At 61.1% G+C, this 57671-nt stretch carries 52 protein-coding genes and 3 pseudogenes (1 of these 55 running past the window's edge); 32 read left to right on the top strand and 23 right to left on the bottom strand.

Annotated features, from left to right (window positions below):
* The 6 genes and pseudogenes from BKP54_RS00260 to BKP54_RS00235 all read left to right on the top strand — a co-directional run.
* On the top strand, positions 1 to 248 hold the end of the coding sequence (locus BKP54_RS00260) for an FAD-dependent oxidoreductase (protein ID WP_057220019.1). The gene continues 2203 nt to the left of window position 1, outside the view; 248 of the gene's 2451 nt are visible here — the last part of the coding sequence; its start codon lies off the left edge, out of view; its stop codon occupies positions 246 to 248.
* 278 nt (positions 249 to 526) lie between these two features.
* Complete coding sequence (locus BKP54_RS00255) at positions 527 to 760, top strand: AbrB/MazE/SpoVT family DNA-binding domain-containing protein (RefSeq protein WP_025430146.1); 234 nt, start codon at positions 527 to 529, stop codon at positions 758 to 760.
* Positions 757 to 1166 (top strand): annotated as a pseudogene (locus tag BKP54_RS00250) (type II toxin-antitoxin system VapC family toxin). The gene BKP54_RS00255 and the pseudogene BKP54_RS00250 overlap by 4 nt, the downstream one beginning before the upstream one ends.
* 764 nt (positions 1167 to 1930) lie before the next feature.
* On the top strand, positions 1931 to 2770 hold the full coding sequence (gene ppk2 / locus BKP54_RS00245) for a polyphosphate kinase 2 (RefSeq protein ID WP_041692912.1): 840 nt from the start codon (positions 1931 to 1933) through the stop codon (positions 2768 to 2770).
* 99 nt (positions 2771 to 2869) lie between these two features.
* Positions 2870 to 3340 (top strand): hypothetical protein, encoded by a 471-nt coding sequence (locus BKP54_RS00240; protein WP_025430143.1) that lies wholly within the window; start codon positions 2870 to 2872, stop codon positions 3338 to 3340.
* Between the two features lie 73 nt (positions 3341 to 3413).
* On the top strand, positions 3414 to 4580 hold the full coding sequence (locus BKP54_RS00235) for an AI-2E family transporter (RefSeq protein ID WP_025430142.1): 1167 nt from the start codon (positions 3414 to 3416) through the stop codon (positions 4578 to 4580).
* A gap of 191 nt (positions 4581 to 4771) precedes the next feature.
* Here the strand turns inward: BKP54_RS00235 and BKP54_RS00230 are convergent, their stop codons facing one another.
* From BKP54_RS00230 to BKP54_RS00215, 3 genes are all read right to left on the bottom strand, one after another.
* Complete coding sequence (locus tag BKP54_RS00230; RefSeq protein WP_025430141.1) at positions 4772 to 5005, bottom strand: BrnA antitoxin family protein; 234 nt, start codon at positions 5003 to 5005, stop codon at positions 4772 to 4774.
* A 509-nt stretch (positions 5006 to 5514) separates the two neighbouring features.
* The gene (locus BKP54_RS00220; RefSeq protein ID WP_025430140.1) at positions 5515 to 6192 is read right to left on the bottom strand and encodes a phosphoribosylanthranilate isomerase; all 678 of its coding nucleotides are present in this window, start codon (positions 6190 to 6192) and stop codon (positions 5515 to 5517) included.
* A 19-nt stretch (positions 6193 to 6211) separates the two neighbouring features.
* The gene (locus BKP54_RS00215; protein ID WP_081789031.1) at positions 6212 to 7069 is read right to left on the bottom strand and encodes a MurR/RpiR family transcriptional regulator; all 858 of its coding nucleotides are present in this window, start codon (positions 7067 to 7069) and stop codon (positions 6212 to 6214) included.
* A gap of 148 nt (positions 7070 to 7217) precedes the next feature.
* Here BKP54_RS00215 and BKP54_RS00210 point away from each other — a divergent pair, with 148 nt between their 5' ends.
* The 9 genes from BKP54_RS00210 (at position 7218) to BKP54_RS00175 (ending at position 16837) form a co-directional block, all read left to right on the top strand.
* Positions 7218 to 8471: an extracellular solute-binding protein gene (locus BKP54_RS00210; protein ID WP_113567368.1), complete on the top strand. Its 1254-nt coding sequence runs from the start codon at positions 7218 to 7220 to the stop codon at positions 8469 to 8471.
* Positions 8472 to 8544: 73 nt separating this feature from the next.
* Complete coding sequence (locus BKP54_RS00205; protein ID WP_025430138.1) at positions 8545 to 9447, top strand: sugar ABC transporter permease; 903 nt, start codon at positions 8545 to 8547, stop codon at positions 9445 to 9447.
* 476 nt (positions 9448 to 9923) lie between these two features.
* A complete protein-coding gene (locus BKP54_RS36295) occupies positions 9924 to 10286 on the top strand; it encodes an ABC transporter permease subunit (protein WP_245317750.1) in 363 nt (120 codons plus the stop codon).
* A 47-nt stretch (positions 10287 to 10333) separates the two neighbouring features.
* Positions 10334 to 11536 carry an aminotransferase class I/II-fold pyridoxal phosphate-dependent enzyme gene (locus BKP54_RS00195; RefSeq protein WP_025430136.1) on the top strand — a complete coding sequence of 401 codons (1203 nt, stop codon included), beginning with the start codon at positions 10334 to 10336 and terminating at the stop codon, positions 11534 to 11536.
* A gap of 10 nt (positions 11537 to 11546) precedes the next feature.
* On the top strand, positions 11547 to 12533 hold the full coding sequence (locus tag BKP54_RS00190; RefSeq protein ID WP_025430135.1) for a carbohydrate kinase family protein: 987 nt from the start codon (positions 11547 to 11549) through the stop codon (positions 12531 to 12533).
* Positions 12534 to 12922: 389 nt separating this feature from the next.
* Positions 12923 to 14029, top strand: a complete 1107-nt coding sequence (locus tag BKP54_RS00185; RefSeq protein WP_025430134.1) for a polyamine ABC transporter substrate-binding protein — start codon at positions 12923 to 12925, stop codon at positions 14027 to 14029.
* A gap of 36 nt (positions 14030 to 14065) precedes the next feature.
* A complete protein-coding gene (locus tag BKP54_RS34795) occupies positions 14066 to 15136 on the top strand; it encodes an ABC transporter ATP-binding protein (protein WP_244494260.1) in 1071 nt (356 codons plus the stop codon).
* A gap of 12 nt (positions 15137 to 15148) precedes the next feature.
* Positions 15149 to 16033 (top strand): ABC transporter permease subunit, encoded by an 885-nt coding sequence (locus BKP54_RS34790; RefSeq protein ID WP_041692911.1) that lies wholly within the window; start codon positions 15149 to 15151, stop codon positions 16031 to 16033.
* Between the two features lie 9 nt (positions 16034 to 16042).
* Positions 16043 to 16837 (top strand): ABC transporter permease, encoded by a 795-nt coding sequence (locus tag BKP54_RS00175; protein ID WP_041692910.1) that lies wholly within the window; start codon positions 16043 to 16045, stop codon positions 16835 to 16837.
* A 65-nt stretch (positions 16838 to 16902) separates the two neighbouring features.
* Here the strand turns inward: BKP54_RS00175 and BKP54_RS00170 are convergent, their stop codons facing one another.
* Complete coding sequence (locus BKP54_RS00170; protein ID WP_158071658.1) at positions 16903 to 17799, bottom strand: helix-turn-helix transcriptional regulator; 897 nt, start codon at positions 17797 to 17799, stop codon at positions 16903 to 16905.
* 201 nt (positions 17800 to 18000) lie between these two features.
* On the opposite strand from BKP54_RS00170, the gene BKP54_RS00165 reads away from it, so the two are divergent.
* The 4 genes and pseudogenes from BKP54_RS00165 to BKP54_RS37025 all read left to right on the top strand — a co-directional run bounded on the left by BKP54_RS00165 (position 18001) and on the right by BKP54_RS37025 (position 21585).
* The gene (locus tag BKP54_RS00165) at positions 18001 to 19722 is read left to right on the top strand and encodes an amidohydrolase (RefSeq protein WP_025430131.1); all 1722 of its coding nucleotides are present in this window, start codon (positions 18001 to 18003) and stop codon (positions 19720 to 19722) included.
* 76 nt (positions 19723 to 19798) lie between these two features.
* Complete coding sequence (locus BKP54_RS34785) at positions 19799 to 20176, top strand: cupin domain-containing protein (RefSeq protein ID WP_025430130.1); 378 nt, start codon at positions 19799 to 19801, stop codon at positions 20174 to 20176.
* 3 nt (positions 20177 to 20179) lie between these two features.
* Positions 20180 to 20890 (top strand): annotated as a pseudogene (locus BKP54_RS37030) (FAD-dependent oxidoreductase); the annotation flags it as partial.
* A 23-nt stretch (positions 20891 to 20913) separates the two neighbouring features.
* A complete protein-coding gene (locus tag BKP54_RS37025) occupies positions 20914 to 21585 on the top strand; it encodes an FAD-binding oxidoreductase (RefSeq protein ID WP_280951601.1) in 672 nt (223 codons plus the stop codon).
* Between the two features lie 85 nt (positions 21586 to 21670).
* On the opposite strand, the gene BKP54_RS00155 is transcribed toward BKP54_RS37025, so the two are convergent.
* The 3 genes and pseudogenes from BKP54_RS00155 to BKP54_RS00145 all read right to left on the bottom strand — a co-directional run bounded on the left by BKP54_RS00155 (position 21671) and on the right by BKP54_RS00145 (position 26692).
* Complete coding sequence (locus BKP54_RS00155; protein WP_084813987.1) at positions 21671 to 23473, bottom strand: NAD(P)/FAD-dependent oxidoreductase; 1803 nt, start codon at positions 23471 to 23473, stop codon at positions 21671 to 21673.
* A 77-nt stretch (positions 23474 to 23550) separates the two neighbouring features.
* Positions 23551 to 24627 (bottom strand): 2,3-butanediol dehydrogenase, encoded by a 1077-nt coding sequence (locus BKP54_RS00150; RefSeq protein ID WP_025430127.1) that lies wholly within the window; start codon positions 24625 to 24627, stop codon positions 23551 to 23553.
* Positions 24628 to 24788: 161 nt separating this feature from the next.
* Positions 24789 to 26692: pseudogene (locus BKP54_RS00145) on the bottom strand (sigma-54-dependent Fis family transcriptional regulator).
* A gap of 392 nt (positions 26693 to 27084) precedes the next feature.
* Here BKP54_RS00145 and BKP54_RS00140 point away from each other — a divergent pair.
* Positions 27085 to 27609 (top strand): BA14K family protein, encoded by a 525-nt coding sequence (locus BKP54_RS00140; protein WP_057217124.1) that lies wholly within the window; start codon positions 27085 to 27087, stop codon positions 27607 to 27609.
* 111 nt (positions 27610 to 27720) lie between these two features.
* Here BKP54_RS00140 and BKP54_RS00135 read toward each other — a convergent pair whose 3' ends face one another.
* The 8 genes from BKP54_RS00135 to BKP54_RS00100 form a co-directional block, all read right to left on the bottom strand.
* Entirely contained in the window at positions 27721 to 28668 is a 948-nt protein-coding gene (locus tag BKP54_RS00135) for a carbohydrate kinase family protein (protein ID WP_025430124.1), read from the bottom strand.
* Positions 28665 to 29150, bottom strand: a complete 486-nt coding sequence (locus BKP54_RS00130; RefSeq protein WP_084813986.1) for an ureidoglycolate lyase — start codon at positions 29148 to 29150, stop codon at positions 28665 to 28667. The genes BKP54_RS00135 and BKP54_RS00130 overlap by 4 nt, the downstream gene beginning before the upstream one ends.
* Positions 29151 to 29178: 28 nt before the next feature.
* Complete coding sequence (locus BKP54_RS00125) at positions 29179 to 29919, bottom strand: BtpA/SgcQ family protein (protein ID WP_025430122.1); 741 nt, start codon at positions 29917 to 29919, stop codon at positions 29179 to 29181.
* A 26-nt stretch (positions 29920 to 29945) separates the two neighbouring features.
* Positions 29946 to 30719, bottom strand: a complete 774-nt coding sequence (locus tag BKP54_RS00120; RefSeq protein WP_128090338.1) for a GntR family transcriptional regulator — start codon at positions 30717 to 30719, stop codon at positions 29946 to 29948.
* Between the two features lie 21 nt (positions 30720 to 30740).
* Entirely contained in the window at positions 30741 to 31604 is an 864-nt protein-coding gene (locus BKP54_RS00115; protein WP_025430120.1) for an ABC transporter substrate-binding protein, read from the bottom strand.
* 32 nt (positions 31605 to 31636) lie between these two features.
* Complete coding sequence (locus BKP54_RS00110) at positions 31637 to 32401, bottom strand: amino acid ABC transporter ATP-binding protein (protein ID WP_025430119.1); 765 nt, start codon at positions 32399 to 32401, stop codon at positions 31637 to 31639.
* Complete coding sequence (locus BKP54_RS00105) at positions 32398 to 33324, bottom strand: amino acid ABC transporter permease (RefSeq protein ID WP_025430118.1); 927 nt, start codon at positions 33322 to 33324, stop codon at positions 32398 to 32400. The genes BKP54_RS00110 and BKP54_RS00105 overlap by 4 nt, the downstream gene beginning before the upstream one ends.
* Before the next feature lie 325 nt (positions 33325 to 33649).
* Positions 33650 to 34495, bottom strand: coding sequence for a class I SAM-dependent methyltransferase (locus tag BKP54_RS00100; RefSeq protein ID WP_057225794.1), 846 nt, complete (start codon positions 34493 to 34495; stop codon positions 33650 to 33652).
* 135 nt (positions 34496 to 34630) lie between these two features.
* On the opposite strand from BKP54_RS00100, the gene BKP54_RS00095 reads away from it, so the two are divergent.
* Both BKP54_RS00095 and BKP54_RS00090 read left to right on the top strand, forming a co-directional pair.
* Positions 34631 to 36625 (top strand): transcriptional regulator, encoded by a 1995-nt coding sequence (locus BKP54_RS00095; protein WP_128090364.1) that lies wholly within the window; start codon positions 34631 to 34633, stop codon positions 36623 to 36625.
* Positions 36626 to 36683: 58 nt separating this feature from the next.
* Positions 36684 to 37346 carry a phytochelatin synthase family protein gene (locus BKP54_RS00090; protein WP_084813985.1) on the top strand — a complete coding sequence of 221 codons (663 nt, stop codon included), beginning with the start codon at positions 36684 to 36686 and terminating at the stop codon, positions 37344 to 37346.
* Positions 37347 to 37560: 214 nt separating this feature from the next.
* On the opposite strand, the gene BKP54_RS00085 is transcribed toward BKP54_RS00090, so the two are convergent.
* The 8 genes from BKP54_RS00085 to BKP54_RS00050 form a co-directional block, all read right to left on the bottom strand.
* Entirely contained in the window at positions 37561 to 38841 is a 1281-nt protein-coding gene (locus tag BKP54_RS00085; protein ID WP_025430114.1) for an SGNH/GDSL hydrolase family protein, read from the bottom strand.
* Between the two features lie 9 nt (positions 38842 to 38850).
* Positions 38851 to 39600, bottom strand: a complete 750-nt coding sequence (locus BKP54_RS00080; RefSeq protein WP_025430113.1) for a glucose 1-dehydrogenase — start codon at positions 39598 to 39600, stop codon at positions 38851 to 38853.
* 18 nt (positions 39601 to 39618) lie between these two features.
* Positions 39619 to 41943 (bottom strand): DUF4962 domain-containing protein, encoded by a 2325-nt coding sequence (locus BKP54_RS00075; RefSeq protein WP_084813984.1) that lies wholly within the window; start codon positions 41941 to 41943, stop codon positions 39619 to 39621.
* Positions 41944 to 42008: 65 nt separating this feature from the next.
* Positions 42009 to 43577: an extracellular solute-binding protein gene (locus BKP54_RS00070; protein ID WP_025430111.1), complete on the bottom strand. Its 1569-nt coding sequence runs from the start codon at positions 43575 to 43577 to the stop codon at positions 42009 to 42011.
* A 31-nt stretch (positions 43578 to 43608) separates the two neighbouring features.
* Positions 43609 to 44490, bottom strand: coding sequence for a carbohydrate ABC transporter permease (locus BKP54_RS00065; RefSeq protein WP_025430110.1), 882 nt, complete (start codon positions 44488 to 44490; stop codon positions 43609 to 43611).
* Between the two features lie 5 nt (positions 44491 to 44495).
* Complete coding sequence (locus tag BKP54_RS00060; RefSeq protein ID WP_025430109.1) at positions 44496 to 45425, bottom strand: sugar ABC transporter permease; 930 nt, start codon at positions 45423 to 45425, stop codon at positions 44496 to 44498.
* 8 nt (positions 45426 to 45433) lie between these two features.
* Positions 45434 to 46546 (bottom strand): sn-glycerol-3-phosphate ABC transporter ATP-binding protein UgpC, encoded by a 1113-nt coding sequence (gene ugpC / locus BKP54_RS00055; RefSeq protein ID WP_025430108.1) that lies wholly within the window; start codon positions 46544 to 46546, stop codon positions 45434 to 45436.
* A gap of 27 nt (positions 46547 to 46573) precedes the next feature.
* Positions 46574 to 47356, bottom strand: a complete 783-nt coding sequence (locus tag BKP54_RS00050) for a GntR family transcriptional regulator (protein ID WP_025430107.1) — start codon at positions 47354 to 47356, stop codon at positions 46574 to 46576.
* Positions 47357 to 47567: 211 nt separating this feature from the next.
* Between BKP54_RS00050 and BKP54_RS00045 the strand changes: the two genes are divergently transcribed.
* The 10 genes from BKP54_RS00045 to BKP54_RS34780 form a co-directional block, all read left to right on the top strand.
* Positions 47568 to 48251: a GntR family transcriptional regulator gene (locus BKP54_RS00045; RefSeq protein WP_025430106.1), complete on the top strand. Its 684-nt coding sequence runs from the start codon at positions 47568 to 47570 to the stop codon at positions 48249 to 48251.
* A gap of 1 nt (position 48252) precedes the next feature.
* A complete protein-coding gene (locus BKP54_RS00040; protein WP_025430105.1) occupies positions 48253 to 49692 on the top strand; it encodes an aldehyde dehydrogenase family protein in 1440 nt (479 codons plus the stop codon).
* Between the two features lie 20 nt (positions 49693 to 49712).
* Positions 49713 to 50459: an SDR family oxidoreductase gene (locus BKP54_RS00035; RefSeq protein WP_025430104.1), complete on the top strand. Its 747-nt coding sequence runs from the start codon at positions 49713 to 49715 to the stop codon at positions 50457 to 50459.
* Positions 50460 to 50597: 138 nt separating this feature from the next.
* Positions 50598 to 52073: an ABC transporter substrate-binding protein gene (locus tag BKP54_RS00030; protein WP_025430103.1), complete on the top strand. Its 1476-nt coding sequence runs from the start codon at positions 50598 to 50600 to the stop codon at positions 52071 to 52073.
* Between the two features lie 158 nt (positions 52074 to 52231).
* Positions 52232 to 53182 (top strand): ABC transporter permease, encoded by a 951-nt coding sequence (locus tag BKP54_RS00025; protein ID WP_025430102.1) that lies wholly within the window; start codon positions 52232 to 52234, stop codon positions 53180 to 53182.
* Positions 53182 to 54042 (top strand): ABC transporter permease, encoded by an 861-nt coding sequence (locus BKP54_RS00020; RefSeq protein ID WP_025430101.1) that lies wholly within the window; start codon positions 53182 to 53184, stop codon positions 54040 to 54042. Before BKP54_RS00025 ends, BKP54_RS00020 begins: the two co-directional genes overlap by 1 nt.
* Positions 54039 to 55052: an ABC transporter ATP-binding protein gene (locus tag BKP54_RS00015; protein ID WP_025430100.1), complete on the top strand. Its 1014-nt coding sequence runs from the start codon at positions 54039 to 54041 to the stop codon at positions 55050 to 55052. Before BKP54_RS00020 ends, BKP54_RS00015 begins: the two co-directional genes overlap by 4 nt.
* Positions 55049 to 56023, top strand: a complete 975-nt coding sequence (locus BKP54_RS00010) for an oligopeptide/dipeptide ABC transporter ATP-binding protein (protein WP_025430099.1) — start codon at positions 55049 to 55051, stop codon at positions 56021 to 56023. Before BKP54_RS00015 ends, BKP54_RS00010 begins: the two co-directional genes overlap by 4 nt.
* A 57-nt stretch (positions 56024 to 56080) precedes the next feature.
* Positions 56081 to 57472 (top strand): amidase, encoded by a 1392-nt coding sequence (locus BKP54_RS00005; protein ID WP_025430098.1) that lies wholly within the window; start codon positions 56081 to 56083, stop codon positions 57470 to 57472.
* A 45-nt stretch (positions 57473 to 57517) separates the two neighbouring features.
* Positions 57518 to 57671 (top strand): isocitrate/isopropylmalate family dehydrogenase (locus tag BKP54_RS34780; RefSeq protein ID WP_245317777.1); only part of this gene is annotated, 154 nt, incomplete at its 3' end.

Genomic DNA, 57671 nt, shown 5'->3' with positions numbered 1-57671 from the left:
CGCCGATGTTATGGGGCGGTGAGCTGGTTCTTCGCGATGGCAAGCCCGTCGGCGAAGTCCGCTCGGCCGCCTACGGCCACACGCTCGGCCGCTCCGTCGCCCTTGGCCTGATCGAACATTCCTCTGGCGTGAACAAGGAATTCCTGGGGGGCGGGAGATTCGAAGTCGAGCTTGCCGGTGATCGGTTCTCCGTGACCGCGCATCTTTCCCCGGCTTATGATCCGAAGGGTTTGCGTGTCAAGGTGTAGGGATGTGGCGTTCGCGGGTGGGCGGCTCCCGCTCACCCGCACGATTTTCGTGTGCTGCTGCGCACCGGAACGCGTCTCGACCTGAACGCGCATACACGCCACCGTCTCGGCGTCTGGATAACCCACGCGCCTCACCTAGCTGAGATCGTGTCCTATCGCGTCGGCCGACCTTTAGCCTGAGGGGCGTGTCGCAACCAGACGCTGTGCGGCCGCTCCTCTTGAAAGCCGGGCTGCGAAGTAATACCTTGATGAAACCATTCCTTACAACGGTACCGACAATGACCACGACAGTTACAGCCAAGGGGCAGGTTACGATCCCGAAGCCAGTGCGCGACCTCCTGGGTATCGTGCCTGGAAGCAAGGTTGATTTCCAGCGCGCCCCGGATGGAAGCATCGTGCTGGTACATGCGGCTAAAAAGCAGCAACCCAGCCGCTTTTCGAAGCTGCGAGGACACGCCGGCAAGGGGCTGGATACTGACGCTATCATGGCCCTGACGCGTGGCGAACCGTGATACTGGTAGACACGAATGTTCTTCTCGACGTTGTAACCGACGATCCGACATGGGTTGACTGGTCCATAACCCAGCTCGAAAACGCAAGCCTTCGCGGGAAACTGTGGATCAACGACATTGTCTATGCCGAACTGGCCGTCCGCTACGATCGGATCGAAGATGTCGAAACATTGGTTGACCAGGCAGGCTTGGAACTGACGGCAGTGCTCGCGAGGCTCTCTTTCTGGCAAGCAAGGTCTTTACGCGATATCGCAAGGCAGGCGGCACAAGGACCGGAGTGCTCCCCGATTTCTTCATTGGTGCGCATGCGGCCGTCAGCGGCTTGCCGTTACTGACGCGTGATGTCGGCCGCTATCGGACCTATTTCCCCACTTTGACGTTGATCGCGCCGCATATGCCGACCTAGCGACGCGGCGCGCTCGGCTTCAAAGTGGTTGGCGCCGGGCAGGCCGTTTCGATACCAAGGCTGACGCTCCTCCTTCGTCACGAATTCAACAGCGACATCCCGCTTGCTTCATCGAACAGGTGCAAGCTGTCCTCGTCGATTACGAAAGAGACAGGGCCTCCTGGCTTTGGACTTAAGCCGGCCTCAACAAGGGCGCCGAGCCTTCCGCATCAGCATGTCCGACACGGTAGTAACTTCCGGTCAAGGCGCCGCCAAAGTGTTCCAGCTTGGAGCGACGTGGATCGTTAATGATAGGCATTATGGTCCGGACAAAACATTCGCATATGCATAGATAATAATGTAGCCTGACGTTGTGCGGCACGAGCGCAAACACGCAGCGAGCATCGGGCGGTGTTGGCTCGTGCGCCCTCCTTAAGACTTTGGGGGGAAGAACATGGATTTTGGCATTGAAGGCGGCTCGGAGGCGGCTTGCGCGACAACGCCGACCGACGCTGAATTAGAAACACAGCTTACCCGTATCCAATCAAGCCCCGAATTCGATGCCCCGGACCGGGTGCGGAACCCTCAACTCGTGTCGTTGAGGAAACCCGCACAGGCAAGGGCGAGCGCAGCAAGTCTTATTCGGTCGCCAAGAAGGCTTTCGGGCAGGACGCGTTCCATTGACGCGCGAACTGATCCCTTCGTGTGCGCCTGTCCAGCCGGGCAAACGACGTGCTTTCGACAAGGCAATAAATCGAAGGGTGGAGAAACGTGAGGACAAAGAAATGGACGACATAACCGATAGGCCCATTGAGGCACAAAGTGAAAAAAAAACGAAGAAAGAGGCGCGTCGTTACGAAAAGCGCCTCGTAAAGTTGCAGGTCGAGTTGTCGTATCTGCAGGCCTGGGTGCAAAAGTCAGGAGCACGTATCGTCATCATCTTCGAGGGACGTGATGCCGCCGGAAAGGGGGGCGTCATCAAGCGCATAACCCAGTGGGTGAGCCCGCGGGTCTTCCGTGTGGTCGCCCTGCCTGCACCCACGGACCGGGAGAAGTCCCAGATGTACATGCAGCGCTACATTGCTCATCTGCCTGCCGCCGGGGAAGTCGTGATCTTTGACCGCAGCTGGTACAACAGGCCGGGGGTCGAGCGCGTCATGGGGTTCTGTACGGAAAAGAAGGCGCGACACTTTCTCGAGGCGCTGCCGCGGTTTGAAGCGGCGATCGTTGAGAATGGCGTCACTTTGCTGAAGTATTTCCTGACAGTGAGCGAGGATGAGCAAGAGCGTCGCTTCCGCCGCCGTATCGATGACCCGTTGAGGCAATGGAAACTGAGCCCAATGGATCTGGAATCCTATCGCCGCTGGTGGGATTATACGCGTGCCTATGACGAGATGATCCGGATGACGGATAGCCAACTCGCGCCTTGGTGGATTGTTCCCTCGGACAATAAAAAGCGCGCGCGCATCAACTGCATCTCGCACATCCTCAAATCGATACCCTACGAGCGCGTGAAGTTCGAAGAACCCGAGCTCGGTAAGCGTCAGAAGCGGCCGTCGGGCTTTATTGAAGACACGAGCCCGCGTAATGTGGTGCCGGATATCCAGGGATCCGCCGGTCACTAGAAATGCAGGCAACGACGGAGCGATGGTGCTGGGACGCCTGCATTCCCCGTTCGATGCCTGAACCACTCGATGAGCGAACAATTTGTTGGAGATAAAGCGATGAGTGCGGAAAAAGATACAGGACAGCCCGCCGCCATTCCGACCGCGGCCGATCTGCGCAAGAACTTGCTCGAAAAACAGCTCGCCGCAATGGAACGCGACGACAAGATCAGGGATCGGGAGCGTGAGGAACGCGCGAAGTTCGCCGATGAATTCTTCAAGGATCACGTCGGCGAAGCGGAGCGGGCAATCATCCGCAAGGTGGTCATGCGGGCTGTTGCAGATGGAAAGATGGAGGCGCTCGTCTACACGTTTCCCTCCGATTTCTGCACCGACAACGGCAGGGCAATCAACAATGCCGATCCGCAATGGCCCGAGACGCTGCAGGGCAAGGCCAAGGAACTGTACGATCGATTTAAAGCTGCCGCGCAACCTCAGGGCTACAAGCTGAAGGCAATGGTGGTCACGTTCCCTGGGGGGATACCCGGGGATATCGGCTTCTTCCTGAACTGGGAAGCGCCAATAGCTTAGCTCGAAATGGTGGCAGGGCAGGATCTAACTGCCTTGCCATATGTTCGTCTTGCGAGGGGGCGGGGGCGCTGTCATGGATGACGATCGACTTGGTAAAAGCAATAGTTTAGCGCCTGCTCCGGTGGCGACGGCCTCAATCGAAACACGGATCACGGACCTCGTCCGGTTCGGTATCGTTGGGCTGTTTGCCTATTGGTCGCTGACGCTAGTGGTACCCTTTGCCATTATCGGCATATGGGCCGCTATCCTGGCGGTCGCGCAGTATCCGCTTTATCGCAGGCTTGAAAAAATGCTTGGTGGTCGCGGAAAGCTCGCGGCCGTGCTCATTACGCTGGTGAACCTTTCCCTCATTATCGGCCCATTGTCGGCTCTCATCTTCGGTTCGCTCGACGGCGCGCAAGTGGTGTACGAAAAGCTCAAGGGTAGCGAGGCAATCATGCCGGCGCCGCCAGAGGCCGTTCGGAACTGGCCCATCATCGGAGAGCGGATCTACAATGCCTGGAGTCTTGCTTCAAACAATCTGGCGGCCGCCCTTAACCGGTTCCAACCGGCACTGCTGCAAGCCGGCAGCAAGGCCATCGGCGTTCTTGCCAGCATCGGGTTGGGATTTGTAGGTTTCATTGCGTCGGTGATTGTCACCGGCTTTCTGTTTCGCCCTGGCTTGAAGATCTCCGAGTTCTTGAATGTGTTTGCGCACAGGATCGCCGGAGAGCGAGGGCAAGGGTTCGTACGTCTTGCAACCGCCACGATCCGAAACGTCGCAAGAGGCGTCATCGGCGTGGCCTTCATTCAGACGATATTGTGCGCGTTGGTTCTGAAGCTCTTCGCGGTGCCCGCAGCCGGGTTGATCGCGTTTGTCGTGATGATCCTGTGTATCGTGCAAATCGGGCCGTTTCCTGTTTTCCTGCCCCTGATCGTGTGGGGATGGATGACAATGGAGTTCCAGTCAGCCTTGCTCATGACGCTTCTCCTCGTTCCGATCGCGTTGATCGACAACATTATGAAGCCCATTCTGGTCGCTCGTGGCCTTTCCACACCAATGCTCGTCATCCTGGTCGGGGTACTCGGCGGCACGCTTGCCTATGGATTGATCGGCCTGTTTCTGGGCCCGATTGTGCTCAGCGTCTTTTATGACCTTCTTGCCGTCTGGATCCGTTCAGACAGGATAGCTGCGCAGCCAGATCAGCGCCCGGCCCGGCAAAGCGGCGGAGTCGTTTCTGACACCGGTATTCAAGGCTAGCCTATGATGCCGTTGGCGCCGTCGCGCTCCCCTCGCTATTTGGGCGTCCGGCTACCCGAAGCGCCTTCGCGGACGGGCGATGCCTTCCCAAAGGCGCCGGGGGGCAGCAATAGCGCGCAGCGATGAGTGAGAGATCTGCGGTTCGATGACGCTCAAGGCGCGCTAAATTACGCCGCGTTCAGCGCCGACGATCAAACTGACGGTTTCATGGCGGCGCGCAAGGTATCGTTGATACGATCCTGCCAGCCGGGCCCGTCCGCCTGGAAATGGGCGAGCACATCGCTGTCGATCTTCAGCGATACGAGTTCCTTGGTGTTCGGGATCGCAGGTCTTTCGACCGCGGGAGCTGCCACCTTCTTCGCCGGCCTGAACAGCGCCTCGGCGGCATCTTTTGGATTGGATGGTCTTCGTGGTGTCGTCGCCATGGTCGCTTCCTTTCGTGGCCGATGGGGTCCTGTCGTCCCGCTCGTTCAACTAAGCGATACATTGCTTCAGTAACAGGCGGCAGACCGGCACGCCACTGAAACAGACCCATATGCGCGCGACCCGCCGTATTCTGTCCGTTTCGATGGTCTTGCTGCAGCGGCGTGCCAAGCGTTCGAAATTGCAGCGGCCGGCCAGGGCGTTCCCCCACAAGGTTCGTCAATACAATCGGGTGCCGGTCACCCTATTGCGCGGTGACAGCGGCGGATCGGCGGGCGCTGGTGGACCTGCAAGACGACCACGCCGGCGAAAGCTACAGCGCCGCCCGTCTTATTAGACGCGCAAAGGTCGCTGTAGCACTTTGAATTGCTGCATGTTTTTATCCTTAAATCAAAGACGATTTAAGGAAACATGCAGTAGGACAAGTCTCGTCTCTCCCGAACTGCCTGGCGGCCGAGGTGCTCGGGTTCGTCAGGCCATCCCGGAGGAACGAGATGAAAGCACGTCAATTTCAGGCGTGCTTCGCGGCAGCCACGAAGGTCGCAATCTTGTCGATGTCCTTGCGAAAGCCACCTTCGGGAAGAGCGCGATTCGTATGGGTGAGTGAGTCCACCGCCCAGGGCCGGACAGCCTCGATCGCAGCTGCGACGTTCTCCGGCTTGAGGCCGCCCGCCAGGATCACCGGCCGTTTGCTGCGTTTTACGATCTCGCGGCTGAGCGACCAGTCATGGGTGACGCCGGCAGCGCCAATGCCGCCGATATGGGCAGCGACGGAATCCAGGATGAAGATGTCCGCAAACGGCTCGAAGCGAGCTGCGTGATCGAGCGCCTCCGGCCCGGTCATCGGTATGGCCTGGAGGATCTTCAGGTCGCGGTATTTTGCCAGCAGCTTCGTGCGCAACGTCTTGACGTGCTCAGGGGTCACGAGCTCGATGTCGCCACACAGATGCAGCACATCAGGCTGCACCGCGTCCACCATCTCGGCGATCGCCTCGAGATCACTCTCCACCGACAGCGCCACCCGTTGTGCCTTGCCCTTAAGGGCATCGGCGATCTCGCGCGCAGTGGCGAAGCTGATCTCGCCGGGCAGGCCACGGTTCGAAGGTGTGAGGCCGAGATAGTCGACGCCGACTTTCGCCGCAGCCAGGGCCTCGGCAACTGTCTGCATGGTATAGATTTGTGTTTTCAATGCCCTGCTCGTGTTTTGGCTAGATTGATTTCGGGAGGATCGCCTTGACCATGCGCTCCTCGGTGAGTTGAACCCGCTCGGCATTGCGTGCGGCAAAAACGGAATAGAGCGCATCGACCAATGTCATCTGCGCGATCTGCGCTGCCATCGGCTCGCTGCCCTGCTCATGCGAGACGCTGACGAGCACGACATCGGCGAGGCGCGCCAGCGGTGAGCTGCTGTTGCCGGTGATACAGAGCGTTGAGGCGCCGCGCGCCTTGGCTTCCTGCAGCACGAGAACCGGATCGCTGGTAATGCCGGAATAGGAAATGGCGACGACGAGATCGCCCGGTCCGGTCAGCGCCGCATGCATGATCTGCAGTTGGGAATCGACTGGCGCATCGCATCGCAGTCCCAGCCGGATACAGCGTTGATAAAATGCCTGCGCGACGATGCCGGACCCGCCCACGCCGCCGACCAAAATGTGCTTGGCACCGGCCATCAGATCGATCGCCTCGGCAAGGGTCTTTTCATCGAGAACACCGAGCGTATCGGTCAGGGCCTGGCCGATTGCGCGAAACAATCGGCTTGCGGCCTGCAGGTCGCTTGTCTGTGGCTCGGACGACATCTCGGCTTGAACGATGCGCGGCTCTTGAGCCATCGCCAGCTTGAGATCGGTGAACCCTTCAAAGCCCGCGGTGCGGCACATGCGCAGCACGGTCGTATCACTGACATCCGTCGCCTGCGCGATTGCCGACATCGACTGGCGGATTGCGCTGTCGCTGTTGTCGAGCATCCAAAGCGCCACGCGCCGTTCGGAATCTGACAATTTCGGCAACACACTTCGCAGCCGGATGCTGGCCGGAATGCTGCTGTTGCCTCGCAAATCATTGACCATTGACGGGGCCTTTTTTCGGGTTGGCGGTGCGCCTTGGCGAAGAGGCTAGCATAGTCATGTTGTGGTGTCACTATAGACACGACTTATATGATGTGGCATCACTACATCAACGCGAGAAGATGCGCTGCTGGACTTCTGGGAGGATGTCATGGGACTGAAGCGTTTGTTGATTGCTGGTGCGGCCATGGTGCTGACCGCCCTTCCGGCCGCAGCCGGTGAGCTGTCCTTCTGGCACGCCTATGCGGGCCAACAGGACAAGGTCGACTTCATCAATTTCGCCCTGGACGAATTCGCCAAGGCGCATCCCGACATCAAGCTGGATGTCGTTGCGGCCGAACAGTCGGCCTATAAGACCAAGCTCAACACGGCCATGGCGTCGGGCAACCCGCCTGACGTATTCTACACGCTGCCCGGCGGCTTTCTGAATGCCTTCGTCAATGGCGGGCAGATGTATGCGCTCGACGCAGACCTTGCCAAGGACGGCTGGGGCGACAGTTTCCTCGAAAGCGCCCTCGCGCAGACAAGCAAGGATGGTCACGCCTACGCCGTTCCCGTCGATGTCGACTCCGTCGTCTTCTGGTACGACAAGGCGCTTTTTGCGGAAAAAGGCTGGACGGTGCCGTCGAGCTACGATGAGCTTCTGGCATTGGCCGAGACGATCAAGGGCGCGGGCATTGTCCCGTTTGCGCTTGGCAACAAGGATGCCTGGCCGGCGACGTTCTGGTTCCAGTATCTCGAGATGCGCCTCAAGGGATCCGGCGTCGTTTCCGCCTTCGTCAACAAGGATGCCAAGGCCGCGCTCGGCGACGAAGCGACCAAGGCGCTGGAACATGTCGCCGCGCTTTCGAGCAAAGGCTATTTCCCGATCGGCTTCAACGGCATGGGCGACCAGGAAGCCAACATGCTCTTTCTCAACGGCCAGGCAGCCATGATGCTGAACGGGACCTGGCAGATCGGCGCGTCCGCCGATGCGCCCGAAGGCTTCGAACTCGGCTATTTCGCATTCCCGACAGTCAAGGACGGGGCTGGTGACCAGTCCGACGTCCTGGCCGGCGTCGCCGCCACCTTCGGCATTTCGCAGAAGGCGGAAAACAAGGCCGATGCCGTGACCTTGCTCAAGTTCCTGACGTCGAGCCAGGTCATGACGAAGTATGTCGAGCTTCGAAAGACGATGGTGACGGTGAAGGACGCAACGACCGAGGCAGCCGCAGGGCCTGTCCTGTTCGATATCAGCGGCAAGCTGATGGCGAAGGCAGGCCACCTCGATCCCTTCTATGACACCGCCATGCCGCCGGCTGCGACCAACATCTACTACACGTCGCTCCAGGGTGTGCTTGACGGCTCGGTGCCGCCGGCCGATGCGGCCAAGCGCCTCGAGGATGCGCTGCGGACCGACAAGTAGTTGGCGCCAGCAACATGACCAGCTTGCGCGGCAAGCCGCTCGCCGCGCGAGCCCTCCATGGAGCCCAAGAACGATGAGTACCAACAAGGGCTTTGCCAACAGCCACAACAGAGCGGCGCTCCTGTTTCTGTCGCCTGCATTCCTGCTCATTGCAGCCTTCGTCGCCTATCCCGTCGTCTATGCCGGTTGGCTCTCGCTCTTCAGTTGGGACGGAGCGTCTGCGCCGGTATTTCAGGGAGCGGGTAATTTCGTCCGTCTTGCCGGCGACCCGATCTTCTGGCGGGCGCTTGGCCGCAACCTTCTCGTCGCGCTTTCGGCCATGGTCTTTCAGGTGTTTCTTGCGCTCTGCATCGCCTATTGCCTGGTGCGCATCGTGCCTGCGTTCAGCCGAATATTCCTGTTCTTTTATCTCGTGCCGGTGATGGTCAGCGAGATCTGCATCGGGCTGCTCTGGCGCTTCATGTACAATCCCTATTTCGGTCTGGTGAACGCGGCATTCGGTGCGCTTGGGCTGGATGGCCTGAAGCGCGGTTGGCTCGGCGAATCCGGCACGGCTTTCTCAGCCGTAGTGGTGGTGATGAGCTTCACCTATCTCGGCCTTTATGTCCTGCTATTCGTGGCGGCGGTCAGGAGTGTGCCCGAAAGCGTCTACGAGGCCGCCGAGATCGATGGGGCCGGCCATTTCACCAAGTTCTTCTCGATCACCATCCCCATGGTCGGCGACGCGGTTCGCGCCAATTCCCTGCTGGCGATCATCGGTTCGCTCAAGACCTTCTCGCTCGTCTTTGTGCTCACCAATGGCGGCCCGAACCACGCAAGCGAGGTGGTCTCCACCTACCTCTACAAGATGGGCTTCGGCAGTTTCGAGATGGGCTATGCGGCAACCATCGGCTTCACGCAGATGCTGCTGACGGCGGTCGGCGCGTGGCTCGTCTTCCGGTATCTGAAAAGAGCCGGCGTCGGCGGGAGAACTTGAGCCATGGCTGCCGTTCGCCGCTGGACAGTCACCAATACGGTGGTCCTCGTTCTCCTGACGCTGCATGTGCTGCTGGTTGTCTTCCCGTTCATCTGGATGATCTACAGCACCTTCAAGACCAACAAGGAGTTCATGCGCTCGGTCTGGTCTTTGCCCACGAGCTTCTCGCTTGACGCCTATGTCGGCGCCTGGAGCGGCGGCGCGCTTGGCGGCTACGCTGTCAACTCGCTGCTGATCATGGCCGGCGCGACGGTTCTCACCGTGGCGGTGTCAACCCTCGCCGGTTACGCGCTGGCAGTCTATCGGCCACGCTGGATGCCTGCCGTCGAACTCAGCCTGACGGCGGCCATGGCGATCCCCGCCTATGTCGCGCTCGTGCCCTTGGTGGTGATGCTTCGTGGCGCCGGACTGCTCGATACGCATATGGGTGTCGTGCTGCCGACTGCGCCTTCAACGTACCGGTCACGATCTTCATCATGCAGGCCTTTTTCAACACGCTGCCGCGCGAACTCTTCGATGCGGCGCGCATGGATGGTGCTTCCGAGTGGTCCATCTTCGCCCGCGTCGCGCTGCCGATCGCGCGCCCGGCGATGTTCACCGCGGCGATCGTCAACATGATCTGGGTCTGGAACGATTTCCTGTTTCCGGTCGTCTTCATCAACAATCCGGCGCGCAAGACGTTGCCCGTGGGCCTCACGGATTTCGTCGGCGAGCACATCACCAATTATCCGGTGATGCTGGCGGCCATCCTGATCGCCGCCATCGCGCCGCTGGTTCTCTTCATCTTTTTCGAACGCCAGATCACCGCCGCTTTGCTCGGCGGTGCCGTCAAGGAATAGCCGTTAATGACCCGGCTCAAGTCCGGGTCCAATGCAGGAGAAGTTTCATGTCGCCTAAAGAGCTCGATTTTGCCAGCCGGGCAGTCTTCTACACGCCCGAAGAGCATTCCCAGTCGATCAGCTATCCGATCTACATGTCGGCGAATTTCCAGTATGGCGGCGACATCTACGACCAGATCGTCGCCGGTGCGCGCAAGGAAGTGAACATCTATTCGCGCTGCGGCAACCCGACCGAATACAAGTTCGAGGAACATATCGCCCAGCTAACAGGCGGCACGGCATGCCTGGCGACCGCTTCCGGAATGGCCGCGATCTCGCATGCGCTGTTCGGCATCCTGAAAGCGGGCGACCACATCGTTGCCGATCTCACCACCTATTCGAGCACGCACGAATTCTTCGATCACCGCGCTGGCGATTTCGGGCTGAAAGTGAGCCTTGTCGATTGCACCGATGTCCGAGCGGTCGAAAACGCGTTTACCGATGAGACCAAAGTTCTCTATGTCGAGGCGATCGCCAATCCAACCATGAAGGTGCCGCCGCTCAAAGCGCTGGTGGAGCTCGCCCATTCGCGCGGCATCGTGGTCATTTGCGACAACACCTTCGCGTCTCCGGCCGTTTGCCGGCCTCACGAATTCGGCGTCGACGTCGTGGTCGAAAGCGCCACCAAATTCATCGGCGGCCACAACGACGCGGTCGGCGGGGTGATCACGCTGAAGTCCGACATCCTGCCTGCGGATTGGCTGGAGGACGTCCGCTGGAATACGCTCAACAAGCTCGGCGCGCCGCTGTCGCCGTTCAACGCCTGGCTGTTGTTGCGCGGTGCGCAGACGCTTGCACTCCGCCTGGAAAAGCAGTGCGCCAATGCGCTTGCCCTTGCAAAACATCTTGAAGCGCATCCCAAGGTCAAACGTGTCTTCTATCCGGGGCTGCCCTCGCATCCGAACCATGCCTCGGCGAGCGAGCAGTTGCGCGGCGGTGGCGCCATGCTCTCCTTCTGCGTCGAAGACGAGGCTTCGGGCGTACGGCTCTTGAAGCGGCTGAAGCTCGGTTCGTTCGCGGCAAGCCTCGGCGGACTGCGCACCACGACGCAGATGCCGGCGACCATGGCCTTTCTCGATATTCCCAGCCAGGAGCGGGAGGCGATGGGCGTTGTCGATGGCCTGGTGCGCTTCTCGGTCGGTATCGAGCATGTTGACGACATCATCGCCGACGTAGATCAGGCGATAGAACAAATGCATCTCGATCTCTAGGGTTTGCGCAATGGCAGCGATCGTCCTCCTTGGCGATATCAATATCGACCTCGTGCTTGATATCCCCGAGTATCCGCTCGAGGGAGGAGAGGCGATCGCAACGGCCCAGCGGCACATGCTGGGCGGCTCAGCCACGAATACCGCTATCGCGCTGTCACGCGCCGGCCACGACTGCCGGCTGATCGGGCGCGTGGGGCAAGATGCCTTGGGAGAGCAGGCGCTGTCGTGGCTCGAGGACATCGGTGTTTCGACGGCGTGGATCGGCCGGGACCCGTCTGAGCCCACGCAAACGAACATCGTGACCGTCGGCAAGAGCGGTGAGCGAACGATGTTTGCCTATCGTGGGGCCAACGCACACCTGTCCCCGGCATCGATCGTCGACGCACCGTTCGAGGATGCGGCGCTGTTCCATCTCTCCGGCTACGCCTTGTTGCAAAGTCCACAATCCGACGCAGCATATAGAGCGATCGAGCTTGCGCAGCGGCACGGGATCCCCGTGACACTGGATATTCCTGCTGGTGTTGCGTTGTCGGTCGCGCCGCATGTGCGCAATCTGCTGCCGAAGCTCGATACCATCATGCTCGGCAGGGCCGATCTTGCACCGCTTGCGGGAGAAGGCTCCGAAATTCCTGTTGAAGAGGCGATCAAGTCCCTGTTGCGTCAGGGCGTGCGAAGGATCGCGCTCAAGCATGATGTCACGGGTTCGTCTCTCTACCAAAACTCCGGGGCTGAAAGCGCGCCGTGGTTTTCCGTCGCTACGGTCGACACGACAGGGGCGGGTGATGCCTTCGCGGCAGGACATATAATCGGGCGCGTGTCGGGATTGCCTGGATCCGAATGCTGCCGGCTTGCAAATGCGTTCGGGGCCGTTGCAGTGACCCGGCAGGGAGCGGGATTGTCGATGCCCACGCTGACAGAAGTCACGAAGCTGATTTCCGTCAGTAACGGCAACAGACCTGGCATAGCGGGCTCCGACGAACAATTGGGACGACGGTAACTCTCGGCCCAAGTCCTGCAGGATTCACACCGAAACGGGCTGGCAGGCGTATGTCTCTGTTCGCTCGACGAGGCGCCCTTGCCCGTCACCTTTTTCTCGCTGCTTCGGCCAATGACGCCGCTGGAGCAATGTCGCCGGCAACGCGCTCAAATCGGAGCCGCAGGCAATCTGTGCTTCGGCTGAAATCACTCCCTGCGTTCCTCTACACAGCATCCGGATCCGGCGCGGCATAGTCGTGCTGAGCCCTTGGAAACATGGGCTTTCAAAGCTGAAGATCATGTGCAGCGGCATCGAACAGCCGCCCAGCCTAGCCAAAGGGAGTGTTGACCCATTGCGCCTGGCCCCGCAGTTTTTCCCGAAACGAAGGCCATTCTGCCTTGGGAGGGAACATGTCTGGTTCGTGCCGTTCGCTGATGCACTCGGTTGCCATCGCTTCGATCGCCTTGCTCTATGGGCAGGGGGGAGCGAGGGCCGATGAGAAGCTGTTTATCTATAACTTCTCCGACTATTTTGCCGAAGACACAGTTTCTAACTTCGCAAAGCGTAGCGGCGTGGACGCGCGTGTCGATTTCTTCGATTCGCTGGAGGTCCTGGAGACACGCTTGCTGGCAGGGGGAAGCGGTTTCGATGTTGCCTTTCCAAGCGCGACCGTCGGCGAGCGGCTCATCCAATCGGGTGCACTGAAGCCGATCGATGCTTCCAGTCTCAAAAACTATAAGAATCTGGACAAGGATCTCCTGAAGCTCGTTGCCGAACACGATCCGGGCAATCAGTACCTCGTCCCGTACATGTGGCTGACGACAGGGATTGCCTACAATCCGAAGCTCGTTGAGGAGCGGGTCGGCGACGCCCCGACTAACAGCCTGGACATGTTCTTCAAGCCGGAACTGGCGAAAAAGTTTCAGGACTGCGGCATTGGCATCGTCGATGCGCCAAACGAGGTGGTGCCGATCGCCCTGAACTATCTCGGGCTCGATCCTTATTCGACAAAACAGGAAGATCTTGACAGAGCCAAGGACCTGCTCCTGACGTTACGCCCCTACATCCGGCACATGCAGAGCGGCCAACTGGTGGCGGACATGGCATCCGGCCAGCTGTGCCTGGCGATGATGTGGAGCGGTGACGCGGGCATTGCTGCAGCGCGCGCCGAGGAAGCCAACAACGGCATCGCGGTCAATTATTCAATCCCGAAGGAAGGCACGATCATCTCCTTCGATACCATGGCCGTGCCCGGCGATGCGCCCGATCCAGAGCAGGCACTGGCCTTCATCGACTACGTTCTCGAGCCGAAGACAGTCGCCGACATCAGCAATCACGTGTTTTACGCCAACGCCAATGCTGCTGCCACGCCGCTGGTCGACGAGGCGATCCGCACGGACCCGAACGTCTATCCGCCCGCGGAAGTTCGCGCCAAGCTCTTCGTCGACAAGTCGCTGCCGCCACGCCAGGCGCGCGAGCGGACCCGGGTGTGGACCGCGTTTAGGGCCGGCAACTGAATGTCTTGCCTGAAAAGCGGGAGCAGAAGGACATCCGTGTTGCAATCTTACGTATCAATTGAGAATCTTTCCAAGTCCTTCGGTCTGTTCAGCGCCGTCGACAATATCTCGATCGGTATCGGGAAGGGGGAATTCTTCTCGCTTCTTGGTCCATCCGGATGCGGCAAGTCGACCTTGCTGCGCATGATCGCCGGTTTCGAAACGCCGACATCGGGGGTCGTCCGGCTCGACGGGGAAGATGTGACGGACGTTTCGGCCCATCGCCGACCAACGAACATGATGTTCCAGTCCTACGCGCTGTTTCCCCATCTGTCAGTGGGCAAGAATATCGCCTTCGGCCTGCAGCAGGACCGGCTGGCAGGAGCTGAGATCCGGCAGCGTGTGGGCGAGGTGGCCGAAAAGCTGCAACTGACGGCACTGCTGGATCGCAAGCCGCAACAGCTGTCTGGAGGACAAAGGCAACGGGTCGCGTTGGCGCGGGCACTGGTCAAGCGGCCGAAGGTGCTGTTGCTGGACGAACCTCTCGGTGCGCTTGACAAGAACCTGCGCACCGAAACCCAGCACGAATTGGTCAGGCTTCAGCGGGAGCTGGGGCTAACCTTCATCATCGTCACCCACGACCAGCATGAGGCAATGACCGTGTCGTCGCGCATCGCGATCATGCGGCAGGGCAAGGTGCTGCAAATCGGGTCGCCTGCCGAAGTCTACGAAACACCGGTTTCCCGCTATGTCGCGAAATTCCTCGGCGAAGCGAACGTGTTCGAAGGCGGCACTTCCAAACGTTCCGGCAACGAGCTGTCGGTCGAAAGTGCTGAGGCCGGCGGTTCGATCTTTGCCACCGCCAGTGACCATATTTCTGCCAATGGCCGCTTCTGGGTCTCGGTGCGGCCGGAGAGGGTCGAGCTCAACAAACAGGGCAGCGGTCTTGAGGGCGTCATCGAGCAATTCAGCTACGCCGGGGCAGGGCGCCACTATCGGGTGCGCCTGAAGAGCGGGGTAACGCTGGACGCGCTGCGCGTCAATCTGGGCGCTGAGGACGATCTGGCGGTCGGTGACACCGTTTATGCCTCATGGATGCCGCAGGCCGCCCGTCTGCTGGCCGACTAGGGGAACGACACGATGCAATCAAAACCTGATCTCGGCCGGCGCGCACTGCTGCTCGTGCCCTATGGCTGGCTGGCCGTGTTCTTTCTCATGCCGTTTCTGCTCGTGCTGGCGATCAGCCTCTCGTCCGTTCGCCTCGGCATGCCACCCTATGAGCCGCTATTTGCCTGGCAGGGATCGCTGCTCAGCATTCGGCTCAATCTCGAGAACTTCATTTTTGTGCTGGGTGAAAACACCTATCTCCTTGCCTATCTCACGAGCCTGAAGGTGGCGTCGATTTCGACGATACTGATGCTGGCGATCGCCTATCCGCTCGCCTACGGCATTGCAAGTTGCGCGCCGGCGTCGCGCTCCTTCCTCATCTTCCTCGTGATCGTGCCGTTCTGGAGCTCGATGCTGATCCGCGTCTATGCCTGGATGAGCATTCTGCGCAACGACGGGCTGTTGAATTCGCTGCTCCTTAACCTCGGCATCATTTCCGAGCCGCTGCGGATCATGAACACCGAGACCGCGATCTATATCGGCATCGTCTACACCTACCTGCCGTTCATGGTGCTGCCGATCTACGCCAATCTCAGTGCCAGCGACCGTACCTTGATCGAGGCGGCACGCGATCTCGGTTGCTCGCGCATTGCAGCGTTCTGGCGCGTCACCTTTCCGCTCAGTTTGAGGGGTGTTGCCGCAGGATGTGCACTGGTCTTCATCCCGGTCATCGGCGAATTCGTCGTGCCTGACCTGCTTGGAGGTGCAGACACACAGATGATCGGCAGGACGATCTGGATAGAGTTCTTCAACAACCGGGACTGGCCGGTGGCCTCCGCCGTCACCGTGCTGCTTCTCGTCATCCTGGTGATACCCATCGTCCTGTTTCAGACACGTTTGTCTCGAACCTCTAAATGAGGAGCGACTATGCCTCAGCCTTCCTGGTTCAACCGGCTTTCCATCTTCGCCGGGCTCACCTTCCTCTACCTGCCGATCGTGGTTCTGGTTGCCTACAGCTTCAACGCCTCGCGACTGGTCACCGTCTGGGGCGGGTTCTCCACTCAGTGGTACACGGCCGCGATCACCAATCCGTCGATCGTCGAGGGCGCCAAGATCAGCTTTCTCGTGGCGGCGATCTCGGCAACATTCGCGACCGTTCTCGGATCGCTTGCGGCGATCGTGACTGTCAGAATTCGGCGCTTTCGCGGCCATCATATCTTCAGCGGCATGCTGGTGGCGCCGATGGTGATGCCGGAGGTGGTCATGGGAGTGTCGATGCTGTTGATGTTCGTGACGTTGGGCATCGATCGCGGCCCGGTGACGATCACGCTTGCCCACGCCACCTTCACCATGTGCTTTGCGGCAGTGGTGGTGCAATCCCGACTGGCCGAACTCGACCCGTCGCTGGAGGAAGCAGCAAGAGACCTTGGCTGCCCACCATTGCTGGCGTTCATGAAGGTGGCCGTGCCGAACATGGTTCCGGCCTTCGTTTCGGCCTGGCTGCTGTCGTTCACGCTGTCGCTCGACGATCTCGTGATATCGAGTTTCACGACCGGGCCCGGAGCCTCGACCTTGCCGATGAAGATCTATTCGCAGATCAAGTTCGGCGTGACCCCTGAGGTCAACGCCATCTCGACGATCATCCTTGGTGTCGTCGTCTTCGGCCTGGTGGCATCACGCATCGTCTCCAGGCCATCGGCAAAGAGCAGTCTTGCCGTTTAGGCGTTCGGTCAGGTGGCGGACCCCTTGGCGTTAATAAGGCCTCAGTTGCCTGCAACGGACATGCGTCAGTTGCAGGCAAGTTCGCCCGTGAGCTGCCCGCGCTTGGCGAGGTAGCCGGATAGCGGGTCTTCGTAGACGTTCCTGGCCGAAGAGACTGCATCTATGAACAATGCAAACAGCGCCGTTTGTGACGTGATATCCAGCTTCGAGTAGAGATTTCGGCGGTGGAGCTTCACTGTTGCCGGAGAGATGCCGAGTCGAGCCGCAGCCCCTTTGACGGAATAGCCGCGCAGAACGAGCTGAGCGACCTGGCATTCGCGCTCCGTCAGGACGCTCCGGCCGAAATTGCCTATCGCCTGGGCAAGCGCCTTCTGCAACGCGGACCCCTCGCCATCAAGCGTCTCGGGTCTGAGGTCGCGGAAATGACGGATGACTGCCGTGCGCAGGATCGGAGCGAGGCTCTCGAGCAGCTGCACTTCCTGTGCGCTGAACGCGATGCTCGACCGCTTGCGGCCGAGAGAGATCGCGATCTTCGAGGCATCGTCGAGGCTGACGATGAAGTTGAACTCGTCATGAAGTCCGGAATGCTGATAGTATTCGCGGTAGTACTGGGTTCGATCGAACGAAGGCGCGATCTGGCTCAGGCGATAAAGCCCGTCATCCTCGTTCTCGACAGCGAGTTGATAGAACGGATCGAGCCGGTAGGGGCCCTGAAGGTAATGCCGGATGTCGGACAGGCCGCGATGCGTCTGCCAATCGTTGAAGAGTATCTTCGGCGCACTGTCGCCGCGATAGAGCAGGATCAGCCCCGCATCCACGGAAACGTGCTGCTTCAGTGCCTCAGTCAAGCGCTCCTGGAAATCAAGCCGACCGATATTGCCGATCAGTGACATTGCCAGTTCATTGATTGCAGGCGACTGCGTCACCGTGCCTGGCTCGCTCGTCGCGATACTCCCGTTCATGAAAATGTCCTCCCTCGCGCGAGCGTAGGTGAGTTTCGAAACGGCCGCAAGACATGGCCATGGCCTGTTGCGGACATGGTCGGAACGCCCGCGCCAACCGCCGATCGGCGAACCTAGCCCTTTGGAGTATTCCGCATCCGGCCGCATTGCCGCTTACTCCATGCATCCGCTTCATCTGTTCGGACCTCGGGAGGGAAAGACGTGCGCACCAAGAAATCACCTGTTCTGCTGCACCAGCTTCTGGCTGGCACCATGCTCGCCGCGCTTGCGGCCGGATCATCGTCGACGGCCGCGAATGCAGCTGCCGACCTTATCGCCGTCAATGGCGACGTGCGGACCGTCGATCCGAATACGCCTCGAGTGGAAGCCTTTGCCGTCGAGGGCGGAAAGTTCGTGGCGGTCGGCACCAGCGCCGAGATCCGGTCGCTCGCCGATGACAAGACCACGGTGCTCGATCTCGGCGGTAAGACTGTCACGCCCGGCTTCATCGATGGACATACGCATCTGACAAGCGGCACGGACTACGTCACCGGTGTCGATCTCTCCTACATCCCAGACAAGGAAACTTGGCTGAAGAAGATCAAGGAGGCGGATGAACGCCTGCCGCCAGGCGTGTGGATCACCGGAGGCGGCTGGGACTATACGCTGAAGGAGGGCAAGCTTCCGACGAAGGAAGACATCGACGCCGTGGTCAAGGATCGCCCCGTCGTTCTGCGCGACATCGATTTCCACTCGATCTGGGTGAACACCAAGGCATTGGAAATCGGCGGCGTCACCGCGAAATCCGAGGTGCCTGCCGGGGGCGAGGTCGTCGTCGACGCCAAGACCGGAGAACCGACCGGAATCCTGCTCGAAGGCGCTGGCGACCTCATCACCAACAAGAAGCCGGCCTATTCCGACAAGGAACGTGCCGAAGCGCTGCTGCAGACCGTGAAGTTTGCCAACAGCGTCGGCCTGACCGGCGTTCATGACATGTCGTCCATCGCCGCCGTCTACGACTATCTGAAACTCGTCGAGGACAAGAACCTGTCGTTGCGGGTCTGGTACGGCTTCTTCGAGGACAAGGCTGCAAATATTCCGGCGGCGGCAAAGGATCGTGAGGCCGTCGACAGCCGCGTGGCTGCCAGCGGCGAGACCAAGGTGAAGGGACCGCTGCTCACGGTCGGTTACGCCAAGTCGGTCGTCGACGGGGTGCTGTCGACCCACACGGCCTACCTGCTTGAAAACTATTCGGATCGCACGGGGTGGAAGGGAGAGCCCTTCCAGTCGGAGGCTGATCTCAGCGCGCTGATCAAGGCCGCAAACGACAACGGTTTCCCGACTGCCGTCCACGCGATCGGCGATGCCGGCGTGCAGATGACGCTGAACGCATTCGAAAAAGGCCAGTCGCCCGGCAAATACCCCAATCGCGTCGAGCATATCGAAATCATCTCTCCGCCCGATATCGAGCGGTTCAAGAAGCTCGGCATCGTCGCGTCAATGCAACCGAACCACGCAACCGGCACGATCGGAAAATACATCACCGAGCGGGTAGGCCATGAGCGCGAGAATCATGCCTATGTCTGGAAGTCGATGCTGCAGCACAAGGTGCCGGTCGTGTTCGGATCCGACTGGGCGACATCGCCGCTCAGCCCCCTGACCCAGATCAACGATGCCGTTTTCCGCGAAAGCCCGTTCGGGCTCGGCGATGGTCCATGGCACCCCGAGCAGGCGGTCACTTTTGACGAGGCCCTGTTCGCCTACACCCAGGCCGGCGCCAACATGACGCCGTGGGCCAATGAGATCGGCTCGATTTCGACCGGCAAATGGGCAGACTTCGTCGTGCTCGACGCCAAGCTTCCCGATCCCGTCGACCGGTCCATTCGCAAGCGGCATGTCGAGGCGACCTATGTCGCCGGAACGGAAGTCTATCGGGCGAAATAGCAGCCCCAAACCGCATCCGGCGGGGCCGGGCAACGTCCCGTCCCGCCAAACGCTGACTATGCATTCAGGAGCATACATGTCCAAGGTAATGAAAATCGATCGCAATGGCGTCGGCCTGCGCGAGCTGGAAAAGTGCAGTGTCGTGCCCGTCGAAGCGATCCTGTCGGGTTTTGCCGACGAGATGGGTGACGTCCACTTCGAGAGCGCTGACGGCTCGATCGTCGTCGGTACATGGCAATCGACGCCCTATGCCGAAATGCTCTCCTACCCTGACGGGGTGGAGTACAGCTTCATCCTCTCGGGAAAAGTCTCGATCACCAACCCGGACGGATCGGTGGAGACGTTCCAAGCCGGCGAAAGCTACCTGCTGCCGCAGGGGGTTGAGGTCCGGTTCGAGGTGCTGGAGACGATGCGCAAAGTCTACGTCTTGCACACAGCAAAGACTGACGGGTGACCTATGGCACACCCAATGCAACGACCGTCGGTAGCGTCGCTTGCCGACGTGAAAATGTCGCCGTTCTGGCTGGATCGGCCGGATGCTCCCGAGGCGCTGCCGCCGCTGACGGCCCATCGAAAGGCTGATCTGCTGATCGTCGGTGGCGGTTTCACTGGCCTCTGGGGCGCAATCCAGGCCAAACAGGCGAAGCCCGATCTCGATGTGGTGCTGATCGAAAAGAGCACCGTGGCCAACGGCGCCTCCGGTCGACCGGGCGGTGTCGTCTCGACGTCGGTGATGCACGGCCTGTCCAATGCGGTGCGCGTATTCCCCAACGACATTGCCGAGCTGGAGCGGCTCGGCAAGGAGAACATGCATGGGTTCATGCAGACCATTTTCGACCATGGTATCGACTGCCACGCCGAGTGGGGCGGCGAACTGACCGTTGCCGTGGATGCAGACCATCTCGAAGCCCTTCACAGGGAACACGAACTGCACCTTCAATATGGCCATCAGGCCGTGTTTCTCGATCAGGACGCTGTCCAGGACCAGATCGCATCGCCGCGATACAAGGCCGGGATCTGGTCAAAGGATAGCAGCGGCACGGTGCACCCGGCCTTGCTCGCCTGGGGTTTGAAACGAACGGCCCTTTCTCTCGGCGTTGAGATCTTTGAGAATACGCAGTTGCTGGCGCTCGATGAGGTCGGAGCCAAGATCGAGGTCAAGACGCCATTCGGCGCGGTGACCGCGCGAAGGTGCTTTTGGCCACCAACGCATTCGCCTCCGGCCATCCCGGCATCAAGCGCCGTGTCGTCGCCGTCAGAGATCGGGTGCTCGCGACCGAGCCGTTGTCTGAGCAACAGATGGCGTCGATCGGCTGGAAGAACCGGCAGGGTGTCTACGACACCCGAACCCAGATGAACTACATGCGGCTGACGAAGGACAACCGGATCATCTTCGGGGGAAGGCTCGGCTATGCCTTCGCGGGCACGACGTCACCAAGCGTCGATAGCGACGTCAACACCTATGAGCCGCTGGCGGCCGCGTTCTTCGATACGTTTCCGCAGTTGCAGGGCCACCGCTTCACGCATGCCTGGAGCGGCCCGATCGATCTCAGCACACGCATGGCGGTGCATTTCCAGAGATACCACGCAGGCAAGGTCGTTTATGCCGGCGGATATTCAGGTTTTGGGGTCTCCGCGTCGAGATTCGGCGCACGCATAGCGCTCGACATTCTCGACGGCTCGAAGACTTCGGAGAGCAGGCTGGATTTCGCAACGCAGCTGCCCAACGTCGTGCCGCCGGAACCCTTTCGCTGGCTCGGGGCACAGGTCACGATGTATGCGCTCGACACGGCCGACCAAAAGGGCGGATGGCGCAAGCCGTGGCTCAGGCTGGTTTCGGCAATGGGCTTTCCGTTGAGTTGAGAATGCCAGCGCCTTTCTGATCTAATACAGCGCAAGCGATGCGACAGGATTGGCCGAAGGCTGGCTCCGGCCAATCCTCAAGGCGTCAGCCGCGGTGATGGCTTTCCTGCAAGCCGTAGACCGGCGTTTCGATGCCAGCCTGGCGGGCTTTCAATTGCAGGGAGAGGTACTGCGAATAGTGCCGTGACTGATGCAGGTTGCCGCCGTGAAACCAGAGGGCTTCCTGCTGTGTCGGCTTCCACATGTTGCGCTGCTCGCCTTCCCACGGGCCGGGGTCCTTTGGCGTGTCGGAGCCCAGACCCCAGCATTTGCCGACCTTTTCGGCAACCTTGCGGCTGATGAGATCGGCCGCCCAGCCGTTCATCGAGCCGTAGCCGGTGGCATAGACGACGAGATCCGCCGGTAGCTCCGTGCCGTCCTTGAGTACCACCGACGTTTCGGTCAGGTGATCAACGTCTGAACCGGATTTCAGCTTGATCGAGCCGTCGATGATGAGGTCGCAGGCGCCGACATCGATGTAATATCCCGAGCCGCGGCGCAGGTATTTCATGAACAGGCCGGAGCCGTCGGCGCCCCAGTCGAGCATGAAGCCCGCCCTTTCGAGATCCGCATAGAACTTGGCGTCGCGCTCGCGCATCTTGTCGTAAAGCGGGATCTGGAACTCGTGCATGATCCTATAGGGCAGCGAGGCGAAGATGAGGTCTGCCTTGCGCGTCGTCATGCCGGCCGCAACCGCCCGCTCGGAATAGAGGTCGCCGAGCCCGATCTCCATCAGCGAATCCGATCGTACGATGTGGGTCGAGGAGCGCTGGACCATGGTGACGTCGGCGCCCGCCTCCCACAGTGCGGCGCAAATGTCGTGCGCCGAGTTGTTGGCCCCGACCACCACCACCTTCTTGCCCTTGTAAGCGTCGGGGCCCGGATGTTGGGAGGAATGCTGCTGCTCGCCCCTGAAAATCTCCTGTCCCTTGAATTTGGGAACGTTGGCCTTGCCGGACATGCCCGTGGCGAGCACAAGTTGTTTCGGCTTCAGCACCACTTCCTTGCCATCGCGCTCGACAACGACGGTCCATTCCTGCTTGTCCTCATCATAGGAAGCGGATTTGCAGGTGGTCGAGTTCCAGTAGTTGAGCTCCATCACCTTGGTGTACATCTCCAGCCAGTCGCCGATCTTGTCCTTCGGCGCAAAGACCGGCCAGTTCTCCGGGAAGGGGATGTAGGGCAGGTGGTCGTACCAGACGGGGTCGTGCAGGCAGAGTGACTTGTATCGCTTGCGCCAGCTGTCGCCGGGTCGCTCGTTCTTCTCGATGATGATCGTAGGTACGCCGAGTTGGCGCAGGCGCGCACCGAGCGCAATGCCGCCCTGGCCGCCGCCGATGATGACGACGTAGGGCTGCGTCTCGTAGCCAAGTCCGGCGGCTTCCGCCTGGCGTTTTTCGCTCCAGGTCTTGCGATTGGGGTCGTGGCCGTGTTCCGCCCCCATCGGTCGCTTCAGACCCTTGGGTTCCTCATGCCCCTTGAGCTCGCTCATCGTCGTCAATAGCGTCCAGATCAGGCCATTCTTCAGACGGATATGGCCATAGCCACGCGCAACATCCGTTTCGAATTCGAACCAGCCCTGCGTGATGCCGTCGCCGTCGCTTGCCAGTTCCTTCTCATCCTGGCGAAATCGCGATGGTTTGATTGTTTTCAGTTGCCTTGTCAGCATGTCGCGGATCTGGTCGTGGCCCTCCATCGTGCGCAGGTTCCAGGTGAACGTGACCAGATCTCGCCAATAGCAGTCAGCCTGGAACAGGTTGACCGCGGCTTCGACATCTCCGCGCTCCAGCGCCTTGCCGAGCTTGGCAAGGGCTGCGTCTATCTTCGTGTTGGGGCTGTCTTCAAGCATGGTATCTCCTCCGTGTTGCTCGAGTGTCAGGTGGCAAACGCCGGGGAAGCTCCTCCTTCCCCGGCGTGCCCGGATGATCATTTTGTAAGGTCGATCAGGATCTTCAGTTGCTTGCCGGCCGGATCGAGCAAGGCGTCGAAGCCTTGGGCAACGGCCCGGTCGAGCGTGATGGTGCTCGTCACAACCTTGGCGGCCGGAAGCAGACCCGATGCGATCAGCCGGATGACGCGCGGCCAGTAGTGGGTCGGGTAGGCCCAGGATCCGCGCAGGTCGATGTCCTTGAAGGTCACCTGGAACCAGTCGAGCGGGTTCTCGTGCGGATGCAGACCCGTTTGCACGACGACACCCTGCTTGCGCACGGCATCGACGCAGGCTTTCAGCGCATGTTCGTTGCCGACGCATTCGATCGCGACATCGCAACCGACCTTGCCTTCCGAGGTCGCCCGAACGATGTCGCCGGGATTGTCCCGTTTGGGATTGATCGTGATCAGATCGGGCAGGATCGATCTTGCGAAATCGAGCCGCGCATCGTTGATGTCGGAGACGAACAGCTGTGCTGCGCCGGCTGCCCTTGCCGCCAGCAGTGTCAGGATGCCGATCGGTCCGGCACCGGTGACGAGCACGCTGCTTCCCGCCGTCACGCCACCGCGATCGCAGGCATAGACGGCAACCGCAGTCGGTTCGACAAGGGCTGCCTCCTCGTCGCTCATCGCATCGGGGATCTTCTGGACGTTGTATTCGTTGAGCGTGGCATGTTCCGCCATCCCGCCCCACTGCCAGCTGAGGCCCGCCAAGGCGAGGTCGGTGCTGAGGTGGTAAAGACCGCGATCGGCAAAGTAGTCGCCGGATCGCGGCATGATCAGCGGTTGAACGGATACCCTGTCTCCGACCGCAATGGTGTTTACGCCGTCGCCGATCGCCTCGACGATGCCACCGAACTCGTGCCCGAGAATCTGTGGCGCCCGCGCGCCGGTGAACGGGTGCGGTTCGCTTGGAATGAAAATCGGGCCATAGGCGTATTCGTGCAGGTCCGTGCCACAGATGCCGACAAAGCGATTGCGGATGAGGACCTGGCCTGGCCCCGGATTGCGATCGGGTGGCGAGATCTGTTCAAGCCGCAGATCCCTGGCTGCATGAAATCTGAGTGCGCGCATGTTTCCTCCGTTCTGCCTTTTGTTGCGACAGTACGGAGCAAGGGGCGTGCCAGGGCTGGGTCAGGTTTGAATATCGTTGCTAATCAATGGCGTAGCTCGACCTGGTGGGCATCGTCCACCTGAGGCGGATGCAACAGGTGTGGTGCCACACCTGTTGCATGCTAGTGCTTGGCGCGCAGCCGGTGGCGCTTGATCTGACGATGGACGGTGGAGCGATCGACGCCCAGGCGCCGGGCCGCCTCGGAGATGTTCCAGCCGCAGGAAGAGAGCATGATCTCGAGCGCCGTGCCGTCATCGGTCTTTCCGATTGGGGAAGGACCTTCAGTCTTGCCTGTCGGCGTCGCTGTGAGGTGGTCCGGCAGGTCGCCGAGTTCAATCCTGTTTTCGTCGCAGACGGCAGCGGCGACGGCGAGAACGTTATCCAGCTCGCGAATATTCCCGGGCCAGCCATGCGCCTTCAGCGCGGCCAGCGCGTCCGACGAGATGTGCAAAGGTCGCTCCTCGGTGCGGTGTTTTTCGAGGAGTGTCGCGAGCAGCCATTCGAAATCCGCCCGATCGCGAAGCGGCGGCATATGGAACACGACGGCATTCAGACGATAGAACAGGTCTTCGCGGAAGCGCCCCTCCTGCACCAGTTGCTGCAGCGGCCGGTGCGTTGCCGAGACGATGCGCAGGTTCACCGATTTCGGTTCCTGCCCGCCAATCGGCAGGATCTCCCGTTCCGCCAGGACCCGTAGCAATCTTGTCTGCAGGGTGAGGGGCATGTCGCCGATCTCGTCGAGGAAGAGGGTTCCGCCGTCGGCCTGTTCTATCAGGCCCTTGCGCCCCTTGGGCGATGCCCCGGTGAAGGCGCCGGGCAGATAGCCGAAGAGTTCGCTCTCGATCAGATGCTCGGGCAACGCGGCACAATTGATCGCAACGAACTTACCCTTGAGGCCGCTGCAGTCATGGATTGTTCGGGCGAGGTGCTCCTTGCCGAACCGGTCTCGCCCTGGATGAGGACCGGCAATGCGGTCGGCGCGAGTTTGGTGATCCGATCCTGAAGAGCTGCGATCACCGGCACCTGGCCGCCGAGCCGTCGAGAGGGCGAGGCCGTTGCGATCTTGCCGGCCGACCGGCCGACAGGAAACTGCGGTTCGATCGCGTGGGCAAAGAGAGCATTTCCGTCACGCGCGGTCAGAAGCCGTTCCTCAGTCGGCCTGCGACGGGTCAACTCCACCAGGCCATCAACCCCGATATCGAAGAAACGCGACATCGGTTGCCCGATGAGGTTTTGCGGGTCACGCCAGTCGAGCCCGGCCGAACGCGCCAGGATCCGTGCGCCGCCATGGGTCATGCCGATGATGTGGCCGCGGCCGTCGATCGAGATCGCCGCCTCAGGATCGACGTCGAGAAACTCGGGCGCGCGGGCAAAGCGCAGCACCCATTCATGGCGCGTCCGAGCCATCAGGTTGGCGAGCTCGATACGACGCACGGTGGCGGCCACAAGGTGGCGCGCAAGGTTTTGGCTTGCCTTCAGGATTGGAGAGCTGAGCAGAGAAATGTCGAGAACGGCCGAAAGCCCGCCTTCTGTATCGTAGATCGGCGCTGCGGTGCAGGAGAGCGGCGTATGCGTTGTGTCGAAATGGTCGCTCTGGTGGATCGTCAAGGCTTCTCCGGTCTCCAGACAGGCGCCGACGGCGCAGGTACCCGCCCGCGCTTCGGCCCAGTCGGATCCAAGGTAGAGGCCGGCCCGGCGCAGGTTGTTGTCGAAGGAAGGATCGCCCAGAAATTCGACTGTCACGCCTTTCCTGTCGGAGAGCAGCAGAACGTAGTTCTGTCCGGCGACCTGGTTGTAGAGGTTTTCAAGGCCTGACCGCGCGATCCTGATAAGGTCCTCGGCTTCCTGCCGATGCTCGCGAAGGCGCTGTTCAGGCAGGATGTAGGCTTCGCATGTCTGCGCTGGATCCAGCTTGTGCTGATCAAGGCACCGCAGCCACGACTTGACGACAATGTCGTCGCGTCCCGTTGCCAGGCCCTGTCCCACCCGCTCGATCTCGCGGACATGTTCAGAATGTGAAACCATGGAACTTCAATGGCATTGCTGCCACGCTCCTCCATTCCTCCGAACGCGAATGTGTCCATGGCGAAACGGCTTTGTAAAGGGCCGGCGGACATTTCGTTCAGTTTGAGCGCGATCGCCTGGTCGAAAACACAAACTGCGTGCGAACGGGTCTCAGCGCGACCGGTAGCTGTTGAAGCGGGGCACCTTCCAGGGTTTGCGGAGAAGGCAGGCATTCCCGCATTCGAAGCATTTCATTCAAGCGTCCGTGAGCGGAACGGGATGCTTTCCGGCCGATATATAATTCCTCAACTCAAGTTCGATTTTAGGGTAGAATTAGGCCGCGATTTAAAGGACTGCAGTGTCCTTTGCGCGCCGAATTCGACGTGTGGCGCTGCAGAGGAAAGGTGAAGCCAATGAAAAGGTTTGCAATCGTTGCCTTGTCGCTTGCGACTGCGCTGACAAGCGCTCCGCCGGTCATGGCATTTCCCACAATTGCCGCGCCAGGGATTGAGGCGCCGCAAGCCCAGCTGGTTCAGTACAGGCGATATCGCGGCGGCTACGGCGGCTACGGCGGGTACAACCACGGACATCATCACAACGGTGGTGGTGACGATTGGGCTTGGGCACTGGGTGGGCTTGCCGCCGGCGCCGTTATCGGCGGGCTGCTGGCTCAACCCAGATATTATGGCCCCGGTTACTACGGCGGGAACTACTACGGCAATAACTACTATGGCGGGAACTACTATGGCGGGAACTACTACCGGCAGCGCTATTATGCGCCACGCTATTATGCGCCACGCTACTACCGCCAAGTCTACGGCGGCGGCAGTGCACATATGCGCTGGTGCTACGCGCGCTACCGTTCCTATAGGGCATACGACGATACATTCCAGCCCTATTACGGTCCGCGACAAGCGTGCGTCTCACCTTACTATTGAGCGCGGTTGAGGTACGCCGTTAAACGGATTCATCCGCTATCTGGACGGGTTTGGACTGCTGGCAAGCAATCTGTACCGTCGCCCGGGACGATATATCATCGAAATCCGCGCTCAATGGCGCGGCCGGTGCCGGGTTCTGTCATCGCACCAGCGAAGGATTTCGTCGGCGTTGGCCTTGCCGCCGCGGGGACCATGGACGGTGACTGAGCGGGCTGCGGCAGCCACGGCGAAGTTCAAGGCATCGGCAAAGGGTTGGTTCTGTTCAAGACACCAGGTCAGCACGCCGCCAAAGGTATCGCCAGCGCCAGTCACGTCGACGACATCGACGGGAAACCCGCTAGCGCGCAGTATCGTGTCACCGTTACGCGCCTCTGCGCCCTCGGCCGCCAGCGTGCGCACCACCCAGTCGATGTCATGATCGCGCATCCAGTCTCCGATGCACGACAGGTCTTCATGGCCGAAGGCGGTACGGAAGCCGACCTGGTTGAAGATGACCACCGCCGCACCTTTGAGATAGGGCATGTCCTCAGGCGTGCAGCCGCCGACGTCGAGATCGAAGATGGCGCGGCGCCCGTGCTGGCGCAGGTCGGCCAGAAGTCCGGCCTGTTTCAGAATGCCGCTTTCCGTCCGCACGTGCAGCCGGCGGACACGATAGAGGGTCGTATACATCAATCCGGGCTGACGCAGCGCCGTCAAACTGTCCGGTGACAGCCACATCGGTTGTTCGCCCATCTCAACAGTCAGCACGATGTGCTCGCCATCGACCAGGAAGATCAGGTTGCGCGATTCGGGAATAGCAGGGTCGGTCAGCATGTGGCTGACGCCGACGCCGTTCTCCACGAGGTCGGCAATCAGCCGTTTTGACAGCGGGCTGTCGTTGAGCAATGAGATGAACTGCGTTCGGCCGCCCAGTGCCGCATGTACCACAGCGGCGTTGGCGATAGAGCCGCCGGTTTCCGCCGGCAGTTCGGCGACCATGCCCTTGTCCGCACGACCCGGCCAGCGATCGGCGGTGTAATATTCGTCGAGCGCCACGTCACCGATGAAAAAGGTTGTCATGCGCTCAGTCCTTCCTGGTTGGCCGCCTTGATCAGGCGTGGTCCGCCAGCCACAGGCACCCAGGGGCTTTCACCGAAGCCACATATCGCCATCCAATAGTAGGGCGCAGGGCCCGAAACGCCGCGGCAAGCGTCGTGCCAGACGCCACGATGCATCACTACCACTTGCCCCGGCGCAATCACGAATGCTTCAAGGTCATCGCGATGCGGTGCCTCTGCGTCGGATGCGGGCGCGACGGCCAGCACGATCGGTTGGGATGCGCAGAACAGCGCCTCTTCGGTTCCCAGGTGCCGCTCCATTGCCGCGCAGAGCCATGGTCCGCCGCCGCCGCGCGTGATGCCAAGGTGGCCAGAGCCCTCAATCAGCGGTGCGGTGGTGAACCCGTCTCGCCAGCCGTCGCCCGCCGTCCATATCGCCTTGGGATCTGAATCGTCAGTCAGGTTGTAGGTCGTACCGAACCGCGAAAAGTTTTCGGCGGTCACCGCCGGGCGAGGACGGCATCCGGAGCGCTCATGCGGCACTCCTTGCAGCACGCACGACGCGCATCAAGCCGGCGACGTGGGCCGCTTCAACCCGGCCGGTGTCCTTATGGTCGTGCTTGAACCAGCTTCCGACGACGGCGCCGTCTGCGTGGGCAAGCTGTTCGGCGGCATTGGCCTCGGTAAGGCCGGCTCCGATCAGTAGCGGTACACCGCCCCCGGTTGCGGCACGGAAACGCGCCACCTTGTCCATGTCGGTCGGCCGGCCCGTCGCATCGGAGGTCACCACGAGGCCGTCGCAACGCGAGGCGCCGATGCGCACGTCCTCTGCTTCCGGCCTGCCGGACAGGACCAGTTGATATTTGAACCGCACGCCCCCGAGCAGCAGCGCCGAGACGCCTTCACGGCGGGTGGCAAGGTCTGCGGCGAAGGGAGCATCCGTCTCGGGCGGCAAATGACCGGCAACGGAATCGACCTGGATGAAGGCGACGGGATAGTGTCGGGCAAGTTCAAATGCGCGCGCATCATCGCGTAGCACATTGACGCCGATGCGCGTGCCGAGATCAAGGCCGAACAGCCGCTCCAGCACCCGCTCCACATCCTCGGCGTGGCCGAAATAATTCTCAACTACCAATCCATCGACACCTTCACCCGCCATAATGCGGGCTTCTTCCTCGGCTTGGGCGAGTTTGCCCTCGGGGCTGTCGCCTGCCAGGTGCAACATGCCGAGAATGGGTTTTGGCGTCGTAAAGGTCTCGCCGAAGCGGCTCATGTTCGTTCTCCTGCGTCGCGCCGCCATCAGGCCGGCGCGGTATCACGCCCCCAACGGGTGGCGAATTTCATCTGGACCGCCGGCGAGTAGACGATCGACGTGCGTTCGACCAACCGATCGTTGGCGTCGAGCACATCCCCGCTGGCGCAAAGATAGCCCGGCACGTCGTGTGCCGGAGCAAACACCTCCCGCAAACGGTCGGATGGCGGCACAACCGTCAAAAGCAATTCCGAGCGAATGGGGTTGCGGTCATAGTCGCGGCGCAATACCTCGTAGAGTGATTGCGCCGCGAAATCGTAGCGGTCGATGCCTGGATAGAGGGCGAGATCGAGCTGCGACGTATCGACGTTCAGCCAGTTGACGGTCTCGCCGTTGGCAAGCCCGCGAGCGCGCACCAGGAACAGTTCACCGTTCTCAACCCGATGCTCCAGTACCCGCGTCGTCGGGCGTTGGCCTTGTCGGCGGGCGAGTTCCGTAAAGCTGCCGAAGTTCCAGATATTGTGGCTGATCGGCCGGTGCGAAACGATCGTGCCCCGGCCGCGAACCTGCTGGACCAGTCCCTCCGACACCAAAAGCGCCATCGCATTGCGCACCGTGGTCCGGGCGATGCCGAACTGGTCACGCATTTGGTTTTCCGAGGGAATGGCTTCCCCTTCGGAAAAATCGCCGCTCAGGATTGCGGCTCGAAGCGCCCGGTAGAGCTGCCGGTAAAGTTGCTCGCTCGAATAGAGATCGAGGCGCAATCTCGACAATCTGTCGTCGGCGGCGATGGGGGCGTCAGGCATGGAGGGATGGGTCAAGGCGGGCTCCGTTTGGCTCCGTTACTTCGTGGTTCCGTTCACCTTGAACTCTTCCACGGCAGCATCTTTCAAGCCATGACGATCGAGGATCTGTGCATAAGTACCATCCGCCTTCAGCGCCTCGAGCGCTGCAAGAACCGCATCGCGCAAGGGGCCATTCGCCTTGGCAAAGGCGATGCCGTAGTAATTGATCTCGTCGACCTTGCCGATCTGGTAGAACTTGCCCGGTTCCTGCTTCATCAGATCGAGCAGGCCCTCCAGGCCGATGACCGAGGCCTGTGCACGGCCTTGGCGGATCTGCATGATGTGCTCGGCCTGTGTGGGGATCTGGATGACCGTGATCGGCTTGTCGGCAGCACAATTGGTCTTGCCGACATTTTCCGCCCATGTGACCCAGCTGGTGCCCGTCGCCACGGCCACGGTCTTGCCGCAGAGATCGGTTTCAACCTTGATCTCTCCCTGCTGATCGGCCGTGGAATAAAAGACGTTGCCAGTCTTGAAGTAGTCGATGAAATCGAGCTGTGTCTGGCGTTCGACCTTGTCGGAGAAGGCGGTCATGATCATGTCGGACCGGCCGGTGACGACCTGAGGAATGAGCTGCGGGAATTCGACGTTCTGGAACTCGGCCGTCAGGCCGAGGCGCTCGGCGACGGCCTTGGCGAGATCGATGTCGAAACCCTTCAGGTCGGTCGAGCCGGCATCGCTGTATTCCATCGGCGGATAGGCAAGGCTGATGGTGACGTTTAGTTTGCCAGCGGCGCGCACGGCTTCGGGCAGGGCGGCGGCCAGCTTCTCATCGGCCGCGGCATGGGCCCCTCCGGCTACACACAGGCTGATGAATGTGGTGGAGGCAAGTCCCAGAACTATTGGCAGCAGTCGTTTCATTTTCTGTTCTCCCATTTTTAAGCTGAAATTTCTCAGGCCAGAACGCGGCTGAGGAATGTGCGCACGCGCGGATCACCGGGGTTGCTGAGGACCTGTTCCGGCGCGCCGGTCTCGCGAATTTCTCCGTCGATCATCACCACGACGCGGTCTGCCACCTCGCGGGCAAAGCCGATCTCATGGGTGACGACAATCATGGTGGTACCGCCGCGCGCCAGATTGCGCATGACCTCCAGCACCTCGCCGACAAGCTCCGGATCGAGCGCGCTGGTCGGTTCGTCGAACAGCATCACCCGTGGCTCCATGGCGAGCGCCCGGGCGATTGCCACGCGTTGTTTCTGGCCGCCTGAAAGCTGCGACGGATAGCTTTCGGCCTTGGCCGCCATGCCGACCTGCTCCAGCAGATCCATGGCGCGGGCTTCGGCTTCGGCCCGGCGCAATCCGCGCACGACCATCGGCCCTTCGATGACATTGCCGAGCACCGTCAGATGCGCGAACAGATTGAAGTGTTGGAACACCATGCCGAGCTGACTCTGCTGTGCGCGTAGTCGCTTGACGGGCAGCTCCTGTAGGGCGCCGCGATGGAGCGCGTAGCCCATGATCGCACCATCGACCCAGACATAACCGCCGTTTGGCGTTTCGAGATGGTTGATGCACCGAAGGAACGTGCTCTTACCACTGCCCGAGGGGCCGAGGATGCACAGCACTTCACCATAGGCGACTTCGAGGTCGAGGTTCTTCAATACCTCGTGGCTGCCGAAACTCTTGCGGATACCTACCGCCTTGACCGCGAGACTCATGCTTCCCTCACAGCGGCGAGACGCCGCGCCCGTCCTTTGAACCAGCTTCGATTGCTGGCAGCGGCAGCGGCATCGCGGCCGAAATGGCGTTCGAGATAATATTGACCGATGGAAAGGACCGTCGTTCCGGCGAGGTACCAGGCGGCGCACACGAACAGCAGCTCGATGACCGCGCCGTTGATGAAGTAGATCCGCTGGGCCGCGTTCAGCATTTCGCCCATGGCGATCGTGGCGGCGAGCGAGGAGAATTTCAGCATGCCGATGGCGCTGTTGCCAAGAACCGGCAGGATCAACCGCAGGGTCTGCGGCAGCATAATGCGCCGCATCGTCTGGCCGGGCGTCATGCCGAGTGTGTGGGCCGCTTCCTTCTGGCCGCGATCGACGGACGAGATTCCGCCGCGCACCACTTCCGTCAGATAAGAGCCCTCGTTGACGCCGAGACCAAGAACGGCAGCGACAAAGGGCGTCACCACATCAACCATGCGCTCGTCGACCAGGCCCGGAATGTAGAGACGGGGAAAGACGAGTGCGATGTTGAACCAGATGAGAAGCTGGAGCAGCACCGGCGTGCCGCGAAATATCCAGACGTAAAGCCAGGCGGCAAAGCGCAGGATTGGATTTTCCGAAAGGCGCATGATCCCGAAGGCGAAGCCGAGGACCACGCCAAGTGCAAGCGCGCAAGCCGAGATCAAAAGGGTCCAGCCGAAACCGGTGATGATGACGCCGGCCGTTAGAAACTGCCCGACGACCGTCCACTGGATTTGACCAACCGCAAAGGCGCGACCGATCACTGCCAGCAGCAGGATGACGGCACCACCGCTTATCCAGCGCCAAGGGTGGCTCAAACGGCGAATGGGCACGTCCGGGCCTGGCAGGTCTGTCAGCGACAGCGTGGGAGTTGCATTCGAGGTTGATCGGGTCATGATGTCCAAATGTAGGGTTAGGCCTACAACTTACTAGATGCGTTCTTTAGCGGAGTCAAGCGGGCCGACCGCCGAAGGAAAAACAAGCGCGTTGTCGGGAAAATGGGCACGTGATCACAGGTCGCGTGCACGTCCGCGATCAGCAGCCAGTTCGTGGCGCTGGACTATCCAGTGAGAGGGTGAGTGTCGTCGGCGTTACGTTGATCGCTCGCTTGGGAGGTTCATCGATGACATATCGTCGAAAGGTTGGACCGTTTCGATGTACACCGCCGAGCACGGATCGAGACGCGTGCGCGGCGGTGACATGGTTCAACATAGCCTTGACTCAGAGCCTTGTAACAACGACTTCCTGATACTCGCTCGGCACCACCATGGTACCGCCATCGGCGCGATTGAAGCGTGCAACGAGCGCCAGCAGATCGGTAGCGAGCGCGTCCTGTCCCGCGGGTTCGAGGGCGGCGAAGGTCTTCAAAACAGGGCCGTAGAAGGTCCGGAAGACCTCAAGCCAATGCTCGGGCGACTTGTAGCGGAACACAAACTGCCGCGGCATTGCCGCAACCGAGGCGGACGTGGCCGGGAACAGTTCCTCGAGACGCGGGCGCGATCCCCAGAGCGCCGGCGAGCGGGCACCTGCCGGCGTTGGGACATGGCGACCGATCGTCTTGAACACCTGCCCGATGAAGCCATCGGGGGTCCAGTTCGCAAGGCCAATGGAGCCGCCGCGCTTGCAGACACGAAGGAGCTCGCCGGCAGCCCGCTCCTGATCGGGCGTGAACATCACGCCGAAAATCGAGAGCACAGTGTCGAACGACTGATCGGCGAAGGGCAGGTTTTCTGCATCTGCCTCCTGGAAGGTGATGGAGAGCCGGTCTGCCTTGGCGCGCTCACGAGCGCGCTCCAGGAGCGCAGGGACGTAATCCGTCGCGGTGACGTCGCACCAGCGCCGGGCGGCGGCAAGCGCACCGTTGCCGTTGCCAGCGGCGACGTCGAGCACCTTGGAACCGGCGCGCAGATCGAGCGCTTCACAGAGGCTCTCGCCAACAATTTGCAGGGTCGTGCCGACGACGGCGTAATCGCCTGAAGACCACGCGTTTTGCTGCCGGGCCTTGAGCGCGCCGAAGTCGACGGCAGGCTGGTGGTTCTGGTCGGCTAGAGCTGCGGATGTGGACATTTTTTCCTCCTTAAGGCAGTTTGATTGGGTCATGGTGCGTCTGTCACAGGCCTGTTTCGAGCATCTGATCTTCCGCGGCTTCTGGTTTAGGCAGAGAGCGTGGGAACCGGCGTGGGAGCCGGCGTGGTAATGACCATGGAACCTTACGGGCGAAGGCAGATCGACATGCCGTCGTTAACGCTCCGACTGCTCGGACCATTGGCAATTCGCCGTGAAGGCGTGGACGTGCCGTTGCCCGGATCGCGCAAGGTGCGTGCTCTTCTTGCCTATCTGGCGCTTTCGCCTCATCCCTCTGGAAGGGCTCAGCTTTGCGACCTTCTGTGGGATGTTCCCGACGATCCGCGCGGTGAACTGCGATGGTGTCTGAGCAAGATCCGGTCGCTGATCGGTGAGCAGCGCGTCCGTGCCAAGGGCGATACGATCGCCCTCGATCTGTCGGATTGCTCGGTCGATGCGATCGAGGTTACCGCAGCCCATCGACACGGCTTTAGGACGCTTGCACCGGAACAGTTGCGATCCCTGGCCGATCTTTTTGTCGGCGATTTTCTTGACGGCCTTGCGATTGAGCGCTGCCCGGCATTTGACAGCTGGCTGGCGTTCCAACGGCGCCGATTGCGCGATACCCATGCGGCTCTCCTCGATCACATCGTACAACGCGCCGGCCATGAGGAAGTGCGCAGCTATCTCGATCGCTGGATTGCCCTTGCCTCCTTTGACCTTCGTCCCCACGAGCTGCTGCTGCAAAGCCTTGCTGCCGACGGGCGCGTTCGGGAAGGAGAGGAGCACCTGGCAGCGACTGCCAAGCTTTTCGATAGTGAAGGCGTTGACAGCAAACCTCTTCGAGAGATCTGGCGCACGGCCAGGGCTCAGGCTGACGAGACGTTCATAGTGCATCCGGCGCCCGTCGCCGAAACGGCGCCGAGCGAAACAGCAGCACCTCAGACGCATCGCCGTGCCTCGATCGCTATCATGCCCTTCGATGACACGTCGCCGATGGCCATTCCGGGTGGGTCGTCGGATGCGCTCGTTCACGACATCATCACACGGCTCGCCCGACAGCGAAGCCTCAGCGTGATCGCCCAGGGCACCATGTTCGCCCTGCGCGACCGCCGGTACACACCGCACGAGGCTGGCCGGATGCTCGGCGTCGACTATGTCGTCAACGGCTCGTTCCAGCGCCTCGGAAGGCGCATCACCGTCTGCGTCGAACTTACGGAGGCGCAAACCGCCCGTATCGTCTGGGCCGAGGTCTTCGAGTACGATGCTGCGGAGACCTTTCTTCTGCTTGACGAGATCGGCAGTCGGATCGTCGTCACCATCGAGCGTGAGGTCGAAGCGCTTGAGAGCAACCGGGCAATCCTGAAGCCACCTAGTTCTCTCGATGCGTGGGAGGCGCATCACCGTGGGCTCTGGCACATGTATCGCTTCACCAGGAGCAACAATGAACAGGCCCAACACTTCTTCGAGACCGCGATAAACCTCGATCCGACATTCGCCCGCGCTCACGCGGGCCTTTCCTTCACCCATTTTCAAAGCGCCTTCCAGCACTGGGCGGATCAGGACGTGGAGGTCGAGCTCGCGTATCGGGCAGCCAGCCAAAGCATGATGGCCGATGACCGCGACCCGGCCGCGCATTGGGCAATCGGCCGAGCGCTCTGGCTGCGGGGGCTGCATGACCAATCCGTCGGCGAGCTGGAACAGGCGGTCGAACTCAGCCCCAGCTTTGCGCTTGGTCATTATTCGCTCGCCTTCGTCCAGGCTCAGTCCGGCGATGCGCAGGCAGCTATTGTGGCGGCTGATCTTTCGCGAAAACTCAGTCCATTTGATCCGCTGCTCTTCGGCATGCTGGCAAGCCGGGCGCTGGCACTCGTGCGCCTCGGACGCTTTGAGGAGGCCGCCGGCTGGGCCATCAAGGCTGCGGCTCGGCCGAATGCCCATGCCCACATTCTGGCGATCGCGGCGCTATCGCTGGCGCTCATCGGCCGGCTCGACGAAGGGCGTGGCTACGTGGCGTCGATCCATCATCGGTTTTCAGGTTACAGCCTGAGCGATTTTCTGACCGCGTTTCATCTGGGGCCCGAACAGCAGACGCTGTTTCGCGAAGGTGCAAGGCAGATCGGCCTCCATTGATGACATCTTGTCCCTGGTTCATTGTTTCTGATCGTCCTTGCATTGTGGGGATCAGACAATGAAACATCGGGTCGTGCTTGGCTTTGCGGCCGCCTTGGGTTTGCTCGTTGCGGCGACATTCGTCGTGCCTTCTCGGACCTCCGTTGCTCCCATAGCGATCGAGACATCTGTCATTCGCAGTTCAGATCTTCTCGAAAAAGCCTGGAGCCTCCCGGTCGCTTCTGCCTTTGACAAACGCGTCACGTGGCAGTCGAACGGTTCGCGGTGTGGACCTGCAAGCCTTGCAAACAGCTTCCGCTCGATCGGTGAGGACGAAACGACCGAGGCCGACGTCCTGTCCGGAACAGGTACGTGCTGGACGGGGTACTGCATAATGGGGCTCACTTTGGACGAGCTGGCTGAGCTTGCGCGAAAGAAGACGAGCCACCAGGTCACCGTGCTGCGGAACCTGACCGCCGAGCAGTTCCGTGAGCACATGACGCACGCTAACGATCCCGACCGTCGCTACATCATCAACTTCGATCGTAGGACGATTTTTGGAGCGGGAACAGGACACCACTCACCCGTGGCGGGATATCTGGAGGCCGAAGATCTGGTGTTCGTCCTGGACGTGAATGAGCAGTTCAAGCCCTGGCTCATCGAGCGCGATCGTTTGTTTGCCGCCATGGATACTCTCGACGGTGATAGCAAAAGAGGCCTGCTTCAAATCGGCGGCCCCTGACCGCGTTGTCGCTTTCGCAGCGGGCGTGTCTGGATAGGCAGGTCTTCGAAGTCCCTCGGGGCACCGGGAATGTCCTGCAGACGGCGAACCGGTCAATCGGTTCGGCCTGCTCGACCGCAGGCGGGCGTTACGACCATATGCGGAGGTCACTCTGCGATGTAGAGTCTCAAGCATTGATTGCTTACCATAAGGCAGGAAGCGTGTCCCAGATGGTTTAGCGGTGCCAGCCCAGGGCGGGCGGGTCGACCTGGCGTAGTTGCGGCGTGGAGAAACGCATCGTTGCCGGGCGCCCAGATGAGACAATGCGCAGGTTGAGCGCGAGCCGAAGCCTCTGGGATGGCGTTTTGATTTTGATCGGCGGTGTCCTCAGCATGCCTGACCATGCCTCGGTCGGATAGGACGCGAGGTTGCCGTCACCGAGATCGAAAGGTGCAAGCGCCTGTGCCGTCAGACCTTCCGGGCCACAGTCTTCAAGCACAAGGGAGATGTCCCGCCAGCCATCATGCGCGTCGACCTCGACCGCGCAGCTCGCCCGGACCCAGGCGCCTGCCGGCAGCGGATTGATGAAACCTTCCGGCAAGATCTCCAGGACGCAATGGCCGCCTTCCAGACTGATTTCTTGCCAGCCTGCCGGATGACCGGTGCTGCTTACGGCACGGCTGGCCGTGACGTTGCAATCGGGCGGCGGCCCCGCAAACGTCTTTGCGTTGCCCGGAAGCGGATCGGGAACAAAACTTCCGAGGGGATTGTGAACCGGGTCGAAACGATCGTCCCGCGCCCACCGTTCGGGAACGTGCGGAGCAAGCAGCCCGCGGAGGTACTCGGCCAACGCCTTGCCGACGGCATGACCGCCCGGCACAGAAAAATGCGTGCCGTCATCGGAGAATCCGGCGTGTGGAACGCCGTCCGCGCTATGCCAGTCGACCCAGGCGCTGTTCCAGTCGAAGATGTGGCAACGGGGTCTTCGGGCCGCGAAGGCACGGCTCTTCTGGTTGATCCATTGCGCCTTGGCACGCTCCGATCCGCCGGCCGACCATTTTTGCGTCCCGCGGGCAAGGATCGGCAGCAGGATGACCAGCTTGCCGGCATCGAGCAGGCGGGACACGATCGCCTCGCGGATCGCCTGAATGGTTTCCTTGGTCTCCACCATCATGTCGTTGGTTCCCGCGTCAACGATGATGAGGTCGAAATCAAGCGCAAGGACCTGGTCGATCCGGTTGGCGATATCTAGGGCCTTCTGGCCTGAGACACCGGCGTTAAGGCCACCGAAGCCGCGCGAGTCACCCACCCGCCCGCTCGGCTCCCATCCAGGATGTACGCGTGGGTCGTGGAAGACGGTGATATCGAGCTGGCCATGGGTCAGCACCTCCGCCCATGTCGACCAGCCCCTGGCCGACGATCGGATATGCCGCTCGCCGGCATCGTGGTTCTGCTGGACGAGCGAGGTCCCGAGCAGGGCGACCCTGCTCCCATGGATCGGAGATGTGACTGTCATGTTCTGGTCCTACGAGAAGAACGTGCCGCCATTGACGTCGTAGCTGGCGCCGGTGATGAAGGCAGCCTCGTCGGAGACGAGGAACGCGACCAGACTTGCGACCTCGGCCGATTGTCCCTCGCGCTTGAGCGGTGTCGCTGCCGCAACCCGCTCGCGCACTTCCGGTTTCGTGAAGGTGTCGTGGAAAGCCGTGGAGATCATGCCGGGGCAGACGGCGTTCACCCTGATCTTCGGGCCGAGTTCCTTCGACAGGCCACGCGTGAACGTCATCACGGCCCCCTTGGAGGTCGCGTAGGCGACGGCGCCGGGACCGCCGCCGTCACGGCCGGCCTGGGACGCGAAGGTGACGATCGAGCCTCCTTCATTCATGGCGGGCACCGCGGCTTTGGTTGCATTGAACAACGACGTCAGATTGACGTCGATCACTTCACGGAAGAACGCCTCGTCCATCTCGGACAGCGTCTTGCGGGCGATGATGCCGCCGGCGACGTGCACGAGGCCATCAAGCCTGCCGAATTCCGACACGGCCTTGTCGACCGCGGCCTGGGCATCCGCCGCATTGGTCATGTCCGCTCTAAGTGCGACCGCCTTGCCGCCCGCCGCATTGATAGCGCCGACGCTCTGTTCAGCGCTTGATGCCGAGCCGAAATAGGTGACGACGACCTTTGCGCCTTCCTTGGCAAGTCGCTCGGCGCAGGCCTTGCCGATGTCGCGTCCGCCGCCGGTGACCAGCACGACTTTGTCTTTCAGTCCGTTCATGGAAATATCCTTTCGTGATCAGAAGTTCTTTGGGATGACGATGCGCAACTGGTTGTCGTCGACATCGGTGAAGTAGATGTCGGCGCTGAACCCCTGGTCGTCGATGAAGTTAAAGACCCGCCGCGGCTCATCGAGCGAATAGGGAACGAGCAGGGTGACGAGGGTGTGCTTGCTCGCCGACGGCAGGCTGGCCTCGATATGGTATTGGGTATCCATGCCCTCGACGTCGGCGGGATCGATCCCTTCGAAACCTTCGACCAGGCGAACATTGGGCGGGCCGGAGGTCGAGTGGACGAACTGCCCGTAAAGGCCGGCGCGCTCTCCGGTCAGGCGGAAGCTGTTGGTGCCGACGTCCATCGGTCTTGTCGCATGAAACAGCCATTGAACGGGCTTTGGACGGGAGCACTCGACGCGGTCGACGAGCACAACGAAATCGCTTGCGGTGAAATAGACGTCGCGTTCGGCGCGCAACACGTCAGGATCTGCGGCCCGGTAGGCCGCCGTCGCATCGCCGCTGATGAAGACATGGGACGGCTCCTCGCGCACGGTGACAATCCGCCCCCCGGCCTTTTTTGCAATCGTCTTATCGCCGTCGGCATACTGACCTTTGCCGTCGATGAGGATGGCGTTCTTGGAAATGGTCTGGCGCCGCCAGTTACGGTGCATGGTGGAGTTGAAGGCCACATAGTAGCCGCTCTGGATGGCCAGATCTTCGCCGAAGGCATAGAGCAGGAAAGCGTTCTGGTCGCCATGGCTGTGGCTGAGCGAGCCGAAGGTGCTGCTCTTGAACAGAAACTGGATATGCCGCGCAGGGTCGTCCATGTATTTCTGGATGGCGACCCAGCCGATATCCTTGAACCATTTCACTGGTGGCAGGTCGCTTGGCGCCTGGGCCGTGATCTGCGGATAGTCGTGGCGATAGACGAGATCGTCGAAATTGAGATCCCACCAGCCGTAATTGTAGAACTCCATCTCGGTTCCGGCGGCGTCGGCCTTAAGGCGCTCGTAGTACCACTGGTAGTAAGGATTGCCGGTGACGCCTGCGAACTGGCGGACATTGTAGCCGACCTTTACTCCCGGCGGGTCGCCGAGGGTGGAATCGTCTCCGAAACAGGCGCGACGGGTACCCGGTGCCTTGGTGTAGAGCGGGAAGTCGCCGGTCTTATGGAAGAACGGCCTCTTGTAGAGGTCGACGTCCAGGAAGTTCTTGATGAGGTTGGCGGCCTCCGTCAGGTAGGCGATGCCTGTCATCCAGTAATGCGGACCCTCGGCCCACCCGCCATCCGCGTCGCCCCATGGGGAGTAGAGTGTGAACAGGAATTCGATCGTATAGTCGAGCCAGCTTTCCGCCTCGTCGCTTTCTCCAGCAAGAGCGATGCAGGCGGCCGTCAATGCGGCCGATAGCGAGCGCACGGCGTGACTGTCATAGGGGAAGACATGGATGCGCGCACGCCACAGGACATGATCGGCAACTTCGCGCGTCCGCGCCAGCAGGACGTCGCGGACCTCCGTCCGTTCCGTGTCGTCGAGATGATCCCACAGCCAGTCGTAGCCCCAGGCGAGTGCGGTGACGACGCGGAAGGCTGCCTCGTCGTTGTAGGAACGCGCGGTGGCGCCCGTACGATCCCATCGCGCGATCGCCAGCAGCCATTCACGCGCCCTGGTGATCAACGCGGGATCGTCGAGAATTACGCCGGCGATCGCCAGATGGCGCACCGCGTAGATGGCTTCCTGGCAATCGATGTACATCTGCCGCCAGAGTTTCGCGACGCGCACGTTGTTGGGGTAGAGGGCAGGCTCTGCGATGAAATCGCGCGTGAGCCATGGCGCGACAGACTTGTCGAAAAAACCCTGCCAGCCGCAATGATCGGCATCTGCCTCCAGGCGTTCGCGAAAATCACCGACTTCGCTCGGACCGAGCCAAAGTCGGGGATGGCGTAGATCCGCAGCCTTCCAGCGGACTTGCGCGCGCGGCAGCGGTGTTTCCGGCAAGCCGGGCAGGATCTCGAATATTCGAACGCTGCTCCAGGCGGACACAACGGTTTTGGATGCGCCATCCCATAGCGCGAAGGCCCAGTGATAGACGCCGGGCTCGAAGGTTACGTCCGGCGTGAAGAAGTTCCAATTAAGGTCTTCGAACAGCAGCGTATCGGCCGGTGGAAAGGATGGATTCCGGGACACCTTGAGGGCATAGCGGGCATTGTCGTCCAGCGCCGGCAGCCAGCTGAAACGCGGCGGGTTCTCCTGGATGGCGGAGCCGTTCGGCTGATAGGTGATCGTCAGCGTGCCGGGTTTCGGCTCGTCGAGATAATGCAGTCGTGGGGCTTCGTCAGCTTTGGGCATCGAAAATGACGTCCTTTAACAAGTCGGGGAGTGAATAGGGCGCGGCCGCGCCGCGCCCTGATGTGTCAGTTCTTGGCGTATTGGCGGTCGTAGGCCGTCTGCATGACCTTGATGACCTCGGGCAGGCCGAGCTGTTCGAGGCGAGCCTGATAGGCATCCCAGGAGGCGTCGACATTCTGTGCGCCGAGCACGAAGGTCTGCTGCATCTCGGTCATGTATGTGAGCAGGCTCGGCCAGTACTTGTCGTAGACCGCCCGTTCCTCGGCGCTCATCGAGACGCCGGTGAATTCGGGCTGCAGCAGGCCGGGTTCCGTCTCGTACATGGCGATCCCGTCGAGGGCCATCTTGTTGGTCCACTGCTGTTCGGACGGGTAGGAGGCCCAGTAGCCGCGCGGCACGCCGGCGCCGATCTCCCACATCTGGGCGTTCACCGGCTTTGGGTTCTTGAGGACGCTGTCCTTGTAGACAGGTTTGCCGTCCTTCATGTCGTAGTTGACGCCCTCGACACCCCAGTTGGAGAGAATGCGACCCTTTTCGGAGAACCAGAAGTCGAAGTACTTGATCGTCTCGGCGGGGTGCTGATTGGTGTAGGAGATCGCCCAGCCGGCAGGCTGAACGGTCGCACGCCGACTGTCCTCGAAGCGCTTTCCCGATACCGTTTTCGGTGGCAGCATCGGTGCGAAATTGATACCGGGAACGCTGTCCTTCAGAGCCTCGGTATAGTTCGAGGTGCTGGCGAACCAGTCATGGGTCATGCCGCCGATATTGTTACCGAGCATGTATTCGCGAACGCGTGCGCCGCGAGTAAAGACTTCCGTGTCGATGAGCCCTTCGCCAAACCACTGGGCAACCTTTGAAATCCCGGTCTTGTAGTTTGCCGTCGTCCACGGGTGGACGATCTTGCCGTCCTCGACCATGAAGTCGCCGTAGCGTTCCGACCCCGAGACGCGCGCATCCCACATGTTGATGAGCCGCACGGCTTCGATCGGCTCGCGGGCGAAATAGGGAACCTCGTCCTTCTTGCCGTTGCCGTTGGGATCCTTCTCGCGAAATGCCTTGAGCACAGTGTAGAGCTCGTCGACATTTTGCGGTTCCTTGAGACCGAGCTTCTCCAGCCAGTCCCGGCGGATGAACCAGGCGCGCGAATACTCTCCCTCCGGAACATAAGGGATGAAGTAGATATGCCCATCGGGCGCGCTGATGGCGCGGCGCACCACGGGATGATCGTCGAAGAACTTCTTCAGGTTGGGGGCGTTTTCGGCGATCAGGTCGTCAAGCGGCAGGAAGGCGCCTTCCATCCCGTAGCGGATAAAGTCGTCCTTGAGGCCGCCTGTCACATCTCCTCCCACGATATCAGGCAGATCGCCAGACGCCATCAACAGGTTGAAGGCGTCGCGGCTGTTGCTGGTGGCAAGCGAGGCCACGTTCTTGACGTGGATTCCGGTCCATTCCGCCGCTTTCTTCTCGACGGGCCAGTTCTCCGTGTAGACGTACTTGTCGCGGAAATGGAAGTGGATCGTCAGTTCGAGCGGATCGTCGACAATCTTCGTCGACGCGTCCTCGGCGGCGGCGCTGCCCAATTGCAGAAGCGCACAGGTGGCAAGTAGCGAAAGCCTTTTCCCAAAACGTCTCATTCCATTTCTCCTCCTTGAACAGAACTGGCCGTTATTCCTTGACCCCACCAAGGGTGATGCCCTTGTTGAAGTATTTCTGGATGCTCGGATAAATCAGCAGCACCGGAATGATCGAGGCGATCATGATCGCGGCTGTGACGGTTTCGAATGAGTAGCGCGAGCTCAGCAGGCTGCTGGCAAACTCGTCGTTGGCGGTGAGGTCGACGATGATGCGCTTCAGGTAGAGTTGGAGCGGGATCTTTTCCTCGCCGCGCAGCAGCACCATGGCCCAGAAGTAGCTGTTCCAGCGCGAGACGATGCAGAACAGACCGACGGTGATGATGGCCGGCTTGGACAGTGGAATAAATACCTTCCAGAGCAGCTGCCATTCGCTGGCGCCGTCCATCTTCGCTGCTTCCTCGAAGGATTTCGGCACGGACTCGAAGAAGTTGCGCAGCAGGATGACGTTGAAGGCATTGCAGGCGAAGCCGATGATCAGGCCGAAACGCGAATCCAGGAGGCCAAGGTCGCGCATGTTCAGGAAGAAGGGGATCATCCCGGCATTGAACCAGAGGGTGAATGCCACCATCAGGTTCAGGAATTTGCGTCCGCGCAGCCTAGCGCGTGACAGCGCATAGGCGCCGGGGATCATGATCGCCAAGCTGACCGCGGTGCCGCCGAACGTGTAGATGAAGGTATTGCCGTAGGCGATCCAGAACAGTCGGTCGGACAGCACGAATTCATAGGCCGCAAGCGTCAGGTCCTTGGGAAACAGAATGACCTGCCCGGAGGTGACCGCCGCACCTGACGAGATCGATACCGCCAGCAGATAGATGAACGGATAGAGGGTCGACAGGACGAACAGTCCGATCAGGGCCGCATTCGCATATCCGAAAATACGATCGCCGCGCGAGTATAGGCTGAAAGTGGCCATGACATTCACCAGAGCGAGGTTGATGAGACCTTCCGGCTGATCCGGTTGGCCGTGAAGACGAGGGCAAACGCGATGACCGCGTTGAACAGGCCGGCGGCAGTCGCCAGGTCGTACTGGGTTCCCTGCAGGCCGGTCCGGTAGACATAAGTCGAGACAACGTCGGCGGTGCGGTAGGTGGCCGGTTGGTAGAGTAGGATGATGTATTCGAAACCGACCTCGACCAGGTTGCCGATGCGGATGATCAGCATGATGATGATCGTCGGCAGAATGCAGGGCAGGGTGATGCGCCACATCATCTGCCAGCGCGAGGCGCCGTCGACCCGGGCGGATTCGTAGAGTGTCGGGCTGATACCGGCGATGGCAGCGAGATAGACGATCGATTCGAAGCCTGCCTCCTTCCAGACGTTGGAGCCGATGAACACCGTTCGGAACCATTCCGGCTGTGTCAGGAAGTAGATCGGATCGAAGCCGAGGCTGGACAGCACGAGGTTGACCACGCCCGTGGTTGGCGACAGCAGGTTGATGACGATGCCTGCAACGATCACCACCGAAATGAAGTGTGGAAGGTAGACGACGGTCTGTGAGAAACGCCGGCCGACTTCGCTCTGCAGCTCATTGAACATCAAGGCCAGGATGATTGGCACCGGGAAGGCGAAGATCAGCCCCAGGCCGCTGATGGTGATCGTATTGATGAAGGCGCGGATGAAGATCTGGTCATTGAGTAGCGTCCGGAAATTTTCGAACCCGACCCAGGGACTGCCGGCAACGCCACGGAACGGGCTGAAGTCCTTGAAGGCAATCTGCAAGCCTTCCATCGGCTTGTAGAGGAAAAGCAGGAACCAGACGAGCATCGGCAACAACAACACATAAAGCTGCCAGTCTCGGCGAAGATCCTCCGCCAGGTCCTTGATATGCTGGGCGATCTTCGATCCCATCATCTGCCTCACGCCTGTCCGTTGATGGCTTTGCCGGTCTCCACGTCGAAGACATGAAGTCTGGCGGTGGGGATCGCCAGCCTGGCGACATCCGACAGGCTTCTCCCGTCCACGGGCGTATCGACCTTGGCGACGACCGGCTGGCCGCCGATCCTGCAATGAAGCAGCGCTTCCGAACCGAGAGGCTCGACGAGGTCCACGGCCGTCGCTATCTCCTGGGTGTCGGCCCCCGGGCGGCCGACTTCGATATCGAGGTGTTCGGGACGCAGGCCGACGAGAACTTTCTGGCCGGCGCGCATGCCGGCGGCGATTGCAGCCGGCATGCGGAACTGGACCGGAACGTTGCCGTCGACGCAGGCAACGGCAGCGCCGTTTGCCGCTTCCACGCGCGCTGCCACGAGGTTCATGGGCGGCGATCCCAGGAAGCTCGCAACAAACGCATTGGCCGGATTGAGGAAAAGCTCCATGGGCGAGCCGACCTGTTCGACGCGTCCGCCATTCATGACGACGATGCGGTCGGCAAGCGTCATGGCCTCCACCTGGTCGTGCGTCACGTAGATGCTGGTGACGTCCATGCGCTTGTGCAGCCGCTTGATCTCCGCGCGCATCTGGGTGCGCAGCTTGGCGTCGAGATTGGACAGCGGCTCGTCGAACAGAAACACCTGTGGCTTTCGCACAATCGCGCGACCCATCGCCACGCGCTGTCGCTGGCCGCCCGAAAGGTCCGCGGGCTTGCGCTTCAGATAGGGCATCAGATCGAGAATGGCGGCCGCCTCGTTGACAGCGGCTTCGACGACGTCGTTCTTCTCGCCACGGACGCGCAGTCCAAAGGCGATGTTTTCCGCGACATTGAGGTGCGGGTAGAGCGCGTAGTTCTGGAACACCATGGCGACGTCGCGATCTTTCGGCGCGACCCGGTTGACGACGCGGCCACCGATCGAGATCGTGCCATCTGAAATGTCTTCGAGCCCGGCCACCATGCGCAGGGTCGTGGACTTGCCGCAGCCCGACGGTCCGACCAGAACGACGAACTCTCCCGGTGATACCGACAGCTTGATGGAGTGCACGACTTCGAGTGCGCCGTAGCGTTTCACTACGTCGTTCAGTTCAACTGCAGACATTTGATTCCTCCCGCCGGCGCGAACCCCTTAGGTCAGGTTGCGCCGCGGCCTCCGTTTTTCTGTCGTTGTCGCATTGATCGATTCAATGTAGCTCCACAGCTTCGGGTCGCGTGAGAGCTCGGTAATCTTGCTTTCGAGCGAGCCGAGGTGTCGGCTCATTGCCGCCACGGCCGCATCCGGCGAAGCTTCACGAATGGCATCGACGATCGCCCGATGTTCCTCGATGACTTCTGCAGTGCGGCGAACGCCGAAGACCATCTTCAAATGGCGCATGCGATCGATCTCGCCCTTCGCCTGGTTGACGAAGGTCCACACACCGCTCAGACGCGCGGCTGCGAAGATGGCTTTATGAAAGCTCTCGTCGAGCTCGAAGAAATTCGTGTAATCCTCGCCCTCTACGGCTGCAATCTGCTGGTTGAGGCAGAGTTCAAGGCGGCCGAGATCTTCGAACGTGTGGCGCTTGGCCGCCTCTGCGGCCGCTCCGGCCTCCAACCGAAAGCGAATGAAGCACGCCTCGATATAGCGCTGGACCTCGATCGTCGCGACAAACGTGCCGCCCTGCGGCACGACCTTGATCAGGCCTTCCTCCGAGAGGCGGATGATCGCTTCGCGAACCGGTGTCTTGCTGACGTTGAGGATCGCGGCGACCTCCTTTTCCGGCAACGCGCGGCCAGGCAGCAACCTCACCTCGACGATCAGTTGCCGAAGCAGGCGATAGACCTTTGACGTCGTGTTGCCCGCACCCTCGATCAGGGACGGCCGAAGGAGCTCGTCAAGTGGAAGTGCCGGTATGGTGACAATCTCAGACATATCTATCCGCTAACTGATATCTTAGTTGCAAGATTGATGTCTTAGAGTGCGATTGTCAACCGTAAATAATTTTGTCGTCGAGCGAGGGGTCTGCGTCGGAAAATCACGCCTCTTCCGGTCCCGATCCCGCGTGGCGGTTCGCTGGCCTATCAATCGCAATTGACATCGTCTGTATCCTGGATACAATTTGCCTCGATCTTGGGAGGGATCGATGAGTCAAACCTTTGAATGGCGAAGCCAGTCGCGCCTGCTCGACGAAGTTGCCCAGGCGCTTCGCGAGCGCATCTATGCCGGCGTCTATGCGCCTGGAGCGACGTTGCGCCAGGAGCGGATCGCTGCCGAATTCGGCATCAGCCGTACGCCGCTTCGCGAGGCCTTGCGGGTGCTGGAGCGCGACGGGCTCGTTGTGAACAAACCGGGCAGCGGTGTCAGGGTGGCCACCGCCGACCTGCCGAAACTTCTCGATGCCTATGCTGTGCGCGAGGCGATGGACGGCGTGGCGGCGCGCAATGCCGCCGAGCGCGCCACAGCATCCGAAATCAAAGCACTCGCGAAACAGATCGATCAGCAGCAGAAGGTCGTCGAGCGCTGGGATCCCGGCGCCTACACCCAGTCCAACGTCGTCTTTCACGAGGCAATCGTCAGTGCTTCGCGCAATGCGTCGCTGGCGTCGCTCGGGCCGCTTCTGCGGATGACCTCTCAGGTCTTCGCTCCGGCCTTTTCGCTTTCCAGCGAACGCGCCAGCACTGCCGTTGCCGAGCATCGGCTCATTGTCGAGGCGATAGCGGCAAGGGACCCTGATCAGGCTGAGAAGCTGGCGCGCGCGCATATCCATGCGACGGCCATGAGATTGAAAACGCTCCTCCCGCAGGGCGAGACTGACAACGAGGCATGATGTGAAGACTTACGGCAATTTCATCGCGAACACGTGGCAGGACGCAATTGGCGGCGAGCACATCGCCGTCAGGGATCCCTCCAACGGTGAGATATTCGCGCGCATTGCCCGGGGAAACCGGGATGACATCGACCTGGCCGTGCGCTCGGCGCGCTCGGCACTTGGCGGCCAATGGGGGCAGTTGACGGCTACCGAACGCGGACGGGTGCTCAGCCGGATCTCGGCAGCGGTGCTGCGCAACATCGACCTTTTGACGGAGCTTGAAGCGCGGGATGTCGGCAAGCCCCTGACACAGGCGCGGGCTGATGTCGTCGCGCTCGCGCGCTATCTGGAATTCTATGGCGGCGCCGCCGACAAGGTGCATGGCGACACCATCCCCTATCAGAACGGCTTTACCGTGCTGACCATTTACGAGCCGCATGGGGTTACGGGTCATATCATCCCGTGGAACTATCCGATGCAGATCCTTGGTCGAAGCCTCGGCGCAGCCCTTGCCATGGGCAATGCGGCCGTGGTCAAGCCGGCCGAGGAGGCGTGCCTGACCATCCTGGAATTTGCACGCATCGCCGAAGAAGAGGGCCTGCCATCAGGAGCGCTGAACGTCGTCACCGGTTTGGGCGCGGAAGCGGGTGCCGCGCTTTCCGAACACCCTGATGTCAACCATATCTCGTTTACCGGTTCGGTGCGCACCGGTGAGATGGTGCAGACGGCGGCGGCGAAGAATGCGGTGCCGGTGACGCTCGAACTCGGCGGCAAGTCGGCGCAGATCGTCTTTGCCGATGCGGACCTCGACCGTGCCGTGCCATTCCTGGTCAACGCCGGGATCCAGAACGCCGGGCAGACCTGTTCGGCCTCGTCACGCATCCTCGTCGAGCGCGCCATCTACGAAGACGTCGTGGCGCAGATGAGCGAAAGATATCGCGCGCTCAGGGTCGGACCGGCCAGCGCCGATCTGTCGCTTGGCCCGGTGGTCTCGCATAGGCAAAAGGCGATCATCGAGGGCTTCCTTGCCGATGCCGCCAAGGATGGCCTGAAGATCGCGGCTGAGGGCGAGATCGTCGCCGACGCACCCGCTGACGGCGCCTATGTCGCACCGACATTGCTGCGCGACGTGCCGCACGAGCACCGCACGGTACAGGAAGAAATCTTCGGCCCGGTCCAGGTGATCATGCCGTTCGACAGCGAAGAGGAGGCCGTTCGCCTTGCAAACGGCACCGCCTATGGTCTCGTCTGCGGGGTCTGGACAAACGACGGTGGTAGGCAGCTGCGCATGGCGCGCGCCGTCCACGCCGGTCAGGTCTTCGTCAACAATTATGGCGCCGGCGGCGGCGTCGAGCTGCCCTTCGGCGGCGTCAAGAAATCGGGCCATGGCCGCGAGAAGGGTTTCGAAGCCCTCTACGGCTTCGCCAGCATGAAAACCATCTCGGTTTACCACGGCTAGTTCAGCGTCGGGAGGAACAAGTGTCACTAGAAGGTAAGATCGCTCTCATCACCGGTGCAGGCTCCGGTTTCGGCGAGGGCATTGCGAAGCGTTTCATCGACGGCGGTGCCAAGGTGGTCGTTGTCGACCGCGATGCCGCAGGGGCCGAGCGCGTGGCCAAGCAACTCGGCAGCAATGCGTTTGCCGTCGTCTGCGACATCTCCAAATCATCGGACGTCGACGCCGCCGTTGCCGCGAGCCTCGAGAAGTTCGGCCGCGTCGACATTCTCATCAACAATGCCGGCATCGGCCACAAGCCACAAAACGCCGAGCTGGTGGAGCCGGACGAGTTCGACAGGATCCTCGGCGTCAACGTGCGTGGCGTCTATCTCATGACGCGCGCGCTGCTGCCGCACATGAAACAGAACAAGACAGGCGTGATCGTCAATATCGCCTCGACTGGCGCCAACCGGCCGCGGCCGAACCTTGCCTGGTACAATGCGACGAAGGGCTGGGTGGTCTCCGCGACCAAGGCGCTGGCGATCGAACTTGCTCCGTTCAACATTCGCGTCGTTGCCCTCAATCCGGTTGCCGGCGAGACGCCGCTTTTGACGACCTTCATGGGCGAGGATACCGAGGAAATTCGCCAGAAGTTCCGCGATTCCATTCCGTTGGGCCGCTTGCTGAAGCCCGAGGATCTCGCCGAGGCCGCCGCCTTCGTCGCATCGCCGCAGGCGTCGATGATCACCGGCGTTGCACTTGACGTCGATGGCGGGCGTTCGATCTGATGACGACAGCGCCGCGCGTCTCTTAGGGCGCACGAAAGTCGCGGCACTTTGATTGACTGCATGTTTCCTTCAATCGGATGCGATTAATGGAAACATGCAGTGGGACCATAAACAACCAAACCGCAAAGCGGGGGAACCATGCTTAACTTGACGAAATGGGCACTTGCTTCGTGCTTCATCGCCGCATCGCTGACCACAGCCATGGCCAAGGACACGATTACCGTCGGCCAGGTGCTGGAACCGCCGGGCCTCGACCCGACCGCGGGCGCCGCCGCGCCGATCCGCTATATCACCTACGGCAACCTGTTCGAAGGCCTGGTGCGCGTGGTTGAAGATGGCACCGTCAAGCCGCTCCTGGCCGAGAGCTGGGCGATCTCCGACGACCAGAAAAGCTACACGTTCAAGCTTCGTCAGGGCGTCAAGTTCCACGACGGCACGCCATTCGACTGCTCGATCGTCAAATTCTCCTATGAGCGCGCCGTCGCAGCGGACTCCACCAATGCGCAGAAGGGCCTCTTCGAGCCGATCGAAAAGACCGAGTGCCCGGATCCGGCAACCGCAGTCGTGACCCTGAAGCGCCCGGCATCCAACTTCCTGTTCAACATGGCATGGGGTGACGCGGTCATGATCGCGCCGTCATCGGCCGCCGACAACAAGACCAAGCCTGTCGGTACTGGCCCCTACGCGTTCAAGGAATGGGCGAAGGGCGACAAGGTCGTGCTGAACAAGAACGCCGATTACTGGGGCGAACCGGCCAAGCTGACGGAAGTCACCTTCAAGTTCATCAGCGACCCGTCCGCAGCCGCAGCCGCCGTTCTTGCCGGCAACGTCGATGCGTTCCCGATGTTCCAGGCCGCCGAACTCGTCAGCCAGTTCCAAAGCGATCCCAACCTCCAGGTCGAGGTCGGCAGCACCTCCGGCAAGGTGGTTCTTGCGCTGAACAATGCGCGCAAGCCGTTTGACGACGTCAGGGTTCGTCAGGCGCTTGCCCATGCGATCGACCGGAAGACCCTGGTCGAAGGCACCTATTCGGGCTTCGGCGAGACGATCGGTTCGCATTATTCCCCGGTGGAGCCCGGCTATGTCGATCTGAACGAAACCTATCCCTATGACCCGGGCAAAGCGCAGCAACTGCTGCAGGAGGCCGGTGTCGAAGGTCTGGAAATGACCATCATGCTGCCGCCACCCGCCTATGCCCGGCGCGGCGGCGAGATCATCGCGGCCATGCTCAGCGAAGTCGGCGTCAAGGTGAACCTCGTTCCGATCGAGTTCGCGCAATGGCTCGACCAGGTGTTCAAGAACTCGGATTTCGACGCGACGATCATCGCACACGCCGAAGCCCGCGATCTCGATATTTACGCTCGCGACAAATACTATTTCAACTACCAGAACCCGGACTACAAGGCGCTCTACAAGTCCTTCACGCTCGCGTCGACGGAAGCTGAGCAGCTCGATCTCGTCGGCCAGCTTCAGCGTAAACTGGCGGCCGATGAACCGAACGTTTTCCTCTACGCTCTTCCGAAGATCGGCGTCTGGAACAAGAAGGTGAAGGGTCTGTGGAAGAACATGCCGGTGCCGGCGGACGATCAGACCCAGACCTACTGGGAGAATTGATCGCTTCTCATGAGGTGGAGCGGTATGCGGGCTGAAAACCGCACACACTTTTCCTCATCCCGCTCCAGCATCCGCCCCTCCACAAATGGGGGCGGATGCAGATCAGCCGTTGACCGTCCCCGGCGCCGGTCAACGCTCGCTCATTCCGGGAGGTTGATGTGATTTCCTTTGTTGGCGGTCGCCTTGTGTCGCTCATATTGACGACCCTGGTCGCCTCTATCATCGTCTTTCTGCTGATGCAGGTGCTGCCCGGCGACCCGGCAGTGCTGATGCTCGGCATGAACGCCGACCCGGATGCGATCGCGGCGCTGCACCGGCAGCTGGGCCTCGATCAGCCAATCTGGATCCGCTACCTCCAGTGGATCGGTGGCTTTGTCGTCGGCGATTTCGGCATGAGTCTCACCTATTCGGTGCCGATCCGTGAACTACTCGGGCCCCGCATCCTGGTGACATTGCCCCTGGCTCTCCTCTCCATGGCGATCTCGGTCGTGGTTGCGATCGCCATTGGCGTCTATGCCGCGGCCAATCGCGGCAAGGCCGGCGACACGGTCGTCATGGGCATCGCGCAAGTTGGCGTCGCCATCCCCAATTTCTGGCTCGCGCTTCTGTTCATTTTGCTATTCGCGCTGAAACTTGCATGGTTTCCGGCCTCGGGCTTTGCCGGCTGGCAGGACGGTATCTGGAGCGGCCTCCACTCGCTCATTCTTCCAGCCTTTGCGCTCGGCCTGCCACTCGCCGCCATTCTCGGACGCGTCACCCGCTCGGCCGTCATCGAAACGCTCGGGGAGGATTTCATCCGCACTGCCCGCGCCAAGGGCCTCTCGCGCGCTGGTGCGCTTTGGAGGCATGCGGTGCCGAACGCACTCATCCCCGTCGTCACCATCATCGGCCTGCAGTTTTCGTTTCTGCTTGCCGGCACGATCATCATCGAGAACGTCTTCAATCTGCCGGGTGTCGGCCGGTTGGTCTTTCAGGCGATCGCGCAGCGCGATCTGGTGACCGTGCAGACGCTCGTGACGCTGCTTGCCGCGTCCGTCATCACCATCAATTTTCTCGTGGATCTCGTTTACGGCTATCTGGATCCGCGCCTGTCGAGGGGAGGCCACTGATGAGCACCTCGGCAATCACTTCGGAACCAGGCCTGTTGGCCAAGCTTTTTGGTAGCCGAAGCCTGATGTTCGGCCTGACGGTCACCGCCATCCTCATTGCGATGGCCGTGGTTTCCACCGTCTGGACACCCTTCTCGCCGACGGCGATGAATTTCCGCGACAAGCTTCAGGGACCAAGCCTCGCCCATTGGTTCGGCACCGACAATTTCGGCCGCGATATCCTGTCGATGATCATGGCCGGGGCGCGCAACTCGATCGCGGTCTCGATCGTCGCGGTGCTCGTCGGCGCCGGCATCGGCGTGCCGCTCGGTGCATGGGCTGCGGCCCGCGGCGGCTGGGTCGATGGCCTGGTCATGCGCATGAGCGATCTTGCCTTTGCCTTTCCTGCACTGCTGACGGCGGTCATCATCACGGCCATCTTCGGCCCCGGCGCGACCAATGCCATGATCGCCATCGGCATCTTCAACATTCCGGTCTTTGCCCGCGTGACCCGTGGCGCTTCGATGGGGCTTTGGAAGCGCGAATATGTGCAGGCGGCCCGCTGCGCCGGTCGCGGCGACGTGGCGATCACCTTTCTGCACATCCTGCCCAACATCAACCACGTGCTCCTGGTCCAGGTGACGATCCAGTTCGCCTTAGCAATCGTTGCAGAAGCTGGGCTTTCCTATGTCGGTCTTGGCACCCAGCCACCGATGCCAAGCTGGGGCAAGATGCTGAACGATGCCCAGACCTTCATCTATCAGGCCCCATGGCTCGCCATCTTCCCGGGACTTGCGATCACGTTCGCCGTGCTCGGCCTCAACCTCCTCGGTGATGGCCTGCGCGACATTCTCGATCCGCGCGTGAGGCGACAAAGATGACGGCACCCTTGCTACGAATGGTCGGAATGTCGGTCGAGCTGTCAGCGGGCATGACCCAGGTCGATATCGTCTCCGACGTCGATCTTGAGCTCAATCGCGGCGAACGCCTCGGTATCGTCGGAGAATCCGGCAGCGGCAAATCCATGACGGCGCTCGCCGTGATGGGACTGCTGCCGCAGCGCATGCGGGTGCGCGGCGAGTTGATGTTCGATGGCCGCAACCTCGCAGATCTGCCCGAAGCCGAATTCTGCAGATATCGCGGCCGGCGCATTGCGATGATCTTTCAGGAGCCGATGACCGCCCTCAACCCGGTCAAGTCGATCGGCGCCCAGATCGCCGAAGGGCGACGCCTTCATTTTGGCGAAACCAGAGCCGATGCGGAAAAGAAGGCGCGATCCTTGCTGGACAGGGTTGGTCTGCCGGCGCCGCGCTTCAATCTGGACCTCTACCCGCATCAACTCTCCGGCGGCCAGCGGCAGCGCGTGATGATCGCCATGGCGATCGCCTGCGAACCGGACCTGTTGATCGCCGACGAACCGACGACCGCGCTCGATGTGACGGTGCAGGCACAGATTCTTGATCTGCTCGATGACCTGATCGAAGATACTGGTACGGCCCTGATGCTGATCACCCACGATCTCGGCGTGGTTTCCGAAATGACCGACCGTATCGCGGTCATGTATGCTGGGCGTGTCATCGAGACGGGGCGCACCGACGACGTGTTCGCGCGCATGGCGCATCCCTATGCGAGGGGCCTCTTCGCTGCGTCTCCTCATGGAGCTGCCCTTGCTCCGCGCCAGATCGGGGGAAGGCCAAGGCTGAACGCAATCCCGGGCATCGTTCCCGATCCTTTTGCGCGGCCGGACCATTGCTCCTTTGCTGAGCGTTGCGCCTTCGTTCAGCCCGACTGTCGGCGGGCGATACCGCCACTGGATCTGATCGATACCGACAGGAATGTGGAGCATCGCGCCGCCTGCTTTCATCCACGCGAAAGGATGGTGGCACCATGAGCGATGTCATTCTGAGGACCATCGATCTGGTGCGCGAGTACCAGTTGCCGCGCCCATCGATCTTTTCCAAGCAGACCAGCTTGCGCGTGCTGCACGGTGTCAGCGTCGAGCTTGGCGCCGGCAAGAGCCTCGGCATCGTTGGCGAAAGCGGCTCGGGAAAATCGACCCTTGCGCGCGCCGTCATGGGGCTTGAACGCCCGCAATCGGGGCAGGTTACCATTGCCGGCAAGGATATCTATTCGCTGGACCGATCAGAGTTGCGGGAGGCGCGCAAGGGATTTCAGGCGATCTTCCAGGATCCCTACGGCTCACTCGATCCGCGCCACACGGTGCGGACCATCATCTGCGAACCCATCGTTTCACTGGAACGCGGAACCAGCGCACTCGAGCGCAACCGGCGCGTTGAGGAGGTGCTGGAGGCGGTCGGCTTGCCCTTGGCGTCTGTCGACAAGTATCCGCACGAGTTTTCCGGTGGCCAGCGCCAGCGGATTGCCATTGCGCGCGCGCTCATCACCCGACCTGCGCTGATCGTTGCCGACGAACCGGTTTCGGCGCTCGACGTCTCGATCCAGGCGCAGGTGCTGAACCTGATGATGGATCTGCAGGAGAGGCTCGGGCTCTCCTATCTGTTCATCAGCCACGATCTGGGCGTGGTTCGCGCCATCACCGACCGGGTCGCCGTCATGCATCTCGGGCGGATCGTCGAGGAGGGACCGACCAACGAGGTGTTCGACAACCCGCGTCACCCCTACACGCAGGCGCTTGTCGCCGCCGTGCCGAAACCCTTTGCCGGACGCCGCAAGCGGATCCGGTCGAACGCCCCGCCGCAAACGCCTGTCCATACCGCCACGACCTCAGAGGGCTGCGCCTATGCCGCCGTCTGTCCGCGCAGGCAGGATATCTGTCTCGCCCAAACGCCCATGGCCAAGCCGGTGACGCCGGCCTGGTCCGCCCGCTGTCACTTTGCCTAGAACTCTTTGAAATTCTGCAATTCTCCGGAGTTGCTCTTGTTGCAGGAATTATTGCCCATGTCCGATCTTGCCGATTTCACCGCCGTCGATCTTGTCGAGGCTTACCGCCTGCGAAAGCTCTCTCCCGTCGAAGTCGTCGATGCTGTCATCGCGCGCATCGATGCATCTGAGCCGAAACTCAATGCGCTTTGGGCCTACGATCCGGACGAGGCGCGCAAGGCGGCGCAGGCGTCCGAGGCACGTTGGGGCAAGGGTGAGCCTCTGGGCGCGATCGATGGCGTGCCGGTGACGATCAAGGAGAACATTGCGACGAAGGGAACGGCTGTGCCGCTTGGCTGCGCGGCCGTGCCGCTGGTACCGGCCTTGGCCGATGCGCCGCCGGCGGCACGCACCCGCGAGGCGGGTGGCGTTATTCTGGCCAAGACCACCATGCCAGATTACGGCATGCTGTCGTCCGGGCTTTCCAGTTTCCACAAACTGGCGCGCAATCCCTGGGACCTGTCGACCAATCCCGGCGGCTCGAGCGCCGGTGCGGGGGCGGCTGCGGCCGCCGGCTACGGCCCGCTCCATATCGGCACCGATATCGGCGGTTCGGTTCGCCTGCCGGCCGGTTGGTGCGGCGTTGTCGGTTTGAAACCGTCGGCGGGTCGGATTCCGATCAATCCGCCCTTCATCGGCCGTGTGGCCGGCCCGATGACCCGCACTGTCGCCGATACGGCGCTTTACATGTCCGTTTTGTCGAAGCCGGACGCCCGCGACACGATGTCCTTGCCCTATGCCGATATCCCCTGGCTCGATCTTGAACGGAAGGTAAGGGGCTTGAAGATCGGCCTCTGGCTTGATGCCGGCTTCGGCCAGACGGTCAGCGCGGAAACCGAGCAGGCGGTCAGCCAAGCGGCAAAGATCTTCGCGGACGCGGGCGCGATCATCGAACCTGTCGAGCCCTTCCTCACCCGCGAGATGATCGATGGCCTCGATCGCTTCTGGCGTGCGCGCGGTTGGGAAGACGTCTCGCGTCTTTCGCCGGAACAGCAGGCGCAGATACTGCCCTACATCTTCAACTGGATCGAGACGGCCAAGGATTTTTCCGGCCGCGACGTCTATACCGGCTTCGCCCAGATCGACGCCATGCGCAATGCCATCCATGCGGCGTTGACCGGTTTTGATTTCATCCTCTCGCCAACGGCACCGACCGCGTCCTATCCCGCCGAATGGGCCTCGCCGATCAATGACCCACAGAAGCCGTTCGAGCACATCGCCTTTACGGTCGCGGTGAACATGGGTGGACAGCCCGCGATTTCGGTCAATTGCGGCTATACTGCCAGCGGTTTGCCGATCGGGCTTCAGATCATCGGCCAGCAGTTTGACGATATCGGGGTCTTGCGCCTTGCACGAGCATTCGAGACCCTGCGTCCGCAACAGCGGCCATGGCCGAAGGTCACCGCATGAGCCGCCCTGCACCAACACAAACACTGAAACGACAGGAGTGCCGAAATGGCCGATCGTAAGCTTTTCATCCTTCCCGGCGACGGCATCGGCCCGGAAGCCATGGCGGAAGTCCGCAAAATCATCGCCTACATGAATGCCGAGCTTGGCGCCGGCTTCGTGACGGACGAAGGCCTCGTCGGCGGTTCTGCCTATGACGCCC

This window comes from Ensifer sp. 1H6, from assembly GCF_001976035.1.
Lineage (GTDB): Bacteria > Pseudomonadota > Alphaproteobacteria > Rhizobiales > Rhizobiaceae > Ensifer > Ensifer canadensis.
Note: the sequence above shows the minus strand (reverse complement) of the source record. Positions and strands in the feature narration are given on the sequence as shown.

Coding starts and splice junctions, on each gene's coding strand:
- BKP54_RS00150 (WP_025430127.1), bottom strand. CDS start 24,627: ATGCGCGCACTCAGATTTCATGCAGCCAGGGATCTGCGGCTTGAACAG.
- BKP54_RS00060 (WP_025430109.1), bottom strand. CDS start 45,425: ATGGGATCGAAGATCGCCCAGCATATCAAGGACCTGGCGGAGGATCTT.
- BKP54_RS00240 (WP_025430143.1), top strand. CDS start 2,870: ATGAGTGCGGAAAAAGATACAGGACAGCCCGCCGCCATTCCGACCGCG.
- ugpC (WP_025430108.1), bottom strand. CDS start 46,546: ATGTCTGCAGTTGAACTGAACGACGTAGTGAAACGCTACGGCGCACTC.
- BKP54_RS34790 (WP_041692911.1), top strand. CDS start 15,149: ATGCAATCAAAACCTGATCTCGGCCGGCGCGCACTGCTGCTCGTGCCC.
- BKP54_RS00090 (WP_084813985.1), top strand. CDS start 36,684: ATGAAACATCGGGTCGTGCTTGGCTTTGCGGCCGCCTTGGGTTTGCTC.
- BKP54_RS00210 (WP_113567368.1), top strand. CDS start 7,218: ATGGGACTGAAGCGTTTGTTGATTGCTGGTGCGGCCATGGTGCTGACC.
- BKP54_RS00095 (WP_128090364.1), top strand. CDS start 34,631: ATGGAACCTTACGGGCGAAGGCAGATCGACATGCCGTCGTTAACGCTC.
- BKP54_RS00075 (WP_084813984.1), bottom strand. CDS start 41,943: ATGCCCAAAGCTGACGAAGCCCCACGACTGCATTATCTCGACGAGCCG.
- BKP54_RS36295 (WP_245317750.1), top strand. CDS start 9,924: ATGCAGGCCTTTTTCAACACGCTGCCGCGCGAACTCTTCGATGCGGCG.
- BKP54_RS00110 (WP_025430119.1), bottom strand. CDS start 32,401: ATGAGTCTCGCGGTCAAGGCGGTAGGTATCCGCAAGAGTTTCGGCAGC.
- BKP54_RS34785 (WP_025430130.1), top strand. CDS start 19,799: ATGTCCAAGGTAATGAAAATCGATCGCAATGGCGTCGGCCTGCGCGAG.
- BKP54_RS00045 (WP_025430106.1), top strand. CDS start 47,568: ATGAGTCAAACCTTTGAATGGCGAAGCCAGTCGCGCCTGCTCGACGAA.
- BKP54_RS00070 (WP_025430111.1), bottom strand. CDS start 43,577: ATGAGACGTTTTGGGAAAAGGCTTTCGCTACTTGCCACCTGTGCGCTT.
- BKP54_RS00125 (WP_025430122.1), bottom strand. CDS start 29,919: ATGAGCCGCTTCGGCGAGACCTTTACGACGCCAAAACCCATTCTCGGC.
- BKP54_RS00230 (WP_025430141.1), bottom strand. CDS start 5,005: ATGGCGACGACACCACGAAGACCATCCAATCCAAAAGATGCCGCCGAG.
- BKP54_RS00235 (WP_025430142.1), top strand. CDS start 3,414: ATGGATGACGATCGACTTGGTAAAAGCAATAGTTTAGCGCCTGCTCCG.
- BKP54_RS00020 (WP_025430101.1), top strand. CDS start 53,182: ATGAGCACCTCGGCAATCACTTCGGAACCAGGCCTGTTGGCCAAGCTT.
- BKP54_RS00170 (WP_158071658.1), bottom strand. CDS start 17,799: ATGAACGGGAGTATCGCGACGAGCGAGCCAGGCACGGTGACGCAGTCG.
- BKP54_RS00185 (WP_025430134.1), top strand. CDS start 12,923: ATGTCTGGTTCGTGCCGTTCGCTGATGCACTCGGTTGCCATCGCTTCG.
- BKP54_RS00140 (WP_057217124.1), top strand. CDS start 27,085: ATGAAAAGGTTTGCAATCGTTGCCTTGTCGCTTGCGACTGCGCTGACA.
- BKP54_RS00215 (WP_081789031.1), bottom strand. CDS start 7,069: ATGGTCAATGATTTGCGAGGCAACAGCAGCATTCCGGCCAGCATCCGG.
- ppk2 (WP_041692912.1), top strand. CDS start 1,931: ATGGACGACATAACCGATAGGCCCATTGAGGCACAAAGTGAAAAAAAA.
- BKP54_RS00105 (WP_025430118.1), bottom strand. CDS start 33,324: ATGACCCGATCAACCTCGAATGCAACTCCCACGCTGTCGCTGACAGAC.
- BKP54_RS00080 (WP_025430113.1), bottom strand. CDS start 39,600: ATGAACGGACTGAAAGACAAAGTCGTGCTGGTCACCGGCGGCGGACGC.
- BKP54_RS00255 (WP_025430146.1), top strand. CDS start 527: ATGACCACGACAGTTACAGCCAAGGGGCAGGTTACGATCCCGAAGCCA.
- BKP54_RS00050 (WP_025430107.1), bottom strand. CDS start 47,356: ATGTCTGAGATTGTCACCATACCGGCACTTCCACTTGACGAGCTCCTT.
- BKP54_RS00155 (WP_084813987.1), bottom strand. CDS start 23,473: ATGCTTGAAGACAGCCCCAACACGAAGATAGACGCAGCCCTTGCCAAG.
- BKP54_RS00005 (WP_025430098.1), top strand. CDS start 56,081: ATGTCCGATCTTGCCGATTTCACCGCCGTCGATCTTGTCGAGGCTTAC.
- BKP54_RS00065 (WP_025430110.1), bottom strand. CDS start 44,490: ATGGCCACTTTCAGCCTATACTCGCGCGGCGATCGTATTTTCGGATAT.
- BKP54_RS00010 (WP_025430099.1), top strand. CDS start 55,049: ATGAGCGATGTCATTCTGAGGACCATCGATCTGGTGCGCGAGTACCAG.
- BKP54_RS00195 (WP_025430136.1), top strand. CDS start 10,334: ATGTCGCCTAAAGAGCTCGATTTTGCCAGCCGGGCAGTCTTCTACACG.
- BKP54_RS00190 (WP_025430135.1), top strand. CDS start 11,547: ATGGCAGCGATCGTCCTCCTTGGCGATATCAATATCGACCTCGTGCTT.
- BKP54_RS00015 (WP_025430100.1), top strand. CDS start 54,039: ATGACGGCACCCTTGCTACGAATGGTCGGAATGTCGGTCGAGCTGTCA.
- BKP54_RS00030 (WP_025430103.1), top strand. CDS start 50,598: ATGCTTAACTTGACGAAATGGGCACTTGCTTCGTGCTTCATCGCCGCA.
- BKP54_RS00205 (WP_025430138.1), top strand. CDS start 8,545: ATGAGTACCAACAAGGGCTTTGCCAACAGCCACAACAGAGCGGCGCTC.
- BKP54_RS00175 (WP_041692910.1), top strand. CDS start 16,043: ATGCCTCAGCCTTCCTGGTTCAACCGGCTTTCCATCTTCGCCGGGCTC.
- BKP54_RS00115 (WP_025430120.1), bottom strand. CDS start 31,604: ATGAAACGACTGCTGCCAATAGTTCTGGGACTTGCCTCCACCACATTC.
- BKP54_RS00135 (WP_025430124.1), bottom strand. CDS start 28,668: ATGACAACCTTTTTCATCGGTGACGTGGCGCTCGACGAATATTACACC.
- BKP54_RS00100 (WP_057225794.1), bottom strand. CDS start 34,495: ATGTCCACATCCGCAGCTCTAGCCGACCAGAACCACCAGCCTGCCGTC.
- BKP54_RS00085 (WP_025430114.1), bottom strand. CDS start 38,841: ATGACAGTCACATCTCCGATCCATGGGAGCAGGGTCGCCCTGCTCGGG.